Source organism: Clostridium sp. 1001271st1 H5, assembly GCF_005845215.1.
Classification (GTDB): Bacteria; Bacillota; Clostridia; order Lachnospirales; family Lachnospiraceae; genus Enterocloster.
Genome location: NZ_SPHO01000013.1, coordinates 115,343 through 171,268 on the forward strand (window position 1 = coordinate 115,343; position 55,926 = coordinate 171,268).

General features: G+C 50.5%; 47 protein-coding genes (1 of these 47 running past the window's edge). 44 read left to right on the top strand and 3 right to left on the bottom strand.

The features are described from left to right. Positions 1-994, top strand: the 3' portion of a protein-coding gene (gene ilvC / locus FGS84_RS19575; protein ID WP_138310074.1) for a ketol-acid reductoisomerase. Its footprint begins 17 nt before the window's first position; 994 of the gene's 1,011 nt are visible here — the last part of the coding sequence; its start codon lies beyond the left edge, outside the window; its stop codon occupies positions 992-994. A gap of 119 nt (positions 995-1,113) precedes the next feature. Here the strand turns inward: ilvC and FGS84_RS19580 are convergent, their stop codons facing one another. Beyond that, complete coding sequence (locus tag FGS84_RS19580; protein ID WP_138310075.1) at positions 1,114-1,995, bottom strand: LysR family transcriptional regulator; 882 nt, start codon at positions 1,993-1,995, stop codon at positions 1,114-1,116. Positions 1,996-2,147: 152 nt separating this feature from the next. Here FGS84_RS19580 and leuC point away from each other — a divergent pair, with 152 nt between their 5' ends. The 3 genes from leuC (at position 2,148) to FGS84_RS19595 (ending at position 8,493) form a co-directional block, all read left to right on the top strand. Next, the gene (gene leuC, locus FGS84_RS19585) at positions 2,148-3,410 is read left to right on the top strand and encodes a 3-isopropylmalate dehydratase large subunit (protein WP_138310076.1); all 1,263 of its coding nucleotides are present in this window, start codon (positions 2,148-2,150) and stop codon (positions 3,408-3,410) included. Between the two features lie 44 nt (positions 3,411-3,454). Further along, complete coding sequence (gene leuD, locus FGS84_RS19590; RefSeq protein WP_138310077.1) at positions 3,455-3,940, top strand: 3-isopropylmalate dehydratase small subunit; 486 nt, start codon at positions 3,455-3,457, stop codon at positions 3,938-3,940. A gap of 326 nt (positions 3,941-4,266) precedes the next feature. After that, entirely contained in the window at positions 4,267-8,493 is a 4,227-nt protein-coding gene (locus FGS84_RS19595) for an MAP7 domain-containing protein (RefSeq protein ID WP_138310078.1), read from the top strand. A 125-nt stretch (positions 8,494-8,618) separates the two neighbouring features. Here the strand turns inward: FGS84_RS19595 and FGS84_RS19600 are convergent, their stop codons facing one another. Then, positions 8,619-9,512, bottom strand: coding sequence for a LysR family transcriptional regulator (locus tag FGS84_RS19600; RefSeq protein ID WP_138310079.1), 894 nt, complete (start codon positions 9,510-9,512; stop codon positions 8,619-8,621). Between the two features lie 173 nt (positions 9,513-9,685). Here FGS84_RS19600 and FGS84_RS19605 point away from each other — a divergent pair, with 173 nt between their 5' ends. The 40 genes from FGS84_RS19605 to FGS84_RS19800 all read left to right on the top strand — a co-directional run bounded on the left by FGS84_RS19605 (position 9,686) and on the right by FGS84_RS19800 (position 55,535). Beyond that, a complete protein-coding gene (locus FGS84_RS19605; protein ID WP_138310080.1) occupies positions 9,686-10,963 on the top strand; it encodes an L-serine ammonia-lyase, iron-sulfur-dependent, subunit alpha in 1,278 nt (425 codons plus the stop codon). Between the two features lie 2 nt (positions 10,964-10,965). Continuing rightward, positions 10,966-12,159, top strand: a complete 1,194-nt coding sequence (locus tag FGS84_RS19610) for a dicarboxylate/amino acid:cation symporter (protein ID WP_138310081.1) — start codon at positions 10,966-10,968, stop codon at positions 12,157-12,159. 174 nt (positions 12,160-12,333) lie between these two features. Then, positions 12,334-13,764, top strand: coding sequence for an amidohydrolase (locus tag FGS84_RS19615; protein WP_138310082.1), 1,431 nt, complete (start codon positions 12,334-12,336; stop codon positions 13,762-13,764). Positions 13,765-13,816: 52 nt separating this feature from the next. Further along, positions 13,817-14,578, top strand: a complete 762-nt coding sequence (locus FGS84_RS19620; RefSeq protein ID WP_138310083.1) for a MerR family transcriptional regulator — start codon at positions 13,817-13,819, stop codon at positions 14,576-14,578. 63 nt (positions 14,579-14,641) lie between these two features. After that, on the top strand, positions 14,642-15,748 hold the full coding sequence (locus tag FGS84_RS19625; protein WP_138310084.1) for a BMP family protein: 1,107 nt from the start codon (positions 14,642-14,644) through the stop codon (positions 15,746-15,748). Positions 15,749-15,838: 90 nt separating this feature from the next. Then, positions 15,839-17,368 carry an ABC transporter ATP-binding protein gene (locus FGS84_RS19630; protein ID WP_138310085.1) on the top strand — a complete coding sequence of 510 codons (1,530 nt, stop codon included), beginning with the start codon at positions 15,839-15,841 and terminating at the stop codon, positions 17,366-17,368. Beyond that, entirely contained in the window at positions 17,361-18,389 is a 1,029-nt protein-coding gene (locus tag FGS84_RS19635; protein ID WP_138310086.1) for an ABC transporter permease, read from the top strand. The genes FGS84_RS19630 and FGS84_RS19635 overlap by 8 nt, the downstream gene beginning before the upstream one ends. Continuing rightward, positions 18,383-19,324: an ABC transporter permease gene (locus tag FGS84_RS19640; RefSeq protein WP_138310087.1), complete on the top strand. Its 942-nt coding sequence runs from the start codon at positions 18,383-18,385 to the stop codon at positions 19,322-19,324. Before FGS84_RS19635 ends, FGS84_RS19640 begins: the two co-directional genes overlap by 7 nt. 208 nt (positions 19,325-19,532) lie before the next feature. Continuing rightward, positions 19,533-21,167, top strand: a complete 1,635-nt coding sequence (locus FGS84_RS19645; RefSeq protein WP_138310088.1) for a PucR family transcriptional regulator — start codon at positions 19,533-19,535, stop codon at positions 21,165-21,167. Positions 21,168-21,308: 141 nt separating this feature from the next. Further along, positions 21,309-22,616, top strand: a complete 1,308-nt coding sequence (locus FGS84_RS19650; RefSeq protein ID WP_138310089.1) for a cytosine permease — start codon at positions 21,309-21,311, stop codon at positions 22,614-22,616. A gap of 36 nt (positions 22,617-22,652) precedes the next feature. Next, positions 22,653-23,699, top strand: coding sequence for a leucyl aminopeptidase (locus FGS84_RS19655; protein ID WP_138310090.1), 1,047 nt, complete (start codon positions 22,653-22,655; stop codon positions 23,697-23,699). A gap of 1 nt (position 23,700) precedes the next feature. After that, complete coding sequence (locus tag FGS84_RS19660) at positions 23,701-24,318, top strand: transporter substrate-binding domain-containing protein (protein ID WP_138310091.1); 618 nt, start codon at positions 23,701-23,703, stop codon at positions 24,316-24,318. Then, positions 24,315-25,298, top strand: coding sequence for a dipeptidase (locus tag FGS84_RS19665; RefSeq protein ID WP_138310092.1), 984 nt, complete (start codon positions 24,315-24,317; stop codon positions 25,296-25,298). The genes FGS84_RS19660 and FGS84_RS19665 overlap by 4 nt, the downstream gene beginning before the upstream one ends. Positions 25,299-25,629: 331 nt before the next feature. Beyond that, positions 25,630-25,881, top strand: coding sequence for a TM1266 family iron-only hydrogenase system putative regulator (locus FGS84_RS19670; RefSeq protein ID WP_138310093.1), 252 nt, complete (start codon positions 25,630-25,632; stop codon positions 25,879-25,881). A gap of 87 nt (positions 25,882-25,968) precedes the next feature. Beyond that, positions 25,969-27,390 carry a [FeFe] hydrogenase H-cluster radical SAM maturase HydG gene (gene hydG, locus FGS84_RS19675; RefSeq protein WP_138310094.1) on the top strand — a complete coding sequence of 474 codons (1,422 nt, stop codon included), beginning with the start codon at positions 25,969-25,971 and terminating at the stop codon, positions 27,388-27,390. Positions 27,391-27,505: 115 nt separating this feature from the next. Continuing rightward, positions 27,506-28,789: a [FeFe] hydrogenase H-cluster maturation GTPase HydF gene (gene hydF, locus FGS84_RS19680; protein ID WP_138310124.1), complete on the top strand. Its 1,284-nt coding sequence runs from the start codon at positions 27,506-27,508 to the stop codon at positions 28,787-28,789. Positions 28,790-29,070: 281 nt separating this feature from the next. Beyond that, positions 29,071-30,210 carry an N-acetylglucosamine-6-phosphate deacetylase gene (gene nagA, locus FGS84_RS19685; RefSeq protein WP_138310095.1) on the top strand — a complete coding sequence of 380 codons (1,140 nt, stop codon included), beginning with the start codon at positions 29,071-29,073 and terminating at the stop codon, positions 30,208-30,210. A 153-nt stretch (positions 30,211-30,363) separates the two neighbouring features. Beyond that, positions 30,364-30,831, top strand: coding sequence for a ribosome maturation factor RimP (gene rimP / locus FGS84_RS19690; protein ID WP_138310096.1), 468 nt, complete (start codon positions 30,364-30,366; stop codon positions 30,829-30,831). Between the two features lie 41 nt (positions 30,832-30,872). After that, complete coding sequence (nusA, locus tag FGS84_RS19695; protein ID WP_138310097.1) at positions 30,873-32,039, top strand: transcription termination factor NusA; 1,167 nt, start codon at positions 30,873-30,875, stop codon at positions 32,037-32,039. 40 nt (positions 32,040-32,079) lie between these two features. After that, positions 32,080-32,346 carry a YlxR family protein gene (locus tag FGS84_RS19700; protein ID WP_207739965.1) on the top strand — a complete coding sequence of 89 codons (267 nt, stop codon included), beginning with the start codon at positions 32,080-32,082 and terminating at the stop codon, positions 32,344-32,346. Further along, positions 32,336-32,671 (top strand): ribosomal L7Ae/L30e/S12e/Gadd45 family protein, encoded by a 336-nt coding sequence (locus FGS84_RS19705; protein ID WP_138310099.1) that lies wholly within the window; start codon positions 32,336-32,338, stop codon positions 32,669-32,671. Before FGS84_RS19700 ends, FGS84_RS19705 begins: the two co-directional genes overlap by 11 nt. After that, positions 32,658-35,978, top strand: a complete 3,321-nt coding sequence (gene infB / locus FGS84_RS19710; RefSeq protein WP_138310100.1) for a translation initiation factor IF-2 — start codon at positions 32,658-32,660, stop codon at positions 35,976-35,978. Before FGS84_RS19705 ends, infB begins: the two co-directional genes overlap by 14 nt. A 24-nt stretch (positions 35,979-36,002) precedes the next feature. Further along, positions 36,003-36,404, top strand: coding sequence for a 30S ribosome-binding factor RbfA (gene rbfA, locus FGS84_RS19715; protein WP_138310101.1), 402 nt, complete (start codon positions 36,003-36,005; stop codon positions 36,402-36,404). Continuing rightward, on the top strand, positions 36,404-37,372 hold the full coding sequence (locus tag FGS84_RS19720; protein WP_138310102.1) for a bifunctional oligoribonuclease/PAP phosphatase NrnA: 969 nt from the start codon (positions 36,404-36,406) through the stop codon (positions 37,370-37,372). Before rbfA ends, FGS84_RS19720 begins: the two co-directional genes overlap by 1 nt. A 10-nt stretch (positions 37,373-37,382) precedes the next feature. Beyond that, positions 37,383-38,309 (top strand): tRNA pseudouridine(55) synthase TruB, encoded by a 927-nt coding sequence (gene truB / locus FGS84_RS19725; protein ID WP_138310103.1) that lies wholly within the window; start codon positions 37,383-37,385, stop codon positions 38,307-38,309. A gap of 60 nt (positions 38,310-38,369) precedes the next feature. Further along, on the top strand, positions 38,370-39,320 hold the full coding sequence (locus FGS84_RS19730; protein ID WP_138310104.1) for a bifunctional riboflavin kinase/FAD synthetase: 951 nt from the start codon (positions 38,370-38,372) through the stop codon (positions 39,318-39,320). A 216-nt stretch (positions 39,321-39,536) separates the two neighbouring features. Beyond that, positions 39,537-39,803 carry a 30S ribosomal protein S15 gene (rpsO, locus tag FGS84_RS19735; RefSeq protein WP_002569329.1) on the top strand — a complete coding sequence of 89 codons (267 nt, stop codon included), beginning with the start codon at positions 39,537-39,539 and terminating at the stop codon, positions 39,801-39,803. A 237-nt stretch (positions 39,804-40,040) separates the two neighbouring features. Next, entirely contained in the window at positions 40,041-42,164 is a 2,124-nt protein-coding gene (locus FGS84_RS19740) for a polyribonucleotide nucleotidyltransferase (RefSeq protein ID WP_138310105.1), read from the top strand. Positions 42,165-42,205: 41 nt separating this feature from the next. Beyond that, positions 42,206-42,910: a hypothetical protein gene (locus FGS84_RS19745; RefSeq protein WP_227147590.1), complete on the top strand. Its 705-nt coding sequence runs from the start codon at positions 42,206-42,208 to the stop codon at positions 42,908-42,910. A 110-nt stretch (positions 42,911-43,020) separates the two neighbouring features. Beyond that, positions 43,021-44,472 carry a glutamate--tRNA ligase gene (gene gltX / locus FGS84_RS19750; RefSeq protein WP_138310106.1) on the top strand — a complete coding sequence of 484 codons (1,452 nt, stop codon included), beginning with the start codon at positions 43,021-43,023 and terminating at the stop codon, positions 44,470-44,472. Between the two features lie 11 nt (positions 44,473-44,483). Beyond that, positions 44,484-46,310, top strand: coding sequence for an ATP-dependent helicase (locus FGS84_RS19755; protein ID WP_138310107.1), 1,827 nt, complete (start codon positions 44,484-44,486; stop codon positions 46,308-46,310). Continuing rightward, the gene (locus FGS84_RS19760; protein ID WP_138310108.1) at positions 46,307-46,849 is read left to right on the top strand and encodes a cob(I)yrinic acid a,c-diamide adenosyltransferase; all 543 of its coding nucleotides are present in this window, start codon (positions 46,307-46,309) and stop codon (positions 46,847-46,849) included. Before FGS84_RS19755 ends, FGS84_RS19760 begins: the two co-directional genes overlap by 4 nt. A gap of 93 nt (positions 46,850-46,942) precedes the next feature. After that, positions 46,943-47,266, top strand: coding sequence for a DUF1292 domain-containing protein (locus FGS84_RS19765; protein ID WP_138310109.1), 324 nt, complete (start codon positions 46,943-46,945; stop codon positions 47,264-47,266). Between the two features lie 229 nt (positions 47,267-47,495). Then, entirely contained in the window at positions 47,496-48,176 is a 681-nt protein-coding gene (locus FGS84_RS19770) for a response regulator transcription factor (RefSeq protein WP_138310110.1), read from the top strand. After that, complete coding sequence (locus FGS84_RS19775; RefSeq protein WP_138310111.1) at positions 48,173-49,696, top strand: HAMP domain-containing sensor histidine kinase; 1,524 nt, start codon at positions 48,173-48,175, stop codon at positions 49,694-49,696. Before FGS84_RS19770 ends, FGS84_RS19775 begins: the two co-directional genes overlap by 4 nt. Positions 49,697-49,865: 169 nt before the next feature. After that, positions 49,866-51,164 carry a DUF3798 domain-containing protein gene (locus FGS84_RS19780; RefSeq protein WP_138310112.1) on the top strand — a complete coding sequence of 433 codons (1,299 nt, stop codon included), beginning with the start codon at positions 49,866-49,868 and terminating at the stop codon, positions 51,162-51,164. 79 nt (positions 51,165-51,243) lie between these two features. Further along, complete coding sequence (locus FGS84_RS19785) at positions 51,244-52,833, top strand: sugar ABC transporter ATP-binding protein (RefSeq protein WP_138310113.1); 1,590 nt, start codon at positions 51,244-51,246, stop codon at positions 52,831-52,833. Between the two features lie 13 nt (positions 52,834-52,846). Then, a complete protein-coding gene (locus tag FGS84_RS19790) occupies positions 52,847-53,926 on the top strand; it encodes an ABC transporter permease (protein WP_138310114.1) in 1,080 nt (359 codons plus the stop codon). Further along, positions 53,923-55,050 carry an ABC transporter permease gene (locus tag FGS84_RS19795; protein WP_138310115.1) on the top strand — a complete coding sequence of 376 codons (1,128 nt, stop codon included), beginning with the start codon at positions 53,923-53,925 and terminating at the stop codon, positions 55,048-55,050. The genes FGS84_RS19790 and FGS84_RS19795 overlap by 4 nt, the downstream gene beginning before the upstream one ends. Further along, the gene (locus FGS84_RS19800) at positions 55,047-55,535 is read left to right on the top strand and encodes a DUF6672 family protein (protein ID WP_138310116.1); all 489 of its coding nucleotides are present in this window, start codon (positions 55,047-55,049) and stop codon (positions 55,533-55,535) included. The genes FGS84_RS19795 and FGS84_RS19800 overlap by 4 nt, the downstream gene beginning before the upstream one ends. 87 nt (positions 55,536-55,622) lie before the next feature. On the opposite strand, the gene FGS84_RS31235 is transcribed toward FGS84_RS19800, so the two are convergent. Beyond that, positions 55,623-55,926 (bottom strand): hypothetical protein (locus tag FGS84_RS31235; protein WP_207671133.1); only part of this gene is annotated, 304 nt, incomplete at its 5' end.

The following is a 55,926-nucleotide window of genomic DNA, read 5'->3' on the forward strand; positions in this document are numbered from 1 at the left end:
TCAGGAAGATTGTAATATGTCATTACTGGAGGGCAAGACCATTGCTGTGATTGGTTACGGCAGCCAGGGACATGCACATGCTTTAAACTTAAAGGAGTCAGGGTGCAATGTAATTGTAGGCCTGTATGAGGGCAGCCGTTCCTGGAAGAAGGCGGAAGAGCAGGGATTTGAGGTATATACAGCAGCTGAGGCATCCAAAAAGGCAGATGTCATCATGATTCTGATTAACGATGAGAAGCAGGCAGCCATGTATAAGGAGTCCATTGCGCCCAATCTGCGTCCGGGAATGATGCTGATGTTTGCCCATGGTTTCGCCATCCACTTCGGACAGATTGTTCCGCCTAAGGATGTGGACGTTACCATGATTGCGCCCAAGGCACCGGGCCATACCGTTAGAAGCGAGTATCAGAGAGGCAGAGGAACCCCATGTCTGGTAGCTGTTTACCAGGACGCCACAGGCAAGGCCATGGATATGGCATTGGCTTATGGACAGGGAATCGGCGGCGCAAGAGCCGGTATCCTGGAGACTACCTTCAGGGTAGAGACCGAAACAGACCTGTTTGGCGAGCAGGCAGTGCTCTGCGGCGGTGTGTGCGCTCTGATGAAGGCGGGATTTGAGACACTGGTGGAAGCCGGCTATGCTCCTGAGAATGCATATTTTGAGTGTGTGCATGAGATGAAGCTGATTGTGGACCTTATTTATGAGAGCGGTTTTGCAGGCATGCGTTATTCTATCTCCAACACAGCTGAGTACGGCGATTACATCACCGGACCAAAGATTGTAACCGACGAGACCAAGAAGGCCATGAAGAAGATTCTGTCCGATATCCAGGACGGCTCCTTTGCAAAAGAGTGGCTTCTTGAGAATCAGGTCGGCTGCCCCCATTTCAATGCCATGAGGAAGAATGAGGCAGAGCAGCCCCTTGAGAAGGTGGGAGCAGAGCTGAGAAAGCTGTACAGCTGGAATGATACGGACAAACTGATTAATAACTAGTATGAAGATGCAGTATAGTGCTACATAGATTGTATCTGCGGCAGCGGATACAATGGAAAACAGGCGGATGCCCCGGAAGGAAAAGGGGTATCCGCCTGTTTTGGCGTGTGTTCCGGAAATCAGTACAGGAACTCCAGGAATGTTTTTAGGGCCATGGCCTGGTTGGCGGGATGGTAGGCAAAGCCGATGGTCCTGCGGTGGATGGGAATATCCAGGGGAATCTCTACCAGCAGGCCGCTGTCCAGCTCCTTCTGCACCAGCTCCTTGATAACGCAGGCAATGCCCAGGCCAATCTTGGCAAATTCAATCAACAGGTCCATGGTGGTCACTTCCAGAATCTGATGGGGGAAGATGTTGTTCTCAGCCATGTATTCGTCCACGTGGTGCCGGGTCATGTTGCTGGTATCCAAAAGCATGATGTTGCCTGTCTCAAACAGACTGGTATCCTGGCCCTCTCTCAGATACAGGTTCTCCAGATAACTGGGGGTGGTGACAAAGGTGTCCTGGATATCCATAACCGGGATAAAGGCCAGGTCACGGCGGACCGAGGGTTCGGCAACCAGTCCCAGGTCAATCTTCTGCTGCTCCAGGCGGGTCAGGGTCTGGGCTGTGGCCTGGCTCTCTATGGTGACCTTCATATGGGGGTACTGGTCAATGAAGGTTTTCAAATAGGGAAGCAGGATGTATTTGCACAGTGTGTTGCTGACGCCAATCCTGAGGTGTCCGATGTCAAATTCCTGAATCCGCTTCAGTTCCTGCTCGCCCCGGTCCAGGGCGTCAAATGCCTCCCTGGTATGTTCAAATAAAATTTCACCCTCAGAGGTGAGCTGTACTCCGCGGGAACTGCGGGTAAACAGGGACAGGCCAAGACTGTCCTCCAGCTTGCTGATGGCTTTGCTGATGGCCGGCTGGCTGATGTAGAGCTCCTTTGCTGCCTTGGATATGTTGCCTGCTTTTGCCACTTCATAAAATATCTTGTATTGGGACAGGTTCTGTTCCATGGAATCCCCTCCTGCTATATAACATTTTTTCATATATCCCATTCATATTATGTATTTTTATTATAACAATACATATGCTAAAATGTAAAGCACGGATGATATAATTTCGAGGAATTAATTAAAGAGAAGGATATTGAAGGAGGAAATAAGTTATGGGAATGACCATGAGCCAGAAAATCCTGGCTGCCCACGCAGGACTTGAGGAAGTGAAGGCAGGACAGCTAATAGAGGCGGATTTGGATTTAGTGCTGGGAAATGACATCACTTCTCCTGTTGCCATCAACGAGATGAAGAAGATGGACAGGAAAACCGTGTTTGACAAGGACAAGATTGCCCTGGTTATGGACCATTTTATACCCAACAAGGATATAAAGTCAGCTGAGAACTGCAAGTGCTGCAGGGAGTTTGCCTGCCGCCATGAGATAACCAATTATTTTGATGTGGGAGAGATGGGAATCGAGCATGCCCTTCTGCCGGAAAAAGGACTGGTGGTGGCTGGTGACGCTGTCATTGGCGCAGACTCCCACACATGTACATACGGAGCCCTGGGAGCATTTTCAACGGGTGTGGGAAGCACGGATATGGCTGCCGGCATGGTAACGGGCAAGGCCTGGTTCAAAGTGCCCTCCGCCATCAGATTTGAACTGGTGGGCAAGCCGTCAAGGTGGGTCAGCGGCAAGGATGTTATCCTGCATATTATCGGCATGATCGGGGTGGACGGCGCCCTGTACAGGTCCATGGAGTTTGTGGGAGAGGGAATCAGGAACCTTTCCATGGATGACCGTTTTACCATCTGCAACATGGCGATTGAGGCCGGGGGAAAGAACGGAATCTTCCCGGTGGATGAGCTGGCCATTGAGTATATGAAGGAACATTCCAAACGTGAATTTACCGTATATGAGGCGGATGAGGACGCGGAGTACGATGAGACATATGTCATTGATTTGTCAGAGCTAAAGCCTACCGTATCCTTCCCCCATCTTCCCTCCAATACCAGGACCATTGACCAGGTAGGGGATGTGACGGTGGACCAGGCGGTCATTGGTTCCTGCACCAACGGACGTATTGAGGATATGAGAATCGCCGCAGAGGTGTTAAAGGGCAGGAAGATTGCCAAGGGCGTGCGCTGCATCGTGATTCCGGCCACCCAGTCCATCTACCTTCAGGCAATGAGGGAAGGACTGCTGGAGATTTTCATTGAGGCGGGAGCCGTGGTGAGCACACCTACCTGCGGTCCGTGTCTGGGCGGCTACATGGGCATCCTTGCTGCCGGCGAGAGGTGTATCTCCACAACCAACCGTAACTTTGTGGGCCGTATGGGACACGTGGATTCAGAAGTATATCTGGCCAGCCCGGCAGTGGCTGCCGCAAGTGCTGTGGCAGGGAAAATCATCTGCCCGTGCCAGCTGGATTAACGGTATAAAAGCAATATCATTGTGAAAGGAAAAGGAGACTGAACATGAAAGCATGCGGACACGTTTTTAAATACGGTGACAATGTGGATACGGACGTCATCATTCCGGCCAGATATTTAAACGCCACCCAGGGGGATGAGCTGGCAAAGCATTGTATGGAGGATATTGATAAGGAATTTGTGAACAAGGTCCGGAAGGGGGACATCATTGTGGCCAACAAGAATTTCGGCTGCGGTTCCTCCAGGGAACACGCGCCGCTGGCCATTAAGTGCGCGGGAGTGAGCTGCGTTATTGCGGAGACATTTGCCCGTATTTTCTACAGGAATTCCATTAACATCGGCCTTCCCATTATTGAGTGCCGGGAGGCGGCCAGGGCCATTGAGGCAGGGGATGAGGTGGAAGTTGATTTTGACAGCGGAATCATAACCAATAAGACCAAAGGAGAGACTTATCAAGGCCAGTCCTTCCCTGCTTTTATGCAGAAAATCATTACGGCCGGCGGACTGGTGAATTATATTAACGGACAATAATTTTAGATAATAGGTTCATTTTAATTATGAATCAAACTGACTAAAACAGGGCATCTGCGCTGCAATTGAAACATTGCTGGTGCAGATGCCTTGTTTTGTGTAACCGGTGTTGTTGTTCAACATGGGAAGAGATAGTAAAAAAGTATTAAGAAATTTTAAAAATGTAAGTTATGCAAGAAATATGTAAATTATGCAATTGTGGTTGTAAATGTTATTAATCTAATTAAAATTGTAAATAGTAAAATGAGGGATTGTAAGGCGAATTTGTTTGTGAAGGTTTCATACTATCAGACCGTGGTAAACGAAATCAATGGGGAGGTTGAGAGATGGGGAAAAGAAAGATAAAGTTAAAAATGGTATTGGCGGTTTTTCTGGCGATAATCATGGTAATATCTGTTGCTAACAGTGATATGTTATATGCGACAGGGATTATTTTTGCAGAGACAGTAGATGGAACAGATACAAAAAGTTTGCCGATAGAAAATAACGCTTTGGCAGAGGGAATACAGCAGGATGAGGGAGCCTCAGAGGAAACGAATCAGAAAGAAGACCAACAGAGACAAAAACAGCCTGAGGAAAAACAGCTTGAGGAAAAACAGCGAGAAGAAGAACTGTCAGAGGAAAAACGAAAGGAAGAACTGCCAGAGGAAAAGCGAAAAGAAGAACTGCCGGAGGAAAAACAGAAAGAAGAAGCTCCAGCGTATGTTCCAGTTGGGACACCATCAGATGCAGTTCATGCAGGTTATGAGAATAAAGATATTACAGTGGCAACTAAATCAGAAGCAGAGGTCAGAAATAAAAATTATGATTTAGAAAGAATCATTAAAACTGCGGCCCTGCTCCATGAGGAGGACTATAGTGACGTAACGGAAGATAACCCTCTCACGCATGGTGAACGTGCAGTTTTCAGATTTGAATATAAGCTAAAATCTTCGATGAGAAAGGCTCTGGATAGTGGAAACGATATTATCTTAGAGTATCAGTTACCGGAAGAGATATTAGGGTTGACAAGTTCTTACCAGGAAATGGTTGGAACAACATTTGCTGATGGACCTATGTCCAGCGCGCTGGGATATATGGGAGAGTTCAATGAAGATGGCAATATAACCATATGTATCCAGTCAATAGAAGAGGGCGACATTGACAATTTTGACCAGATAATAGATATTCCCGTCTTAATTGACTGCGAAATTACTGATATTCCGGAAAAACTGACCATATCTGCGGCTCATTCAAAAAAGTTGACAATTTATACATATGTGGGAAGCGGGAAATTTGAGTATGAAGAAACCATAGGTGATATTACAATATACTTATGGGCAGAGGAAGGCGTGCTTCCTGATGATGCAAAGGTGAGAATATCAGAAGTTGCATATGATGATGAAAATGCATTGGGAGGAATGGAGCAGATAACGGGGGATGCAGGAGCGAACCAAATCATTGCATTTGATATCAGCATCTGGGTGGACCATCAGGAGATAGAAATAGAAGATGGTACAGTGAAGGTTTCTTTTAGAGGAAGTCGGATATTGGATTATTCCGGAAAAAAAGCAGAAGTATTTCATATAGATGAGCAGAACGGTGTAGAGATAATAAACTCTAAACAGTTGGGGGACGAAATCCAGTTTGAGGCAAAGCATTTTTCTGTATATGGAATCCATCTGACAGCGGTAAATTATCCTTCAGTGGATTATTCTGAGGAAATAAAGCCATACAGGGTTACATACCCGGAATCCAGCGGCTGTGCAATTGCGTCAATTGCGACCGTTGAAAAATACAATCGGCAGGCATCAGATGCAGATAATATGTATTATCGTGTTAAATCTTGGAATGACAATGCCATATCAATAAAAGACTGGTCGGGCATGGGATATGGTGAAATCAAGGATAACCCTACATTGGAGACATTATATACCGCATTGAAAGAAAATGGCCCATGTATCATACACAGAAATACGACGGTAGAGCATTTTTCTGTTCTGGTGGGGTATACGGGAAACACCTCTGTTTTAGAAGAAAAGGGCTTCAAAGTGCTGGAGGTATCTGATACCATCACTAATTATTTGATGAATCTTCATGATTGGAGAAGGTATACATATGTTAATGGCAGTGTCCAATATGACGATAATGCCGTAGTCGATAGATTGCTTATCAGAACAGGCGTGGATGTCTCCTTTTTTAATGTAAATGCATCTGATTTACAGGATACCAGCGGGCGTTTGTCTTCAGATATTCAGACGACAACAGGAAGCAGGATACAGAGCGTAGGGGTATATCTTGGCAAGTCTGAAAATCAGATGCAGAAAATTTCCGAACCCGCAGAAGGGACTGTTAAGAAAATTTTTTATGAAGTTGGAACTGGGGAATGGTGTGGACCTCTTTCGGCCGGAACCAAGTACTTCTATCAGTTTTATGTCCAGATTAATGATTTGGAATTTAAATCGGATGTTTTCAGCTTTAATACCGCAGGAATTTCGGACACGGAAAAACCAGTGATAAAGAATGTAAGAGTTGCCGAGGTAACCACGGACGGATTTACGGTCTATTGCACGGTGGCGGATGACAGAATGGTATCAAAACTTACATTTGCGGCATGGAATGAAAAGGAGGGAAAGGAGAAACTGGTATCCGGCGGGCCGACCAACCACAATGGATATGCAAAGGAAAAGGAATACCAACATCGTGTGAATGTAATAGACCATGATTTTACATATGATGCTGCCTATTATATGATGATTACGGCAGAAGATGAGGCGGGGAATACGGCTGACTACAGCCTCAGGATGTATATGCCGCGTCCGTTTGAAAGTACTGAAGATGGATGGCCAATTGCGAACTCCCGGAGATGTTTTGGTTATAGTGATGATTATCACATTCCAAAATCAGTCATGGAGGATGTTTACGGATGGAATATCAGCAGCATTTTGCCATGGTCTGCGGGACCGGTTTGGCATGGCTCATGTTTCGGTTTATCCGTATTGGCTTCCAGGTACTATACAAATCAAGGAAGTCCATTAACCCATATATTGCCCAAGAGGGGAAATAATCATTTGTACCAGAGGGGATACTATAATTTGGATTATTCACAAGGCATTTATACGATTGCTAAAAATTACAATGCCATAAGGATGATTGAAAGGGTTCAGGTATCTCAGGATACACAGGAACTCGCGGACATTGAAGTCTATAAAAATGATAATAACCTAAAACAGTTTAAAGCCTATATGTGTACAGGCCCGGAGGGCTTTGAACCTAAATTCAAAGCATTTGTAATTACGTTGTCATATAAAACTGGCGCACATGCGGTGGTAGTGGAAACGGACAGAGTTCCTTGGACTGCAGGGGACGGGTGGACAGGGATATATGTGTATGACTCCAATGCCCCTGCAAATAATGGGGATATGGGATTGAATTCCTTTTATCATAAAGGCAGGTCATATATAAGAATCAATGATTCTAACGGTGATTGGGAGTATTATTATAATGGTGAATTAAAGGGAAAATCAGGGCGCGGTGATATGAAGATATATGACCCATCCAAATTAGGCAGTTCATTCTTTACAGACAAGCTGCATAAGAAAAAATCTTCCGGGTGGGCGTGGACCGCGGATATTGATGCTGAAAACATGACCATTAAGGATTCAAGCGATGGCATACTGCTGGAAATAAAAGATGGAGAGCTTATACAGAACTCCGAAGATACGGATTTTTCAATCATGTGCACTGATTTAGATGAACAGGATGGAAGGCTGAAAGGATATTTTTATTGTAGTGAAGATGAGTTCAACTATAATGCACACAATGCAGATATCATGATTGCCAGCAATGAATTGTATATTTCTGCCAGTCATCAGACTGAGATAAAAGCAGATGTGGATTTGCAGAATGGGTCTTTATCATTAGAGAATGTACAGGATGGGGAAGTTAGCATTGGATTGCAGACAAATGAAAATAAATATAAGGCAGTTGCATATGAAAATAACAATCAGTCAGGCGATTACGTGACCCTTTCGCTGGAAAAATCAGGCAGATATAATATAGAAAGCAGCCAGGCTACTGCCGATATTTTTAGTGTGGACAGCAATGGCACAACTGTGAGGTTGGAAGACCAGAGGATTACTGAATTGGAAGGAAAGACGGTCGGTGAAATTGTATCTGAACATTCCTCAAACGATGTAAAGCCGGCTGGCGTGACAAATGTGTCATCTGATTCAGACGAGAGGGACATTGGTATAGCGGTTGTTACAGACACATATCCTGGTGCTCATTGGAATGCTTATGAAGATGGCCGGTGGAAATTAGTGAAGGCTGACGGAAATGAGGTAAAAGGATGGGCTATGGTTCAGGATAAGTGGTATTATTTGAATCCTGAAGACGGATTCATGATGACCGGATGGCTTCGGAATCAGGATGGACGGTGGTATTATCTCAGAACCGTACATGATGGATATTACGGAGCTATTGTAACAGGATGGAATATAATAGATGGTAAGCGTTATTATTTTAATGAAAACCATGATGGATATTACGGCGCTCTGATGATAGAGGAATAGAAGAACGGATGTTGCCTTATGCTTACAAGCGGCAGGTAAGTTTTTGACGAAGCGGATGGGATTAACTATATTCTTTTTGTATACAGTTAATCCCGTCCATTTTTTGAGGATACAATACTGTAATATTATACGGCGGCTGACCCCATTCCCCTGGCCAGCCGTATAAAGGCATCCATCTCCCTGGTAACCCACTTGTCCTTATGATAAACAATCTGGCGCCAGGTTCTCATATAGAAATCCCTGACATCCAGCACAGCCAGCTCCCCTTTGATGATGTCCCTGTGAATGGTGAATTCCGGCAGAAAGGAAACGCCCAGGTTCTTTCTCAGCAGGCTGATGATGAATTCCGTATTGCCGATTTCCAGGAAGGGCTGTATTTGCTTTTCCTGGGCAGCCAGGTACTGGTCCAGGATGAACCGGTAGCTGGCGTTTCGTTCGGTGAGGATGAAGGGCTGTTCAATGACCTGGTCCAGGTCCAGGCTGTCCCGGCCCACAAGGGGATGCCGGGAAGAAGTGACGAACACAATATCCTCCGGTTCTTCCAGGACTTTTATCCATTTGCTGTCATACATACGCTTATCCAGGAAATACACTATATCAATGGCATTGCTGTTCATCATCTCTAACAGTGTTTCGGGGGAATCCGTGATTAGCCGGATGTTGACTCTGGGATAGAGCCGGTGGTATTCCCTGAGAAGCTCCGGGAATATGGTGGCGCAAATGGATTCGATGGTTCCCAGGCACAGGCTGCCGGTAAGCTCGGTTACATGGGTGACTGCATCTTTTGCGTGTTCCAGCTCCTTCATGACAGAGACAGCGTGTTCGTAGAACAGGGCTCCCTGGTGGGTCAGGGTGGTCTGCTTGCCGATGCGGTCAAAGAGATGGACGTTCAGCTCCTGCTCCAGCTGCTTAATTTGAATGGTGACGGCTGCCTGGGAATATCCCAGCTGTTTTGCCGCCTTGGAAAAGCTCTTTAACTGCGCCACCTGAAGGAAGGCGGCAATCTCCCGTAGTTCCATATAATAGATTTCCTTTGCTCATTTTGTATAAAAATTTTTAAACGATATTATAAAAACATTAAATTTTACAACCATATGGTTTTATGGTACATTAATGTTAATCAGAAATCAATACAAAATGTATAGTAATTTTCCGGATAATCAATTAAAATGAGAAAGGAATCACAATCATCATGGAGAAAACAAATGTTAAGTACGGAGCTTATGTTCAAATTCTGAAGGAGGAGCTGCTTCCTGCCATGGGATGTACAGAGCCCATTGCCCTTGCCTATGCGGCAGCCACAGCCAGGAAAGTGCTGGGGGAACTGCCGGACCGTGTTGTGGTAGGAGCCAGCGGAAGCATCATCAAGAATGTGAAGTCAGTCATTGTGCCTAACACGAATCATCTGAAGGGCATTCCGGCAGCAGCGGCAGCGGGAATCGTGGCAGGAGATTCGGACAAAGAACTGGAGGTGATTGCGGAAGTTACGCCAGATGAGACCAGACAGATGAAGGAATTCCTGGACAATACGGAAATCAGGGTGGAGCATGTGGATAACGGCATCACATTTGATATTATCGTGACTCTGTATAAGGGGGATTCCTACGCAAAGGTCCGTATCGCCAATTACCACACCAATATTGTGCTGGTTGAAAAGAATGGGGAGATTCTTAAGCAGGTTGAGGTGGCAGGCGAGGAGGAGGAAGGTCTGACTGACAGAAGCCTGCTGAACATGGAGGATATCTGGGATTTCATCAATACGGTGGATATCGGGGATATCCGGGAAGTACTGGACCGTCAGATTAAGTACAACTGGGCCATTGCACAGGAGGGACTGAAGGGGAATTACGGCGCCAATATTGGTTCCGTTCTTCTGGAGATGTCCGGAAATGACGTCCGCACCAGGGCAAAGGCCATGGCGGCAGCAGGTTCGGATGCCAGGATGAATGGCTGTGAACTGCCGGTCATCATCAATTCGGGAAGCGGCAACCAGGGTATCACTGCCTCTGTTCCCGTGCTGGTATACGCAGAGGAATTGAAGGTGGATGAGGATAAGAAGTACAGGGCGCTGGCCCTGTCCAACCTGACAGCCATCCATCAGAAGACGCCCATTGGCAGGCTGTCCGCTTACTGCGGTGCTGTCAGTGCAGGCGCAGGCGCTGGCGCAGGCATTGCTTACCTGTGCGGCGGCGGTTTTGAAGAAGTCGTACATACGGTTGTGAACGCCCTTGCCATTGTGTCCGGCATTGTCTGTGACGGGGCAAAGGCTTCCTGTGCAGCCAAGATTGCCTCGGCAGTGGATGCGGGAATCCTGGGATACAACATGTATATACGCGGTCAGCAGTTTTACGGGGGAGACGGCATTGTCACCAAGGGTGTCGAGGCCACACTTAAGAACGTTGGTCGCCTTGGAAAAGAAGGGATGAAGGAGACCAATGAGGAAATCATAAAAATCATGATTGGAGAATAAGTATGAAAAAAATAACAGGCAGTTTACCGTTCCGGTTGCTTCTGGGAGTCATCCTGGGCATCATTGTGGGCCAGCTGGCCGGGAACGGCCTCATGCATGTTGTTGTGACAATCAAATACATCCTGAATCAGGTCATTGTTTTCTGTGTACCGCTCATCATCATCGGATTCATTGCCCCTTCCATAACAAGGCTGGGGAACAATGCATCCAAAATGCTGGGAGTTGCCATTACCATCGCCTATGTTTCATCCATCGGAGCAGCCCTTTTTGCCATGACGGCAGGTTTCCTTATGATTCCTCACCTGTCCATTGCCACTGAGGTGGAGGGATTAAAGGATTTGCCCCAAATTGTGTTCCAGCTGGATATACCTCAAATCATGCCCGTGATGAGCGCCCTGGTGTTCTCGCTGCTTCTGGGCCTGGCTGCCACCTGGACCAAGGCCGCAGTGATTACAGAGGTGCTGGAAGAATTTCAGCAGATTGTGCTCTCCATTGTTACCAGGGTGGTTATTCCCATCCTTCCTGTATTTATCGCATTTACATTCTGCGCCCTCTCCTATGAGGGAACTATTACAAAACAGCTTCCGGTGTTCATCCAGGTAGTTATCATTGTCATGATTGGACATTACATCTGGCTGGCCCTGCTGTACGCCATCGGCGGCGCCTACTCGGGCAAGAATCCGCTGGATGTCATAAAGAATTACGGTCCTGCCTATATTACCGCAGTAGGAACCATGTCGTCTGCGGCCACACTGGCGGTTGCCCTGCGCTGCGCCAAGAAGTCGCAGCCGCCCCTCAGGGATGACATGGTGGACTTCGGCATTCCGCTGTTTGCCAATATCCATCTGTGCGGTTCTGTTCTGACAGAGGTATTCTTTGTCATGACCATATCCAAGATTCTTTACGGAACCATTCCGTCCCTGGGCACCATGCTGCTGTTCTGCGCCCTGTTAGGCGTGTTTGCCATCGGAGCGCCCGGTGTTCCGGGAGGCACGGTTATGGCCTCCCTGGGGCTGATTACAGGCGTGCTGGGATTTGACGAGACGGGTACTGCCCTGATGCTTACCATTTTTGCCCTTCAGGACAGCTTTGGAACCGCATGCAATGTGACCGGCGACGGCGCCCTGACCATGATTCTCACAGGCTTTGCCGAGAAACACGGGATTAAAAGGCAGAAGATTGAAAGCGGGCTGTAATGAATTGATTTATAAGTTTGACTAATATGAATATAGCAATTTATAATAAAACCAAATTTGCTCTTGAACCTATAGTAACTATAGGATATATAATGAATTCAAGAGCCAAACGGAAAGGACCGGCTGGCAAAGCCGGTCTTTTTACTTAAGACATTTCCGAAAGAGAGGTAAGGAATGGACAGGAAGATTCTTATTAAGAATGCAAAGGCAATCGTGTCCTGTGACGGGGAAGACCGGGTTTACAGGGATGCGGATATGCTGATTGAGGGACCGAAGATACTGGCAATCGGCAGGGACCTGATGAAGGGACAGGGCCCGGAAGGGGCAGGGGATTTGAGCCGTGAGGACATCCAGGTAATCCGTGCCGACGGAAAATTTGTGTATCCGGGTCTGATTAACACCCATCATCACTTTTTCCAGACCTTTGTGCGCAACCTCATAACCATTGACTATCCCAATATGATGGTGATGGACTGGATTGATAAGATTTACCGCATATTCCAGAACATTGATTCCGACGTGATTTATTACTCCACCCTTACATCCTTTGCGGATTTGATTAAACACGGATGTACCTGTGCCTTTGACCACCAGTACTGCTACACCAAAAAGACAGGCTGTTCCCCTGTGGACCGCCAGATGGAGGCAGCGGAGCTTTTAGGCATCCGGTACCACGCCGGAAGAGGAACCAACACTCTGCCCAGAAGCGAGGGAAGCTCCATTCCCGACAATATGCTGGAGACAACGGACGGGTTCTTAAAGGACTGTGACAGGCTGATTGGACTGTATCATGATTCCAGGCCATTTTCCATGAAACAGATTGTTATGGCTCCCTGCCAGCCCATTAACTGCCGCAGGGAAACCTTTGCGGAAACCGTTGCCATGGCCAGGGATAAGGGGGTCAGGATGCACACCCATCTGGGCGAAGGAGAGAACGAAGGCATGGTGGCCCGCTGGGGCATGCGCACCATGGACTGGTGCGGGGAGATGGGATTCATTGGTGAGGATGTATGGTATGCCCATGACTGGGAAGTGACAAAGGACGAGTATAAGGTGCTGGCAGCCACCGGCACCGGGGTTTCCCACTGTCCGGCGCCGGCCGTACTGGGCGGTTTTCCGATTCTCAATATTAAGGAAATGCAGGAAGCCGGCATTCTGGTGAGCCTGGGATGCGATGGTTCCGCCACCAATGACAGCTCCAATCTGATGGATGCCCTGCGCATGGCTTATCTGATGCAGGCCTGCCACACCAAGGAGAGAGGGGGATGCACCTCTGCCTATGATATGCTAAAGGTGGCCACCATAAACGGGGCCAGGACCCTTGGAAGGCCTGATTTGGGGTCCCTGGAAGCAGGAAAAGCAGCAGACCTGTTTATGATTGACACAGAAACACTGGAGCTGGCGGGAGCTCTCCACGACCCCAGGAACCTGCTGGCAAGAGTGGGACTCACCGGACCGGTATGGATGACAATGATTAACGGAACCATTGTTTACAAGGACGGAGTCCTGAAGGGCGTGGATGAAAGAAAGCTGGCCCGCGAGGGTGAGGCTGTGTGCACAAGGGTTATCAGGGAGCCTCACAGCGCTTACAGGGATTTCATCTGACAGGGAATCCGGCACCAAATCCGGCAGTATAACAAGAAAGAAGGTTGGCGGGGTGAAGGAATATTTTACCATTGGCGAGTTGGCGGAGCTATTCGGGCTGAATATACAGACCCTGTACTATTATGACAGTATCGGCATCTTTTCACCCAGGGAACGCAGCGGAAAAAGCGGGCGCAGGAAATATGAGTTCGACCAGATATACGAGCTGGCAACGGTGTCCTATATGCGCCGCCTGGGTTATTCCCTGGAAGAAATCAAGGAATCCAGAACCAGCCTAAACTCCAGCAAGGCCGTAGACATCATGAAGCAGCGTTCCCAGGAGCTTCGCAGGCAGTGGCAGGAGCTGCTCAACATAGACGAGGCCATCCAGAGAAAAATCCGGTTTGTGGAACAGGAGATGAAGGGAATCCGCCTGGATGAGATTACGGTGAAGCATTTTGAGGACCGGAAGTTTATATCCATTGGAGACGAGGAGCTTTTGTACAGGGAGAATTCCTTTTACTTTTATCCCACCATTGCCTTTTATGAGGGGGACCGGAAATACTTTGGGGCCTACCTGTATCCGGACCATGAGGAGATACCAAAGACAATACCCCGGTCCAAAATCCAGATTATCCCGGGAGGCGATTTTCTCTGCGGATACCATCTGGGAGGATATGAGGGCGTGCCGGATACCATACGACGCCTGAGGGAGGCCAGACCAGATCTTAAGCTGGGGGCGCAGGCCATTAATTTTAATATACTGGACCAGTTCGTGGAGAGCCGTAATGAGAATTTCATCACCGCCATGCAGATTCGGGTGTTGCAGAGCTGAATGGCGTTATAAAGTCAAATGAGGAAATTTGAAAAATCGAAAGAAAAAGGAAGGATAAGAGACATGAAAAACAGAAAGCGTTTAGCAGCGGCAGCCCTGGCATTGTCCATGGCAGGCTTTGGCCTGACCGGATGCAGCGGGGAAACAAAGGAGACAGCGGCAAAGACAGAGGCTGCCCAGGCAGCGGACAAAGAGGGAGCAGGTACGGCGGATAAGCAGGCAGAAGGCTCTCAGGCAGAAGGGGGACAGGCAGCGGACGGCAGGACGTATAAGGTAGCCCTGTGCCTGTCCGGCGCAGCCAATGATATGGGCTGGTGCCAGTCAGCCTATGACGGCCTTAAGCTTCTGGAGGCGGATTACGGCTGTGAGGTGACCTATACGGAGAATCTGACGCCGGATGACATTGAGGCTGCTTTTGCGGATTATGCGGCCAGCGGATATGACGTTGTCATCGGCCATGGATACGAGTTCGGTGACCCGGCTGTGGATGTGGCGGAGCAGTATCCCGATACAAAGTTTATTGTGACTGAAGGCGAGGTATCTGCTGATAATGTGGCTTCCTATGTGTCAAAATGTGAGGAAGGCGGATACATCATGGGAATGCTGGCCGCCGGCATGTCCGAGAGCGGCAAGGTGGGCTTTATAGGGCCGATTCAGGGTGCCTCCCTTGTGAAGATTATGAACGGATTTGAGGACGGGGCAAAGGAGGTAAACCCGGACATCCAGGTACAGACCGCATGGACCGGTTCCTTTACCGATACAGCCCTTGGCAAGGAGGCTGCCCAGGCCATGATTGACAGCGGTGCGGATGTAATCGGACACTGTGCCAACGAATCGGGAACAGGAGCCATCAATGCTGCAAAGGAAGCAAAGGTCTATGCCACAGGTGATTCCTATGACCAGAACGACCTGGCTCCGGACACCATCCTTTCCTCCTCTGTTTACCATATTCCCCATGTGATTGAGCTGGCCTTCAAGACCGTTGTGGACGGAACCTTTGAGGGAGGCATCTACCAGCTGGGAATGGCAGACGGGGCAGTGAGCGTTGCGCCTTACCACAATCTGGATGCAGCTGTTCCTGATGAGCTGAAGCAGCGGATTTCCGATAAGATTGCAGCAATTGAATCTGGAGCGTTTGAAGTACCATGTGATACAAAGCCCAGAGCATAAGATATTTCCTGAAAAGGGCCTGCATCAAACCAAACGCAGCAGAGCGTGTCCGGGGGTGCGGGCCCTGTTTGGAAAGAAAGGATGGAGCAGATGCCATTACTTGAGATGAAGCATATAACCAAATCCTTTGCTGGCGTGTATGCCAATGAGGATGTGGACCTGTCTGTGGAACAGGGGGAGATACATGCGCTGTTAGGAGAAAATGGGGCGGGCAAGACCACTCTCATGAATATTCTGTTTGGCATTTATAAGGCGGACAGGGGAGAAATCTGTTTTAAAGGTGAACATGTGGAATTTAAATCGCCGGGGGAGGCCATAGCCAGGGGAATCGGCATGGTGCACCAGCATTTTTCCCTGGTGAAGAAAATGACGGTGCTGGACAATGTGATGCTGGGCCTTAAAGGGGAGGGTATGGTGGCGGACCGGAAGTCGGCACGGAAAAAGCTTATGGGCCTTGCAGAGACTTACGGACTTCTGGTAAAACCGGAGGCCCCTGTCCATACCCTTTCCGTGGGAGAGCAGCAGAGGGTGGAGATTCTTAAGGCCCTGTACCGGGATGTGAGCCTGCTGATTCTGGATGAACCCACCGGCGTTCTTACGCCCCAGGAGACGGAAAATTTCTTCGGGGTGTTGAAACGGCTCCGGGATGAGGGATATGGAATCATCATCATCACCCACAGGCTGGGGGAAATCATGGATATCAGCGACCGGGTGACGGTGCTGCGGGACGGCCGGAAGATTAAGAGCCTGGTGACAAAGGAGACAACGCCAGAGGAGCTGTCAGCCTGCATGATTGGCCGGGAGCTTAAGAAGGATATGGACGTAGGGAAAGCCCCTGAAGGGGAAATAACCTTAAAACTCAGTAATGTGTGCCTCCACAAAAAGCACAGCTCCAAGCTGGCCTTAGACCATATAAGCTTTGCCATCCGCAGGGGAGAAATCCTGGGAGTCGCAGGCGTGGAGGGAAACGGCCAGAAGGAACTGGCTGAGGTTATAACAGGAATCCGCAGGATGAGCAGCGGAGAGATTACATTCCTGGGAGCGGATATGAGCGGGAAGAATGTGAAGCAGCGGTTCAGAAAAGGCATATCCTACATCTCGGATGACCGTCAGAACGACAGCCTGGTCATGGACATGACCGTGATGGACAACCTGATTTTAAGGGATTTTGACCGGCGGCCATATTCAGGGAGAATGGTGCTGGATTACGAGGAGGCTGAGTACAGAGCCCAGGAGGCCCTGAAAGAATACAGCATCAAGACCTCAGGCAAAAGCGGTATCCACACGCCGGTTAAGCTGATGAGTGGCGGAAACCAGCAAAAGGTCATACTTTCCAGGGAGATATCTGAGGAGGCCAGCCTGATTCTGGCCAGCCAGCCCACAAGGGGCCTGGATATCGGCGCCACCCGGTTTGTGCATGAAACCTTTATCAGACAGAGGGACGACGGCATGAGCATCCTGCTGATTTCCGCTGACCTGGATGAAATCCTGTTGCTTTGCGACCGCATCCTGGTCATGTATGAAGGCCGTATCATAGGGGAGATGCCCAGGGAAGAGGCGGATATACATAAGATTGGCCTGCTGATGGGCGGTATTGCTAAGGAGGCGGCAAATGGATAGAAAATCAAAGGTATTTGAGATAGCGGGCATCGGACTCATTGCAGCGGCAGTGTGGACGGTTCTCATCATGCTGTCGGACGCAAGCCCGGCAGAGGCTTATGCCATGTTTTTTAAAGGTATTTTCGGAAATCTGAATGGGTTTATGGAAGTGTTTGTCAAGGCAACGCCCCTGATTTTCACAGGGCTGGGCTGCGCGGTGGCGTTTCGGACCGGCTTTTTCAACATAGGAGCAGAAGGGCAGTTTTACATAGGGGCCCTTGCCTCTGCGTGGGCAGCCCTTACCTGGACCGGACTTCCCGGGGTGCTGCGCATCCTGTGCGCCATTTTGATGGGATTTATCTTTGGCGGCCTGTGGGCGCTGATAGCAGCTATGTTTAAGGCAAAGCTGGGGATATCGGAAATCATTGTGACCATCATGCTGAATTACATTGCCATCAATCTCCTGGGCATTGCGGTCAGGACCTTTCTTATGGACCCGGCAGGCAGCATACCCCAGTCCCCCAAGCTGGACCCTTCCGTTACCCTTTACCGGTTCCTAAAGCCCACCAGGCTTCACGCGGGCTTTATCATTGCCGTGCTCATGGTGTTCCTTATCTGGTTCATCCTGGAGAAAACCACAGTGGGATATGAAATCAAGGTGGTTGGGTTCAACAAACGGGCAGCTGAGTGCAATGGAATCTCTGTTGTGAGGAACATCATTATTTCTGCGTTTTTAAGCGGCGGTCTGGCAGGAATCGCAGGAGCCGTGGAGGTTATGGGCGTGCAGAGGAAGCTCCTGGAGGGAATCTCCGGTGAGTGCGGATACACAGCAGTGCTCATCGCCCTTCTGGCGTCCAACCATCCCCTGGGCGTGCTCTTTGCAGCCATTGGGTTTGCAGCCCTGGAGGTGGGGGCAAATTCCATGCAGAGGCAGATGGGGGTGCCCTCAGCCATCGTCAACATCCTGGTGGGGCTGATTGTGCTGCTGATTCTGGGCAGGGAATTGTTTGACAGGAAGAGAAAGGGGGAAAAACCATGTTAGAGCAAATCATGACCGTTGGTTTCCTGACGGCCTTTCTGACGGCCTCAGTAAGGATGGCAGTGCCCCTGATTTACGCCGGACTGGGGGAGACCATATCCGAGAAAGCGGGCATCCTCAATATCGGAATGGAGGGCGTCATGCTGGGCGGGGCCTTTTTCTCCTTTGCCGGAACCTTTTATTCCGGAAGCCTGGCCATTGGTATTTTGTGCGGAATGGCAGGCGGGGCAATGGTCAGCGCCATTCACGGGCTTCTGTCCATCCGGCTGGCCAAAGACCAGTCTGTCAGCGGAATCGCCATCAATATATTCATGGCCGGAGTTACCAGTTTCCTCTATAAGCTGATGTCAAGCGGCCAGTCCTATCAGCAGATAGAGCCCTTTGCAAAGCTTAAGATTCCGTTTCTGGGGGATATTCCCCTGATTGGAAACGCACTGTTCAACCAGGATATACTGACCTACGGGGTCTATGTGCTGGTAATCCTGGTCACCTTTTTCTACAGAAAGACATCCAAAGGAATGGCCTTTGCGGCAATCGGGGAAAACCCCAGGGCAGCGGATTCCGCAGGTATTCCCGTACACCGGTACCAGTGGGCGGCCGTGCTGCTGAACGGCCTGCTGGGAGGTCTGGGAGGCGCCTATCTGGTCCTGGTGCAGGTGGGTAATTTCTCTGAGAACATGACATCCGGCCGCGGATATATTGCCCTGGCGGCTGTTATACTGGGCCGGTATGTACCCTTTGGAATGATGGGGGCGGCCTTTATATTCGGCGCTGCCAATGCCCTTCAGATTCGTCTTCAGGCCATCGGCGTGCCGCTTCCCACACAGGCCCTGGCCATGCTGCCCTACATCATAACCCTGGTTGCACTTCTGGGCTCCATTGGCAAGAACAGCGCGCCGGAAGCATTGGGCAAGCCGTATATAAGGGGCGCCAGGTAGGGGGGATTGACCCGGAATTCAACCCCAAATTCAATCTAAATTGTTTATTGCATTCCAGGCCCATGTCGTGTAAACTATGTATGGGGACTTCTGCTTTGTTCAAATCAGGCACCTGAATTTTAACAAACATGAAGTCCTTTTTTCCATGTTATATTTAGATTTACCCGGGCCGGCCATGCCGGGGGGAAGTGAATGGCGGGGGATTGATATGGGATTGACAATTAAGGCGGCTTTGAAGTTCGGAGGGTTATTCGGGGCATCGGTGGTTGCAGGAAAAAAAGGGCTGGATGCACCTATTGAAAGTGTCAGTGTCCTGGAAGTGGCAGAACATAATATTTCCAGGTGGGTTCTTAAAAACCAGCTGTATATTACATCTTTTTACGCAATCTGGGACAATGTGGAGCAGCAGAAGGAAGTGATTGAAACGCTGATAGACTGCGAGTGCTGCGGTCTGGTGCTCTGTTATGTGGGAACCTGGATTCGTCAGATTGACCTTGGCATCATACAGCTGTGCGATGAGGCGGGATTTCCGCTGATTCAGGCCAGGACAGACGTGTCCTATATTGAAATCATGAACCCCATCATCACCCTGCTGTATGAGGAAAACACACGGGCCATGGTCACCAATGACTATTCCATGGTACGCAATGATTTCCTGAACCTGGTGGTGAATGAGGAAAACATAGACATGGTCTTTCAGCAGATGAACCGGCGTCTGAAAAAGAAGGTATCCTATTACGATACATACGGAAAGGTTATATATTCCGACAGGGGAACGGAGGGGGTACAGGCTGAGGAAGAGTATCTGAAGGATAATTTCAACCATATTTTATTTGAATGCAGCAGGGACGGATATACGGTACAGGATATACAGGGACGGAAAAATGCCATTGTACTGATTCGCTCCCAGAAGAATCTGTTCGGTCTTTTCTTCATGGATTACGACGGGGATTTTGAGGACAACATAAAAAACGGCCTGATTAATTCCATGGTGGTATCCGGGACCTTGATTCTGCAGAAACGGAACAAGGTGTCCCATTTCCGGGAGAAGGTAATAGAGGAATATGTGACGGACCTGCTGGTGTGGAATTTCCCGTCCAATGCAAAGGCCCTGGAACGGGGCCTGGAGCTGGGGCTGACGGTACTGGACAAGAATCAGATTATTGTGGTGAATATCAATTCCATACAGAGTGTGACTGATTCAAAGGTGCAGCAGGAAATGCAGCGGTATATCAGGCGGGTCCTGCTGTCGCAGGTAAAACAGCTTCTGAATCTATACGACCCCAAGAGCTGGCTGGTGTTCCGCAGCGATACCATTCTGCTTTTCATGAACCATCAGGACGGGTCCGTAAATCTCCACACCCTGGGGGAGAAGCTGCTCAGGATATTTGATGGTAAATTTGACTTGTCGGTTTCCATAGGAGTCAGCAATGCATTTGGGTCCATGACGGATATTCCAAACGCCTACAACCAGGCCTTCCAGGCAGCTACTTTGGGCAGGGACCACTATGGGGAAAATAAGGTTGTTTTTTATGATGCAGTGTATTTTTTCCAGAAGCTGCGTCAGATGGGCAAACAGCCGGAAATCGTGGAAATGTGCCATAAGCATCTGGAACCGGTGCTGCGCTATGACGAGGAACACGGCACGGAACTGACCGGCACCCTGGAGTGCCTGCTGGTTAATAATGAGAATGTGAAGCTGGCAGCAGAGAAGCTTTTTGTACATAAAAATACGGTCCTCCAGAGGAAGAATAAGATTGTGGAGCTGTTCGGATTCTCGCCCTTTGATATGCCTTACCGGCTGAATTTTTTGATGATTTTTGATATTATGGAAGAAAAATAAGGGGAGGGGTGTAAAGGACAGCCGCCTTATGTGTATCTGCACATAAGACGGCTGTTTTTCTGTTTTTCCACACGCTGACAGCCGGGAGAGAAAGGGATATAGTTAAACAAAGAATAACAGAAAACAAAGGAGGAAGGTAGAATGCCAAAAGAAAGGATGCAGGAAAATGTCCCGGCACAATCTCAAAATGACAATGCCACCCAGAGGGTGCCGGAGAATGAGAAAAAGGGGTTCTGCAGTATTGCATTTGTGGCAGCCGGGTATTGCATATGCATGTCCGGCCTGTACACAGGAGCAGCCATGGGATTTGGAATGAGCTTTAAGGAGGCAATACTGGCTGTCATTGTGGGAAATGTTATCTTAAGCGTGTACGGCGGCCTGATTGGCGCGGCCGGTGCAAGGGAAGGCGTGTCCACATCCATGCTGGCAAGGCATACCTTCGGCAGAGAGGGCTCCAAGGTCATTGGTATTCTTCTGGCAGCAGTCATGGCCGGCTGGTACGCTGTGCAGGTAGGGTTCTTCGGTTCAACCATGTCGGCCCTGTTCCCCAACGGAGGCATCATTACATCCCAGTACGTAGCCGCTTTCTGGGGCGGCATCCTGATGATGATAACTGCTTATATGGGATACAAGGGGCTGAATATCCTAAGCTATATTGCTGTTCCGGCCATAGCGATTCTTTCCGTTGTGGGCGTCGGTGTGGCGGTTAAAGGCTCCGGAGGCTGGAACGCTGTTATGAATCTGATTCCGTCAAAGCCCACGACCATAAGCGCCACCATAGTTGCCATAGTGGGTTCCTTTGCAGGAGGAGCGGCAGCCCAGTCCGATATCACCCGGTATGCAAAGGATGCGAAAACATCCTGGCTTGGAACGATTTTCGGATACCTCATTGCAAATACCTTTGTTATCCTGGCCGGTTATCTGATTACGGCGGCAACCGGGGAAGCAGACCCTCCTGTTGCGTTCCTGGCAATGGGACTTGGGGTGGCGGCCCTTCTGATTCTCATACTGGCGCAGTGGACCACCAACGACAACAACCTGTATACGGCCAGCCTGGGCCTGTCCAACTGCCTGCCGTTTACCAAGCATAAGATTGTGATTGTCACCGGCGTGCTTGCAACCATTGTGGGAGCCATGGGACTGGCGGATTACTTTACCACCTGGCTGAATATCCTGGGAGTCGCCCTTCCTCCGGTAGCCGGGGTCATAATATGCGATTACTATTTACTGAAGGGAATGAAATATGAGTATGGCGCAGGCACCGTGTACTGCAAGGTAAATGCGTGGGCGTTTATCAGCATGATTGGCGGCATCGTCATAGGATTTACAGCACATTGGGGCATTGCTTCCATCAATTCTTTGGTAGCCAGCATGGTTCTGCACCTTGTCCTCATGAAAACCCTGGGCAGAGGAAATTCCGGAATCATCGGGGAAGAAACGGAAGTTTAATGATAATGAATTTTTAACTATAAGGAGGAAAACGATATGCCTAAATTTATGGATTTGGAACTGGCAAATGCATGCTACAAACTGATGCATGATTTGATTCAGGTGAAAAAGGGAGAAAGTGTGTTGATTACAGTGGATTCCAAAGCGGAGTTCCGTGTTGTGGAGGAGATGGCAAAGGCAGCAGAGGTGCTTGGGGCAAAAACCATGGTGGCATGGCATTCCACGCCAAAAGGATACGGCGCCCTGACTATGCCTTATCTACCGGAGCCATTAATCGAGTGTGTGGATAAGACGGATGTCTGGGTGGAGATGAACGACCAGTGGCTTTTATATTCCCCTATATGGGATAAGGCTGTCACCAACGGCCGCACACGCCAGGTCATGCTGGGCGGACTGAGCGTGGAGCGGATTGTGCGCTGTATCGGAGAAGTGGATTTGGAGGTACAGCAGGCATTCCAGAACCGGCTTGCGGCCATGACAAAGCAGGCAAAGAAAATGCGTATTACCAATGAGGCCGGAACCGATGTGACCTTTGAAAATGACCCTGACCGTCCGGTTGCCAATGAGTGCGATTACAGCTTTGCAGGGGGCCACTTCCTGCTGGGACAGATTGGATGGGCGCCAAAGGAGGAAACAATTCACGGCGTAATTGCCTTTGACGGCACCATCTCCGGAGGCGGAGATGCCGAGCTTGGCAAGCTGTCCGAGCCGGTACGCTATATTGTAAAGGAAGGGCGCATCCAGGAAATCCAGGGCGGAGAGCAGGCAGACATCCTGCGCGCCTACTACAAGAAGCTGGATGACCCCAACATGTACATAGCAGCCCATGTATGCTATGGCGTGAATCCAAATGCCAGGCTGGAAGGCTGCACAACAGAGGACGAGCGCGTGTGGGGAAGCACCCAGTGGGGATTCGGCCACCAGGGCTCCTGCTATTCCGGCGGGGCTCCCAGGTCCGCAAAGAGCCATATTGACGGAATCTGCCTGAACTGTACGATTTACATAGATGATGTGATGATTCTGGAAAATGGCAGATATGTAGAACCGGAGCTTAAGGCACTGGCTGAAAAGCTGGGAAAATAATATGACAAGGATAAAGGTATGTGCAGACCCCTTTCCGCCCTACCAGTATGTGGACAGGGACGGAAGTATGAAGGGAAGGGATTATGAGCTTGTGGTAAGCCGCCTGCGGGCGGCAGGATACGACCCTGAGGTATGTATTGCACCGTGGGACCGCATATACAGGGAATTCCAGGCCGGGGAACAGGACGTCCTGTTCCAGGCCCAGGATTCACCGGAACGCCTGGAAAAATTTTACTTCTCGAAGATGCTCCGGTATGCGGTGACTGAGGTTGTCACCATCAATCCGGCGCTTCTTGCGTTAAAGGAGTATGCTGGCCTTGCCGGCTATAAGTTGGGGGTCATTGCCGGGTTTGCCAACGGACCGGAGATTGACAGCCTGCCGGATAGCTGCAAGGTGGAATTTCCTGACACAGCCCAGGTCCTGCAGGGAATCTGCAACAGAGAGGTGGACTGCGGCGTCTGTGACCAGGGGGTGAAGGAATATCTCATGGCGGGACAGCAGGTCCTTTTTCCCATCCCTGCCCTGACCTATAAAAGGCCCCTGTATGTGATGTTCAACCAGAAAAAGCATCGGGATGATTTTGACGCGGCAGACAGGAGCACAGGAGGCATCGTATGATTTTTGACGGGCATGGGGATATATGGACGGATGTTACGTGCCGGCGGGTGGAGCATCAGGAATGCGATGTATTCCGCCGCCGTCACCTGAAAAAATTCCGGGAGGGCAATGTATCCGGAGGAATCTTTGTGATTTGGATTGACCCTCCCCATGATAAGGACCCGGTGAAGCGCTCTGCCCAGATTGTGGACAGTATCCGCGCAGAACTGAAGGAGGCTTCGGATATACTGCAGCCAGTAACCTGCTTCCGGGATTTTGAGGCAGGGACCGCTGCCGGAAAAATCAATGTGGTGACCGGGATGGAAGGGCTGAGCCAGATAGGGGAGGATATTGACCGGATTAACTTCTTCTATGATGAGGTGGGGGTCCGGCACGCCATGCTTACCTGGAACGAGCAGAATGCACTGGCTGCGGGATGGCCCCGGGATAAGGACCAGGGGCTGACGCAGGCAGGAGTAAGGGCTGTGAGAAGAATTCAGGATTTGGGAATGGTAATGGATGTTTCCCATCTGAATGACAAGGGGTTCTGGGATGTTATGAGGCTGGCCGGAGGCCCTGTTATTGCCTCCCACTCAAACGCCAGGTCCCTGTGCCCGGTCATGCGCAACCTGTCGGACGATATGCTGAAAGAGATTGCGGCTACAGACGGTCTGGTGGGAATGAACAGCCTGCGGGAATTCATCGATGAACAGCCTGAGAACCAGGATGTGGAGCATCTGGCGGACCATGTGGAATATATTGCGGATTTAATTGGAATCCGCCACATTGGCCTGGGATATGATTTTGATGATTATCTGGGACAGGAGGCCCTGGGCTCCTTTAGTTCCAATCTGGATTCACCAAGCGGCAAAGGCGTTGCAAATGAGACGGAGGCGGGCAATCTCCTGAGGGTGCTGAGGGACAGGGGATATACGGATGAGGAGCTGGGCGCGGTGGCATATGGAAATTTTTACCGGGTCTTTCAAGCAGTGTGGAAATGACAAGGCTGTATGATGCCGGATATTATTTCCGCAATAGTGATTGACAGTCCCCCTGGCCTGTAGTAAGATAAGAAAAACGGATGTGCGCCGCAGTATACAGTACTGGTATCTGCGCTGACAGGCTTGCCTTACAGCAAAGTGATGGCTGCAGGTCCCATAACAGGATATGTGAAGGACTGACCTGAAGCAGAGCTGAAGGGGAAGGCGGGGACACAGATGTAGCAGTATGTTCAGGATACGCCTTTTTGGCGTATCCTTTTTTTATAGGCAGGTATTACACCTGATTCTTACACAATGCCGGGAAGGGCAGGGCGCTCTGGGAGGGATTATTATGGAGACAAGAATCGCAGTCATTGGCATCATAGTGGAAAATAAGGATTCAGTGGAGAGCGTCAACGAGCTGCTCCACCAGTACAGCCGGTATATCATTGGGAGGATGGGGCTTCCCTATGCAAAGAAAAAGGTGAATATTATCAGCGTTGTGGTGGATGCGCCCCAGGACATCATAAGCGCCCTGTCCGGTAAGCTGGGCAGGCTTCAGGGCATTACCTCCAAGGCCCTGTACTCCAATATTGGTTGTTGATAAAACGACATAAATCATCTGACGGGGAAGTGCTGCAGGCCGCCATGGCCATGGGCCCTGACCCGGCAAGAAAAGGAGAGGAAAAACATGAACTACGACCCAAAATCATCCCGGGCAGAGGAATTCATCCATCACGGGGAAATTGAGGAGACTCTTGCCTACGGGGAGGCAAACCGCACCAACAGGGAGCTGATTGACGAAATTCTGGCAAAGGCCAGAGAGCGCAGGGGCCTGACCCACAGGGAAGCCATGGTGCTTCTGGACTGTGACCTGGAGGACAAGAACCAGGAGATTTACCAGCTGGCGGAGCAGATTAAAAAGGATTTCTATGGAAACCGCATCGTACTGTTTGCGCCCCTGTACCTGTCCAACTACTGCGTCAACGGATGTGTGTACTGTCCCTACCATGCCAAGAACAAGCATATCCCCAGAAAGAAGCTGACCCAGGATGAAATCCGCAGGGAGGTCATGGCGCTGCAGGATATGGGACATAAACGCCTGGCCCTGGAAACAGGGGAGGACCCGGTGCATAACCCCATTGAATATATGCTGGAATCCATCGACACAATTTACAGCATCAAACACAAGAACGGCGCCATACGCCGTGTCAATGTGAACATTGCAGCCACCACGGTGGAGAATTACAGGAAGCTTAAGGACGCGGGAATCGGTACATACATTCTGTTCCAGGAGACATATCACAAGGAGAGCTATGAAAAGCTTCATCCCACAGGTCCAAAGCATGACTACTGTTACCACACAGAGGCCATGGACCGGGCCCAGACAGGAGGTATTGACGATGTGGGCTGCGGCGTGCTGTTCGGCCTGGAGCTTTACCGGTATGAGTTTGCCGGACTTTTGATGCATGCAGAGCATCTGGAGGCGGTGTTCGGAGTGGGACCCCACACCATCAGCGTGCCCAGGATACGGAGGGCGGACGACATTGACCCGGATTCCTTTGACAACGGAATTGACGACGACATCTTTGCCAAGCTGGTGGCCTGCATCCGCATCGCGGTCCCGTACACAGGCATGATAGTATCCACCAGGGAGAGCCAGAAGACCAGGGAACGGGTGCTGCATCTGGGCATTTCCCAAATCAGCGGAGGTTCCAAGACAAGTGTTGGCGGCTACTTTGAACCGGAGCCTGAGGAGGAATGTTCGGCCCAGTTCGTTGTGAGCGACAACCGGACCCTGGACCAGGTGGTGAACTGGCTTATGGGAATGGGGTATATTCCCAGCTTCTGTACGGCCTGCTACCGGGAAGGGCGCACCGGCGACCGGTTCATGTCCCTGTGCAAAAGCGGTCAGATTCAGAACTGCTGCCATCCCAATGCCCTTATGACGCTGAAGGAGTATCTCATGGATTACAGCTCCCAGGAGACAAGGCGCATCGGCGAGGCGCTTATAGAAAAGGAAATCGGAAGCATACCAAAGGAGAAGGTACAGCAGATTGTCAGGGATAACCTGGCCAAGATTGAACAGGGCGTCAGGGATTTCAGGTTTTAGACGATTAAACAGGGCGTCAGGGGGTTCGGGTTTTAGCGGTTCCAGCCGGCAAAATGCAGGCGGGATGGAATGGATAGCAGGCAGACAGGCAATCAGGGAAAAGGAGCAAAAGGCCATGGGAATGAACAATACGCCGGCATCGGACCGGATACATATTGGATTTTTTGGAAGGAGAAATGCCGGCAAATCCAGCGTGCTGAACGCGGTTACGGGTCAGGACCTGGCCGTGGTGTCGGACGTGAAGGGGACCACCACGGACCCTGTGTATAAAGCCATGGAGCTGCTTCCCCTGGGCCCTGTGATGATGATAGACACGCCGGGGATTGACGACCAGGGGGAGCTGGGCAGCCTGAGGGTGAGGAAGAGCTGTCAGGTGCTCAACAAGACGGATGTGGCTGTGCTGGTGATGGATGCCTGTCACGGTCCTGCCCCGGAAGATTATGCCCTCCTGAAAAGGATAAGGGAAAAGCAGATTCCCTGTGCAGCGGTCTTAAACAAGGCGGATTTGGACAGGACCCTCAGGCGTATGGAGGGGGCATGGGACGGGGCTGTCAGGCAAAGGCCTGAGGGGATTCCTGAATCCGTTCCTGTCCTGGCTGTCAGCGCCCATACCGGTCAGGGTATTGGGGCGCTTAAGGAGTGTCTGGCCAGGCTGGGAAAGACCCAGGAAAGCAGCAGGAAAATCGTGGGGGACCTGCTTTCCCCCTCTGATGTGGCAGTGTTGGTGGTGCCTATTGATAAGGCGGCTCCCAAGGGACGCCTGATTCTGCCCCAGCAGCAGACCATACGGGACATCCTGGAAGCGGATGCCGTGTCTGTGGTGGTCAGGGAAAACGGACTTAAAAACACCCTGTCCTCCCTGGGGAAGAAGCCCAGAATGGTCATTACCGACAGCCAGGTGTTTGCAAAGGTCAGTGCAGATACGCCGGAGGATATCCTGCTTACCTCCTTCTCCATTCTCTTTGCCCGCTACAAGGGCAGCCTGGAGCCGATGGTGGAAGGCGTCAGGGCTCTGGATGACATAGGAAAGGGCGACAGAATCCTGATTTCCGAGGGCTGTACCCATCACAGGCAGTGCGAGGACATCGGCACCGTCAAGCTGCCCGGGTGGATACGGGAGTATACTGGGACAGAGCCGGAATTCGTGTTCACCTCAGGTACGGAGTTCCCGGATGAACTGGGGAGTTACCGCATGATTATCCACTGCGGAGGCTGTATGCTGAATGAGCGGGAGATGAAGTACAGGATGAAATGCGCCCAGGACCAGGGGATTCCCATGACCAACTATGGTATAGCCATTGCCTATATCCAGGGGATATTGAGGCGGAGCGTGGAGCCGTTTGCGGAGATAGCGGCGCTGCTGGACGGAAATAAGCTGCAGCCGGAAAAGGAGCCGTAATCTCACAATAAAGGTCCATATAAAGAATACAAGTCCATATAATGAAGATAGGGCAGGAACTGTGCATCGCATGCTGTGTGTTGCAGGCTCCTGCCTTTTACATTCCGCTTCGCGGATGGACGGGGTCCGCATATTCTTTGCTGCCATGGCCGTGTTCTGCATTATGAAATAAAAATAATTTTTATTTTAAAAACTATATTGAAAAATATTTCTAACGTGATATACTTATAACTAAGGGGAATTAATATAGAGAACACACATAGATGGAAGGAGAAGAAACTATGAGGATTCAGGGTAAGAGAGTCTGGATAGCAGGCCAGTTCATGGCAGCCCAGATGGAGATTGAGGATGGAGTCATCAGCCGTATCCGTGAGTACGGCGCGGGACCGGCGGACCATGATTACGGGGACAAGAGAATCGTGCCGGGGTTCATTGATATCCACACCCACGGGGCATATGATTTTGACACAAATGACGGCGAGCCGGAAGGGCTCCGCAATTGGATGAAGCGGATACCGGAGGAGGGAGTCACAGCCATCCTGCCGACCACCGTGACCCAGATGCCGGATGTGCTCACCAATGCCGTGGCCAATGTGGCGGCGGTGGTGAAGGAGGGCTACGAAGGCGCTGAAATACTGGGCATCCATTTTGAAGGACCGTTCCTGGATATGGAGTACAAGGGCGCGCAGCCGCCTGAGGCCATAGCCACTGCATCTGTGGAGCAGTTTAAGCGTTATCAGGAGGCGGCGGAAGGCCTCATCAAATATATCACGCTGGCGCCGGAGCGGGACCCGGACCATGCACTCACAAGATACTGTTCCACCCATGGCGTGGTGGTAAGCATGGGCCATTCAGCGGCCACTTACGAGCAGGCGCTTTTAGGCATTGCCAACGGCGCGTCGTCCATGACCCATGTATATAACGGCATGACTCCTTACCATCACCGCAAGCCAGGACTGGTAGGAACTGCCCTCAGGGTAAGGGATATTTACGGGGAAATTATCTGCGACGGGTGCCACTCCCACCTGGCGGCCCTGAATAACTTCTTTACAGCCAAGGGGCGTGATTATTCCATTATGATTAGCGATTCCCTCAGAGCCAAGCACTGCCCTCCGGGAGGACAGTACCAGCTGGGCGGCCATGACATAGAGATAGGCGAGGACGGACTGGCCCGGCTCAAGGGAACAGATACCATAGCAGGAAGCACCCTGAACATGAACCGGGGTCTTAAAATCCTGGTGGAGCAGGCCCTGGTGCCCTTTGACACCGCTCTTAATTCCTGTACCATCAACCCGGCCAGATGTCTGGGCGTGGATGATAGAAAGGGAAGGATTGCAGCGGGCTGCGATGGGGATTTGGTGGTTCTGGATGATGATTACAGCGTGCTCCAGACCTGGTGCAGAGGACGTGCAATGCTTTGATTCAAAGGAAATTTTCGATAAAATCCTTGAAAATGCTTGCATTTACAGCGGCATGATGGTATAGTGTATACGATAACTAATGTAGATTACTGATAAAAGAGTGGACACCAGTCCACTCTTTCGTTTTGGAAAGACAGGAAAGGTGGTGGAACGATGGGAAAAAAGGAGAGCTATGAGAGCCGGGTGGAGAAACACCTCCTTCCACTGATGGAAGAGCATGGGTTTGAACTGGTAGACGTGGAATATGTAAAGGAAGCAGGTACCTGGTACCTGAGAGCTTATATAGATAAAGAAGGCGGGATTGCCGTAGATGACTGTGAAGTCATCAGCAGGGCCTTAAGCGACTGGCTGGATAAAGAGGATTTCATTGATGACAGTTATATTCTGGAAGTCAGTTCGCCGGGATTAGGCCGTCCTCTTAAGAAGGAAAAGGACTTCGTGAGAAGCATGGGCAAGGATGTGGATGTAAGGCTTTACCGTCAGCTTAACAAGCAAAAGGAATTTACGGGCGCCCTCAGTGCATATGATGAAAATACTGTGACGCTGACCATGGAAGACGGAAGCCGGATGGTATTTGAAAAAGCGGACATTGCCCTCATACGGCTGGCGCTGGATTTTTAGTTAAATCATTCACATGCTGAGACATGGATAGGAGGATAAACATGAACAAGGAACTGTTAGAGGCAATGGAAGTATTGGAGAAAGAGAAGAACATTTCCAAAGATACGCTCATTGAAGCCATTGAGAACTCTTTACTCACTGCCTGTAAGAACCATTTCGGGAAAGCCGATAATGTAAGGGTCACGGTGAACCCCAACACCTGTGACTTTGCAGTATACGCAGAAAAAGCGGTTGTGGAAACAGTGGAGGACGATTGTCTGGAGATGAGTCTGGCGGATGCCAGGATGCTGAACCCCAAGTATGATATTGGGGATATGGTGCAGATTCCGCTGGATTCCAAGAAGTTCGGCCGTATTGCCACACAGAACGCAAAGAACGTGATTCTGCAGAAGATACGCGAGGAAGAGCGCAAGGCACTGTACAACGAGTATTATATGAAGGAAAAAGATGTCATGACCGGCGTGGTACAGCGCTATCTGGGAAGAAACGTGAGCATTAACCTGGGCAGGGTGGATGCCATCCTCAATGAAAGCGAGCAGGTAAAGGGCGAGACATTCCGTCCCACAGAGCGCGTCAAGGTATATGTCATCGAGGTAAAGGATACGCCCAAGGGGCCAAGGGTTTCTGTTTCCAGGACACACCCGGACCTGGTGAAGCGTCTCTTTGAATCCGAGGTGGCTGAGGTACGGGACGGTACGGTGGAAATCAAAGCCATTGCCAGGGAGGCAGGCTCCAGGACAAAGATTGCAGTAAAATCCAATGATTCCAATGTGGACCCGGTAGGCGCATGCGTGGGCCTTAACGGTTCCAGGGTGAATTCCATTGTAAGCGAATTAAAAGGTGAAAAGATTGACATCATTAACTGGGATGACAATCCTGCTTACCTGATTGAAAATGCCTTGAGCCCGGCCAAGGTCATCTGCGTTGTGGCTGACGAGGAGGAACGGGAGGCACAGGTCATTGTGCCGGATTACCAGCTGTCCCTTGCCATTGGCAAGGAAGGCCAGAATGCAAGACTGGCTGCAAGGCTTACGGGCTTTAAGATTGATATTAAGAGTGAGACCCAGGCCAGGGAAATGGGACTCTTCGAGCAGATGGGGCTCCAGTATGGCGATACGCCGGCTGAGACCTACGAGGAAGAGCCGGAGGAACCGGAAAGCTACCAGGAATATGAAGAAAACTATCAGGAAGACGGAAGCGAACAGTAAAAGGGATACTCTGAGAAGGTTAGGAGTGATGTAAGTGAGCATGAAAAAAGTTCCGCTCAGGCAGTGCATTGGCTGCCAGGAGATGAAGAGCAAAAAAGAAATGATAAGAGTCATAAAAACCGCCGAGGATGAGATTATGTTGGATGCCACAGGCCGCAAGAACGGCAGGGGCGCTTACCTGTGTCCATCAATGGAATGCCTGAAGAAGGCAGTGAAGGGAAAGAGACTGGAACGTTCCTTCAAGATGGCCATTCCCAAAGAGGTGTATGAAACTCTGGAAAAGGAGATGGAAGAACTTGGCAGATAACAGGAGGCTGTTAAGCCTGCTGGGCCTTGCAACAAGGGCCAGGAAGGTGGTCAGCGGCGAATTTTCGACGGAGAAGTCAGTAAAGAGCGGAAAGTCCCATTTGGTAATCGTATCGGAAGAAGCTTCGGACAACACGAAGAAAAAGTTTACCAACATGTGTACTTACTATAAAGTCCCAATCTATCTGTTTGGAACAAAGGACGAACTGGGGCATGCCATGGGGCAGGAGTTCAGGGCGTCACTGTCAGTGGAGGATGCAGGTTTCGCAAAGTCAATGGTAGAACGAATGAATATAAACGGAGGTAGCTTGAATGAGAGTAAGTGAACTGGCAAATGAACTGGGCAAGACCAGTAAGGAGATATTGGAAATTATTAAGACCAAAGATAAATCCGCTGTATTATATGCAGCATCGAATGTAACAAGGGATCAGGAGAATATTGTGCGCTCTTTTGCAAATCCTAAGAGGGATGCAAGACCAGCCGCATCAGAGCACAGGGCAGAGGCTCCAAGGACGGAAGCATCAAGAACAGAGGCACCAAGAACGGAAGCGCCAAGAACCGAAGCGCCTAAGACAGAGGCTCCTAAGGCAGAGTCTGCCAGAAGCCAGGACAGCGCAGCAAAGGGTGAGCCGGCTAAGAAGAAGCTGACAGCCGTATTCCGCCCGCAGAATGCCCAGCAGCAGATTAAGCGTCCGGTACCTCCGAAACCGCAGGGAGGAAACCAGGGCCATGGGGCTTCTGCTCCGGCAGCAGCTTCCACAGCAGCGCAGACAGCCCCGGCGGCGGCACCTCAGGCAGCCCCGGCAGAGCCTGCCAGACCGCAGGTGCAGGCCCAGTCCGCAGATACTGCTCCGGAGAGAACCGCAGCGCCCCAGCCGTCTGCAGCAGCCCAGCCGTCTGCAGCACCTCAGACAGGAACTCAGGGAACTGCCCAGGACAGCCGCGATGGAGCCAGGAGCCAGGGAGGCTACCAGGGAAGCCGTGACGGAGGCAGACCCCAGGGAGGTTATCAGGGAAACCGTGACAACAACCGCGACGGCAGCCGCCAGGGAGGCTATCAGGGAAACCAGGGAGGCTATCAGGGAAACCGTGACAATAACCGGAGCGGAGGCTACCAGGGCAACCGGGATGGCAACCGCCAGGGAGGCTACCAGGGCAACCGTGATAACAACAGGCCCCAGGGAGGCTATCAGGGCAACCGCGACGGCAGCCGCCAGGGAGGCTATCAGGGAGGCCAGGGAGGCTACCAGGGCAGCCGTGACAACAACAGACCCCAGGGAGGCTATCAGGGCAACCGCGACGGCAACCGTCAGGGAGGTTATCAGGGAGGCCAGGGGGGTTATCAGGGCAACCGCGATAACAACAGGCCCCAGGGAGGCTACCAGGGCAACCGCCAGGGAGGTTATCAGGGAGGCCAGGGGGGCTACCAGGGCAACCGCGACAACAACAGGCCTCAGGGAGGCCAGGGAGGCTATCAGGGCAACAGACCTCAGGGAGGCTACCAGGGCGGCCAGGGAGGCTACCAGGGCAACCGCGACGGGGCAAGGCCCCAGGGAGGTTATGGAAACAGACCTCAGGGCGGTTACGGCAACAGACCCCAGGGAGGCTATCAGGGCCGTCCGGGGGATGACAAGGATGCAAGGGATAACAGAGGCAGGAATGACGCCCGCCGTCCGGCAGGAGCAAGGGACGGAAAATCCTCCTTTGATACGCCGATTCAGACAAAGCCAACCAGCAACCGTCAGAATAAGAATGCTCATAAGAACGACAGATTTGATAAGCGCGACAGGCTGGAAGACGGCAAGAAGAAAGTTCCGAAGACAGGAAAGGGAGCATTCATCATGCCTCAGCCTAAGAAGGAGGAGAGCAAGGCGGATGAGGTGAAGACCATCACCCTTCCCGATGTACTCACCATCAAGGAGCTGGCTGACAAGATGAAGCTTCAGCCGTCTGTTATTGTAAAGAAGCTGTTCTTAAAGGGCCAGGTAGTTACCCTGAACCAGGAAATTGATTATGAGCAGGCAGAAGAAATCGCCATGGAATTTGATGTCCTGTGTGAAAAGGAAGTAAAGGTTGACGTCATAGCAGAGCTTCTGAAGGAAGATGAAGAGAGCACTGAGGATATGGTCCCCAGGTCACCGGTTGTGTGTGTCATGGGCCATGTTGACCACGGCAAAACTTCCCTTCTGGACGCCATCCGTGAGACTAATGTGACAGCAAGAGAGGCAGGCGGCATCACCCAGCATATCGGTGCGTCTGTTATTGAAATAAACGACCGTAAGATTACGTTCCTGGATACGCCCGGCCATGAGGCATTTACGGCCATGCGTATGAGAGGCGCCCAGTCCACGGATATTGCCATTCTGGTAGTGGCTGCGGACGACGGCGTGATGCCTCAGACCGTTGAGGCCATCAACCATGCAAAGGCAGCTAATGTGGAAATCATTGTGGCTATCAACAAGATTGATAAGCCCAGCGCCAATGTGGATAAGGTAAAGCAGGAGCTGGCTGAATATGAGCTGATTCCTGAGGATTGGGGCGGCAGCACCATCTTCGTACCTGTTTCCGCCCATACAAAAGAAGGTGTTAAGGACCTGCTGGAAATGGTTCTTCTGACTGCCGATGTGCTCGAGCTGAAGGCTAACCCCAACCGTAAGGGCAGGGGCCTTGTAATAGAGGCAGAGCTGGATAAGGGCAAGGGACCTGTTGCAACGGTTCTGGTGCAGAAGGGTACCCTAAGAGTGGGCGAAACCATTGCGGCCGGAGCATGCTTCGGCAAGATTCGCGCCATGATGGACGACAGGGGCCGCCGCGTAAAAGAGGCAGGACCATCCACACCCGTGGAAATCCTGGGCCTCAACGATGTGCCCAATGCCGGCGAGGTGTTTGTGGCTACTGAGAGCGAGAAGGAAGCAAGAAACTTTGCTGAGACATTCATTTCAGAAGGAAAGAGCAAACTGATTGAGGATACCAAGGCAAAACTGTCCCTGGATGACCTGTTCAGCCAGATTCAGGCCGGTAATGTAAAGGAACTGCCAATCATCGTGAAGGCCGACGTGCAGGGCTCCGTGGAGGCTGTAAAGCAGAGCCTTACCAAGCTCTCCAACGAGGAGGTTATGGTGAAGGTGATTCACGGCGGCGTGGGCGCTATCAACGAGTCCGACGTTTCCCTGGCATCTGCATCCAACGCCATCATCATTGGCTTCAACATCCGTCCGGATGCAACCGCCAAGTCCATTGCGGAGCGTGAAAAGGTGGATATCCGCCTGTACAAGGTTATCTATCAGGCTATCGAGGATGTGGAAGCAGCCATGAAGGGTATGCTGGACCCCGTATTCGAGGAAAAGGTTATCGGTCATGCAGTCATCCGCCAGACCTTCAAGGCATCCGGTATTGGAACCATTGCCGGTTCCTATGTACTGGACGGCAAGTTCCAGAGAAACTGCAGCTGCCGTGTCAAGAGAGAAGGAGAGCAGATATTCGAAGGGCCGCTGGCTTCCCTCAAGCGTTTCAAGGACGATGTGAAGGAAGTGGCTGCAGGATACGAGTGCGGTCTTGTATTTGAAAAGTTTAATGACCTTCAGGAAGATGATGAAATCGAGGCTTACATCATGGTGGAAGTACCGAGATAGGCATCATGCTAAGAGAGGAGTTACATGCGTAAGAACAGCATAAAGAATACCAGAATCAACATGGAGGTCCAGCGTGAACTCAGTGAAATTATCCGCGCAGGCATCAAGGACCCAAGAATCCATCCCATGACCAGCGTGGTTTCCGTGGAAGTCACCCCGGACCTTAAGTTCTGCAAGGCGTATATCAGCGTCCTTGGGGACGAGGAGGCGGGCAAGTCCACCATCCAGGGATTAAAGAGCGCAGAAGGTTATGTGCGCAGGGAGCTTGCAAGAAGGGTGAACCTGCGCAACACGCCGGAGCTTAAATTCATATTGGACCAGTCCATTGAATATGGTGTCAACATGTCCAGACTCATCGATGAAGTGACAAAAGACCTTCATCACGAAGAAACACAGGATGAGGAAGGAGCAAAGGAGGAGTTTTAATGACGATTCTTGAACAGATGTTAGAGGGCACCAAGTCCGTTGCCATCCTGGGCCATATACGCCCGGACGGCGACTGCCTGGGCTCCACACTGGGACTTTATAACTATCTCCGGCTGAACTATCCGGATATACGGGCAGCCGTGTATCTGGAGGAGTCATCCCCTAAGTTCAATTATCTGAAGGGGTATGACAGCATCCGCCACCAGACCGATGGGGAGCAGTATGAGCTGTGCATCTGTCTGGACAGCGGCGATATCCAGCGTCTGGGCGGCTTTAAACCTTACCTGGACCAGGCGGACAGGAGCCTGTGCCTGGACCATCATGTGACCAACACCCGTTACGGCGGGACCAATGTGGTCCTGGGTGAGGCCAGCTCCACCTGCGAGGTCCTCTTTGACCAGCTGGATGAAGCAAAAATCGACCGTAACACGGCAGAGTGCCTGTACACCGGCATCATCCACGATACAGGCGTGTTCAAATTCTCCTGTACATCGGCCCATACCATGGAGATAGCGGGAAGGCTGATGGAAAAGGGAATTGATTTCGGAGCCATCATAGACAACAGTTTTTACAGAAAGACATACATCCAGAACCAGATTCTGGGCAGAGCCCTTTTGGAGAGCATCACCTTTTTTGACGGACGCTGTATTTTCAGTGCCATCCGCCAGAGCGAGATGGAGTTCTACGGGGTTGACGGCAAGGATATGGATGGAGTCATTGACCAGCTGCGTCTGACAGAAGGCGTGGAGGTCGCCATCTTCCTCTATGAAACAGGACCCCAGGAATTCAAGGTCAGCATGCGCTCCCAGTATCTGGTGGACGTAAGCAGAATTGCCGCTTTCTTTGGCGGCGGAGGTCATGTAAGGGCTGCCGGATGTTCCATGAGCGGCAGCATTCACGACGTAATCAACAATCTGTCCGTACACATAGCCAGGCAGCTGGAATCCGCCTCGGGCAGCCGGGAGTAAGGAACATATCATGTATCACGGAATTATAAATGTATACAAAGAGCCGGACTACACTTCCCACGATGTGGTAGCCCGGCTCAGAGGAATTTTAAAGCAGAAAAAAATAGGCCACACAGGAACCCTGGACCCCGCAGCTGAAGGAGTCCTTCCTGTTTGTCTGGGGGTGGGAACCAGGCTGTGCGACATGCTGACAGACCGGTCCAAGACTTACCAGGCTGTGATGCTTCTGGGCTGTGAGACTGATACCCAGGATACCACAGGTACCATTCTGGCAGAGAACAGGCAGAGGGCATTGGCCCTGGCAGAGGACCAGGTAAGAGCGGCTGTCATGGGATTTAAGGGCGATTACGCCCAGATACCTCCCATGTACTCAGCCCTTAAAGTGGACGGCAAAAAGCTGTATGAGCTGGCAAGGGCCGGCAGGGAAGTGGAACGCCAGCCGAGGCTGGTGCAGATTCTGGACATAAAGGTAAACAGAATAGAGCTGCCCAGGGTCTGGATGGAGGTCACCTGTTCCAAAGGGACCTACATACGGACTCTGTGTCATGACATTGGAAGACGTTTGGAATGCGGCGGCTGTATGGAGCACCTTACGCGAACCAGAGTGGACCGCTTCCGCATCGAAGACAGCCTGACCCTGGACCGGCTGGAACAGCTCCGTGACCAGGGGGCCATGGAGAGCTGCATCCTTCCTGTGGAGGAGGCCCTGCAGGCTTACCCCCCGCTCTACTGCCTGCAGGAAGCAGACGCACTTTTGCACAACGGCAATCCCTGCTTCGCAAGACATCTGGACTGGAGCAGGTCGGATGAGCGGATGGCCAGGGCCGAGGACGGACGGATGTTCCGCATGTATGACAGCGGCAGCGGCTTTACAGGGGTATACCAGTACCAGGAGGACAGGCACTGGTGGAAGCCCTGGAAGATGTTTCCCATGTAGCCTGTTATATAACGCTGCCGGGACATCCGGAATACAGGAAAAAAACGAGGAAGTGACAGGATGAGGTATATAGCAGACACCACAGAATTTCAGATAGAGGAGCCTACCATCGTGACTCTGGGCAAGTTTGACGGCAGGCACAGAGGCCACCAGAAGCTGTTAAGGACCATGATGGAGCTGAAGGACGGCACAGGATATCCCACAGCCATCTTCACCTTCGGCACGGCTCCGGGAACAGCAGTTACGGGTCAGCCACAGACCGTCATCACCACGAATCTGGAGCGCCGCGCCAACATGGAGAAGGTGGGAATTGATTATCTGGTGGAATACCCTTTTACCCAGGAAACCCGCCATATGGAGCCGGAGGCCTTTGTAAAGGACATTCTGGCAGGCCGCATGCATGCCAGGGAAATTGTGGTAGGCCCTGACTGCAGCTTTGGCTACAAGGGGGCGGGAAACGCAGACCTGCTTTCAGCCATGGCCCATGACCTGGGTTATCATCTCCACGTCATAGAAAAGGAAAAGGACCACAGGCGGGATATAAGCAGTACCTATATCCGGGAGGAACTGGAAAAAGGCAATGTGGAAAAGGCCAACCAGCTCCTGGGCCAGCCCTATGCCATCCATGGGGAAGTGGTGCACGGCAACCACATCGGAGCCAGCCTTTTAGGCTTCCCCACAGCCAACATCCTTCCGCCCCCCATCAAGCGCCTGCCCAGATTCGGCGTTTACGTATCACGTGTGCGGGTGGACGGCATCTATTATAAAGGCGTTACCAACATCGGAAAAAAGCCCACGGTAGGCGGAGACTACCCGGCTGGGGTGGAAACCTACATCTTCGGCCTGGAAGGCGACATATACGGCAAAAACATAGAGGTCCAGCTTCTGGCCTTCGACCGCCCCGAGCAGAGATTTTCCTCTCTGGAGGAGCTGAAGGAGCGGATAGAGAAGGACAAAGAGTTTGCCAATGCGTACTATGAAAAACATCCGGAGATTCTGGCAGAAGGGTGAGAGGTGCGGATGCGGCAGCGGATGGTGAAAGAAAGCTGCCGGAAAAGCGGCGTCCCTTTTACCGTCACTGCCCGATTTTATTTTTTCTCACTTTACAACCCCATCCATTTATGCTATACTAAGTCGGTATGAAATTACGCCGATGCCCGGTTACCTGGTGACTCCAGCCGGCAGCCTGGTTTTTGGTGAGATGAATAATATTAAGGAGGAAACACCATGATTTCAAAGGAAAAGAAAGCACAGATTATCGCAGAGTATGGCCGTAAGCCAGGGGACACAGGTTCACCTGAGGTTCAGATTGCCATTCTGACAGAGAGAATCACAGAACTGACCGAACATCTGAAGCAGAATCCAAAGGACCACCACTCCAGAAGAGGTCTTCTGATGATGGTTGGACAGAGAAGAGGTCTTCTGGATTACTTAAAGAAGACAGACCTGGAAGGATATCGTGCATTAATCGAGAAGCTTGGTATCAGAAAGTAATTCTGAAGATTAGGGTGGAGGGAACTCCACCCTATATTTGCTTATCATGGAAAGGAAGAAGCGGTGTGGGCGGCAGAGGTATCACTCCGAGACCGCTGATGTACCTGCAGGGGGAGGATTTCTGCAGGCAGATCAGTAGTTTCGGCGTCTTCTGCCCGGGGAGTGCCGGAAGGACCGGACATGCCCCAACCATACCGGTAACATTTATCATTTTATTAGAGTAAAGGAGATACCAGTATGTTTAAAAGTTTTAGTATGGATTTGGCGGGACGCAAGCTGACTGTGGAAGTGGGCCGCGTGGCTGCACAGGCAAGCGGTGCTGCATTTATGCACTATGGCGATACAGTGGTGCTTTCCACTGCAACCGCATCATCAAAGCCAAGGGAGGGCATTGACTTCTTCCCTCTCAGTGTGGAATATGAGGAAAAATTATACTCCGTAGGAAAGATTCCAGGCGGATTCAACAAGAGGGAGGGCAAGGCTTCTGAGAATGCAGTTCTGACCTGCCGCGTTATCGACCGCCCCATGCGTCCGCTGTTTCCTAAGGATTACCGCAACGACGTAACCCTGGACAACATTGTAATGTGCGTGGACCCTGACTGCAGCCCTGAGCTGACAGCCATGCTGGGTTCTGCCATTGCAACCAGCATTTCCGACATCCCCTTTGCAGGTCCCTGCGCTACCACGCAGGTAGGTCTGATTGACGGCGAATTCATCATCAACCCCACTGCCGACCAGAAGCAGGTGTCTGACATGGCCCTGACCGTGGCCTCCACCAGGGAAAAGGTCATCATGATTGAAGCCGGCGCCAATGAGGTTCCGGAGCAGGTCATGATTGACGCCATCTTTAAGGCCCATGAAGTAAACCAGGAAATCATCCGGTTTATCGACACCATTGTGGCTGAGTGCGGCAAGGAAAAGCACACCTATGAGAGCTGCGCGGTTCCGGAAGAGCTGTTTGCAGCCATCAAGGAAATCGTGCCTCCCCAGGAGATGGAAGAGGCTGTGTTTACCGATGACAAGCAGACCCGGGAGAAGAATATAGCAGAAATCACAGCAAAGCTGGAAGAGGCGTTTGCTGAGAACGAGGAGTGGCTTGCTGTTCTGGGCGAGGCTGTTTACCAGTATCAGAAGAAGACAGTCCGCAAGATGATTTTAAAGGACCACAAGCGTCCTGACGGCCGTGCCATCACGGAAATCCGTCACCTGGCAGCAGAGATTGACCTGCTTCCGAGAGTTCACGGCTCAGGTATGTTTACCCGCGGCCAGACACAGATTCTCAATGCCTGCACCCTGGCTCCCCTGTCCGAGGCCCAGAAATTAGACGGCCTGGATGAGAATGAGACCAGCAAACGTTATATGCACCACTATAACTTCCCGTCCTTCTCTGTAGGCGAGACAAAGCCAAGCAGAGGACCGGGCCGCCGCGAGATAGGCCATGGCGCCCTGGCGGAAAGGGCATTGATTCCGGTTCTGCCAAGTGCGGAAGAATTCCCATATGCAATCCGTACCGTATCCGAGACAATGGAATCCAATGGCTCCACCTCCCAGGCAAGTATCTGTGCATCCACCCTTTCACTGATGGCTGCAGGCGTTCCGATTAAGGAAATGGTGGCAGGTATTTCATGCGGTCTTGTGACCGGGGATACGGATGATGATTATCTGGTGCTTACCGACATCCAGGGCCTGGAAGATTTCTTCGGCGATATGGATTTTAAGGTTGGCGGAACCAGGAATGGCATCACTGCCATCCAGATGGACATTAAGATTCACGGACTGACACGGCCCATCATCGAGGAGGCCATTGCCAGGACCAGGGAAGCCAGGATGCATATCCTGGATGATGTAATGAGACCGGTCATTTCAGAGCCAAGAAAGCATTTGAGCCCATATGCTCCGAAGATTAAGCAGATTACCATTGACCCCCAGAAGATTGGCGACGTGGTAGGAAAGCAGGGCAAGGTCATCAACAAGATTATTGAAGAAACCGGTGTTAAGATTGACATCACGGACGACGGTGCAGTAAATGTATGCGGCACGGACGAGGCCATGATTGATAAGGCCATCCAGATTATTACCGGAATCGTTACGGATATTGAGGCAGGCATGGTATTTAACGGCAAGGTAGTGCGTATCATGAACTTTGGCGCATTTGTGGAGCTGGCCCCTAATAAGGATGGTATGATTCATATTTCCAAGCTGTCTGATAAGCGTGTTGGCAAGGTGGAGGATGTTGTGAACATCGGCGATGAGGTTACTGTAAAGGTAACTGAGGTCGATAAGATGGGCAGAATCAACCTGACCATGAGGCCAAGCGACTTGGCAGAGAAGAAGGCTGCTGCCAGGACAGAGGAAAAATAAATTGCCTGACAGAAGGCAGAGTTAAAAGAGGAGATAAGTTTATGAGAAACATGAGAAGAAACTTTGCGGTATTGGCCGCAACCGTAATGGCTGTGTGCAGCATTGCACTGACAGGATGCCAGCAGAAGCTGGAACCGGCAGACCAGGTAGTGGGAGCGCTGTACGAGCTGTCTGTTAAGGAAAATGCAACTCCTATGAAGGATTTACTGGGATTTGCTTCTGAGGACGACGTAAAGTCCACTCTGATGGAAGATTCCGCTGAGACGGACCTGGTTTCCATGTTCAAGTCTGAATTTGAGGCTGCAGGCATTGAGTTCTCTGACGAAGAGGTGGAGGAAATGTCCAATGCCCTTCAGGGACTGATTGACAAGCTGGATTACAGCGTTGAGATTACAGACCAGAGCAAGGATGAGACCACCGTACTTCTGAAGGTTAAGAGCTATTCCATGGATGATATGCAGAATATCATGGTAGACGTGATGACCGACATGCAGAGCAATATTGATGAAGAGACAGCCACCGCCATCATGAATGGTGACCAGGATGCGCTCCAGAAGCTGATGCAGGACGCTGTAAAGCAGTATATGACCAAGATTGGCGAGATGGAGCCGGCAGCAGAGATGACTGAGCTGACCATCAAGTGTCAGAGAGTCAAGGTAGATGTAAGCGGCAAGGAGAAGGTTGCCTGGATGCCTCAGGATTTAAGCAAGTTCTCTGATGAGGTGAACAACGCCACATTCAAATAGGTGTGAAGAAATGGGACAGTGCCTGTGAAAACAGGCATTGTCTTTTTTCGGCCTTCGTTATATAATGGTTTTTGAGTTATCAGATTGAGAAGAATATAGGAGACTTTAACATGAGCAGAGTAAGGACAAGGTATGCACCCAGCCCCACAGGCAGGATGCATGTGGGAAATTTAAGGACGGCATTGTATGCCTATCTCATAGCAAAGCATGAGGGAGGTGATTTCCTTCTCCGTATAGAAGATACAGACCAGGAGCGTTACGTGGAAGGGGCAGTGGAAATCATATATCAGACCCTGAAGGATACGGGCCTGATTCATGACGAGGGTCCTGACAAGGACGGAGGATGCGGCCCCTATGTCCAGAGCCAGCGCCAGGCTTCCGGCATTTATCTGGAATACGCAAAGATGCTGGTGGAAAAAGGAGAGGCATACTACTGCTTCTGTACGCCGGAACGTCTGGCCACCCTTAAGACCACTGTAAACGGCGAGGAAATCATGGCATACGATAAGCACTGCCTCCAGCTGTCCAGGGAAGAGGTGGAAGCCAACCTGGCAGCGGGCAAGCCCTATGTCATCCGCCAGAATAACCCCACCACGGGAACCACCACATTCCAGGACGAAATTTACGGGGATATTACAGTGGATAACTCCGAACTGGACGATATGGTCCTCATCAAGTCAGACGGATACCCCACCTATAATTTTGCAAATGTGGTGGACGACCATCTGATGGGTATCACCCATGTGGTAAGGGGCAACGAATACCTGTCCTCATCACCTAAGTACAACAGACTCTATGCTGCCTTTGGGTGGGATGTGCCGGTCTATGTGCACTGCCCGCTGATTACGGATGAAAACCACCACAAACTGAGCAAGAGAAGCGGACATTCCTCCTTTGAGGACCTTTTGGAGCAGGGTTTTATCTCCGAGGCTGTTGTGAACTATGTGGCGCTTTTGGGCTGGTCACCGGAGGACAACAAGGAGATTTTCTCTCTGGAGGAAATGGTAAAGGAGTTTGATTACCACCGCATGAGTAAATCGCCTGCCGTGTTTGATATGACAAAGCTTAAGTGGATGAACGGCGAATACATGAAGGCCATGGAATTTGAAGCCTTTTACGGGATGGCTGAGCCGTATCTGAGGGCTGCCGTCAGCAGGGATTTGGACCTTAAGAAGATAGCGGCCATGGTCAAGACAAGGATTGAGGTGTTCCCTGACATTGCGGACCATGTGGACTTCTTTGAATCCCTGCCTGAATATGATACGGCCATGTACACCCACAAGAAGATGAAAACAAACCAAGAGACTTCCCTTAAGGTTTTAAAGGATGTGCTGCCTCTTCTGGAAGCGCAGGAGGATTTCACCAACGACGCCCTTTACGGCGTCCTGTCAAAGTATGTGGAGGAGACAGGGGTTAAGACCGGCTTTGTGATGTGGCCTGTCCGTACCGCTGTGTCGGGCAAGCAGATGACCCCTGCCGGAGCAACGGAAATCATGGAAGTCCTGGGCAAGGAGGAATCCCTGGCCAGAATCCGCAGAGGGATACAGATGCTTGAGGCATAGGAATTTAGTAAATGGCATTTAATGACGCACAAAAAATGGCAATCCGGCACAGGGAAGGTCCCATGCTGGTTTTGGCAGGACCCGGTTCCGGCAAGACGACAGTCATCACCAACCGGGTCCGTTATCTTACGGAAAAAGCAGGCGTGGACCCCTCCCATATTCTGGTAATCACATTTACCAGGGCAGCTGCCAGGGAGATGAAGGAACGCTATGAGCAGATTACACAGGCAGGATGCAGCCGGGTTTCCTTTGGAACCTTCCATTCTGTCTTTTTTCTGATTCTGAAGCTGGCTTACCGGTACAAGGCCACAGACATAGTAAGAGAAGAGAAACGCATCCAGTTCATGAAGGAGATGCTGTGTGCATACGATTTGGAAGTGGAGGATGAGGGGGAATTTATTTCCTCTGTGCTCAGTGAAATCAGCATGGTAAAGGGCGAGCTCATGGACATGGACCACTATTATGCAAAGAACTGCTCCGAGGACATGTTCAAACAGCTTTACCAGGGCTATGAAGCCCGGCTGAGACGGAACCGGCTTCTGGATTTTGACGACATGCTGGTGATGTGTTATGAGCTCTTTAAGGAAAGAAAAGATATCCTGGCTGCATGGCAGGACAAGTACAGGTACATATTAATTGATGAGTTCCAGGACATTAACAGGATTCAGTATGAAATTGTAAAGATGCTGGCCCTGCCCGGGAACAATCTTTTTATTGTGGGGGACGACGACCAGTCCATTTACCGGTTCCGCGGGGCAAAGCCTGAGCTGATGCTGGGTTTTGAGCGGGATTATCCCGACGCAAGGAAAATCCTTTTGGATACCAATTACCGCTGCAGTCGCCAGATTGTGGAGGCTGCGGGCCGGGTCATTTCCCGCAACAGGACCCGTTTCCCCAAGGAAATCAAGGCGGCCAGGGGGAACAGCCATCCTGTCATCATAAAGGAATGGCCGGAACCAATGGACGAGACGCTGGGAATTGTTACGGAGCTGCGGGATTACGCTGATATGGGCGTATCCTACAACGACATGGCGGTGCTCTACCGGACCAACATGGGGCCCCGGCTGCTGATATCCAAGCTCATGGAGTATAACATACCCTTTTGCATGAGGGATGCAGTGCCTAATCTGTATGAGCACTGGATATCCGGAAATGTAATTTCCTATATCAGGGCCGCAATGGGGGATTTGAGCCGTTCCAATGTGCTTCAAATCATCAACCGTCCCAAGCGCTATGTCAGCCGGGACGCCCTGGACAGCCAGCAGGTAAACTGGGAATCGGTAAAATCCTTTTACCAGGACAAGAACTGGATGATGGACCGGATTGAACAGCTGGAATATGATTTGCTGATGTTAAGGAACATGGCCCCGGCCGCTGCCGTCAACTATATCCGCAAGGCAGTGGAGTACGATGCGTATATCCGGGAATACGCCCAGTCCAGAAGGATGAAGCCGGAGGAACTGTTTGAGACACTGGACCAGCTGCAGGAAAGCGCTGCCGGCTTTAAGACCTATGAAGACTGGTTTATCCATATGGAGGAGTATAAGGAACAGCTTAAAAAACAGGCGGGTGACAGGAACGCAGAGCGTCAGGGCGTCAGTCTTATGACCATGCACAGCGCCAAGGGGCTGGAATTTAGGGTGGTTTATATTCTGGACGCCAACGAGGGAATCACGCCTCACCATAAGGCGGTCCTGGACCCTGATGTGGAGGAAGAGCGCAGGATGTTCTATGTGGCCATGACAAGGGCAAAAGAAAGGCTCCACATTTATCATGTGAAGGAACGGTACCGCAGGAAACAGGCAAAATCAAGGTTTGCAGAGGAGGCAGAGGGATGAAAAAGAGAGGTTTGGTCCAGATATACTGCGGAGATGGAAAGGGGAAGACCACGGCAGCCGCGGGCGCGGCTGTGCGGGCAGCCGGACGGGGATACCGGGTACTGGTGTCCAGGTTTTTAAAGACAGATGATTCCGGCGAGGTAAATGGTCTGGCCCATGTCCCGGGGATTACAGTGCTGCCGTGTAGCCGGAATTTCGGCTTTTCCTGGAACATGACCCAGGCCCAGCGGGAGGCCGCTGCCCTGTATTATGACCAATGCTTTCAGAGGGCCTGGAACAAGGCCCTGGGGCAAGACGGGGAAGAACCCTATGATATGCTGGTGCTGGATGAGGTCATAGGGGCCTGCAATCTGGGATTTGTGGACCAGGCCGGACTCATAAAGGCTCTTAAAGAAAGACCGTCTGCCCTGGAGGTCATCCTTACGGGACGGGAACCGTCAGAGGCCCTTCAGGGCCAGGCGGACTATATCACGGAAATGGTTATGAGACGCCATCCCTATGAGAGGGGAATCGGGGCCAGGGAAGGAATTGAATATTAGAGAATATGTTCTTGCATTTTCAGGTTGAGTCTGATAGAGTGTAAGAGAACAGAAACAAGCTTAAATTTATGGAAGCAAGAGAGGAATCAGGATATGGCAGACGAGAAAAATCTGAATGAAGAAGAGCAGGAGATGACAGTTACCCTTACTCTGGATGATGATACAGAAGTGGAGTGCGTGGTGCTGACCATCTTTAATGCAGGAGAGCACGAATACATTGCCCTTTTACCAATGGAAGGCGCTGATTCGGAGGAAGGCGAGGTATACCTGTACCGTTACAGCGAGACCGAAGACGGAACTCCTAACCTGGATAACATTGAGGACGACGACGAGTACGAAATCGTGGCCGAAGCATTTGACGAATTGCTGGATGCCCAGGAATACGACGAGCTGGTGGACGAGGAAGAGGAAGAATAATCCGAATAATCATGACGCAGAGGTATGGCTCCGGGAAAATCCCGGGGCCTTTTTCGCATTTGTCTTTGGCGTTGCTGTCTGTTTCTGCGCTGTTTCTGCTGCTGTCTGCATGGTTATCCCACCAGTTGTGAAACTTGTGTGAAATGATGGAAATGTTCCTTGATTTTTGTTAAAATAATTTCTATAAAAGATTGAAAAAAAGCCAGATTATATATAAGGAGGCAGTACCATGGATACACTTAAGATATTAGTTGTGGACGACGAGGCCAGGATGCGCAAGCTGGTAAAGGATTTCCTCACCAATAAAGGTTTTGCAGTCATAGAGGCGGGAGACGGCGAGGAAGCGGTGGATGTGTTTTTTGCGCAGAAGGACATTGCACTTGTGCTTCTGGATGTGATGATGCCGAAGATGGATGGCTGGGAGGTGCTGAGGACCATCCGCAAGTACTCACAGGTGCCGGTCATCATGCTGACGGCCAGGAGTGAGGAACGGGATGAGCTCCAGGGCTTTTCCCTGGGCGTGGACGAGTATATATCCAAGCCCTTCAGCCCAAAGATTCTGGTGGCCCGGGTGGAGGCCATCCTGCGCAGGACCAATGTGGTTTCCACGGACAGCATGAACGTGGGAGGCATCTGCATTGATAAGGCGGCCCACCAGGTGACAATTGACGGGCAGGAGATTGACCTGAGCTTTAAGGAATTTGAGCTTCTCACCTATTTTGTGGAAAATCAGGGAATCGCCCTTTCCAGGGAGAAGATTCTGAACAATGTGTGGAATTATGATTATTTCGGTGATGCCCGCACCATAGACACCCATGTGAAGAAGCTGCGCAGCAAAATGGGGGAAAAGGGAGAATATATTAAAACCATATGGGGTATGGGCTACAAATTTGAGGTGAGCGAAGGATGAAGCATTCCATCAGGGTAAAATTTACCATGATATTCATCGGTCTGATGGCGGCGGTGCTGGTCAGCATGTGGGCAGTAAACAGCTTTTTTCTGGAGGGCTTTTATACCAGGCAGAAGCTGCAGCTTTTGGAAAATGCCTATGAAAACTTGAATGCCATAGCCATGGACAAGGAGGACCAGGGAGAGAATATCACGGAAGAATTACAGAGCCTGTTCTCAAACGACGGGGAGCAGACAGAAGCCAGCCGTCTTTTACGGATAATGAATGATAAATACAATACAACTATCGTGATTCAGGACAGCATCACCGGGGAGTTGATTCCTCTGGCAAAGGACGGCAAATTTCTGGCTGATGCCCTCCACCGCTATATATTAGGAATCATTGACCCCAGAACAGAGACGCTGATATCCCAGGACGACCATCAGGTGCAGAAAATATATGACAGGCGCTCCCAGGGCTATTATCTCCAGAGCTGGGGCTTCTTTGACGATAACAGGACCATGTTCATCATGTCCATGCCTCTGGCCAGCATCCATGACAGCGTGAGTATTTCCAATGAATTCCTGGCTTACGTGGGACTGGCTGCACTGGTGCTGGGAAGCGCCCTTATGTACTATGCAACCAAGAAGGTGGTGTCGCCCATCCGCTCCCTGGCAGCGCTGTCGGCCAGAATGTCGGAACTGGACTTTGAGGCGCGCTACACCGGGGATTTTGAGGATGAGATTGGAGTGCTGGGCCACAGCATGAACACATTGTCGGAAAAGCTTAAGGATACCATCGGAGAGCTTAAGACAGCCAACAACGAGCTGCAAAAGGACATTGAGGAAAAGATAAAAATTGATGAGACCCGCAAGGAGTTTATCGCTAATGTGTCCCATGAGCTCAAGACACCCATTGCCCTGATACAAGGATATGCGGAGGGGCTGACCGAGGGAATGGCAGAGGATGAGGACAGCCGGAATTACTACTGTGAGGTCATTATGGACGAGGCCGGAAAGATGAATAAGATGGTGAAGCAGCTCCTGACCCTGACAGCCCTGGAATTCGGCAATGACATGCCTGTGATGGAACGGTTTGATATCGCCGCCCTGATTCGCGGCATTTTATCATCCGCCAGTATCCTGCTCCAGCAAAAGGAGGCCCGGGTGGTATTTGAACAGGAGGAGCCTGTATGGGTGTGGGCGGATGAGTTCAAGATAGAGGAGGTCATCACCAACTACCTGAACAATGCCATGAATCATCTGGAGGGGGAACGCCGGATTGCAATCCGCATATACAGGGAAGGGGACGAAGTACGCGTCACGGTGTTTAACACAGGACAGCATATACCGGAGGAGGACCTGGATAACCTCTGGACTAAATTTTATAAGGTGGATAAGGCAAGGACCAGGGAATACGGAGGCAGCGGCATCGGACTTTCCATTGTCAGGGCCATCATGGATTCCCACAACAAATCCTGCGGGGTTGAAAATGTTGACGGGGGGGTGGAGTTCTGGTTTACCGTGGACAGCGGCCTGTAAAAATGGTTGAAAATACAGTATTTTACAGTTGTTTTTGATAATATGGAAATGTGCATAAATTTGTACCGCCGCCAAAATTGGATTTTATAACTATTGACAAAATATGAGCATATGCTACAATTAAAAAGTAACTGTTGTCCCCTTGTAAAAAAATATTTTGGAGGTTAGTATGAAAAAAGTTATTAGCGTTTTGCTTGCAGCTGCCATGGTTACCGGGCTTGCCGGCTGCGGAAGCACAAGCACAAACACCACAACTCAGGCACCTGCATCGCAGGCATCTGAGGCACCGGCTTCTGACGCCAAGGCTCCCGAAGAGGAGAAAACCGAAGCGCCGGCAGCAGAAGGCGAGGACGCCAGCGATTTCCATATCGGTATCGTAACCGGTTCTGTATCCCAGTCCGAGGATGACAGACGTGGCGCCGAGGCTTTTCAGGCCATGTATGGCGAGGATATGGTCAAGCTGGCCATTTATCCGGACAACTTCACGGAAGAGTTAGAGACTACCATTCAGACAATTGTCAATCTCTCAGACGACCCTAAGATGAAGGCAATCATCATGAACCAGTCCGTTCCCGGCACAACCGAGGCTTTCCGTAAGATTAAAGAGACACGCCCTGACATTCTCTGTATTGCCGGCGAGGGCCATGAGGACCTTCCTGAGATTGGAAGCGCGGCTGACCTGGTCTGCAACAACGATTTCGTTGCCCGCGGCTACCTGATTATCCGCACTGCTCATGAACTGGGCTGCGATACATTTGTACACATCTCCTTCCCTCGTCACATGGCTTATGAGACCATGAGCCGCCGTGTGGCTGTCATGAAGGAAGCCTGCAAGGAATTCGGTATGGAATTTGTCCTTGAGACAGCTCCGGACCCAACCTCCGACGTAGGTGTTGCCGGCGCTCAGGCTTACATACTTGAGAAGGTTCCGGAGTGGGTTGAGAAGTACGGCAAGAATGCTGCTTACTTCTGTACAAATGATGCGCATACCGAGCCGCTGTTAAAGCAGCTGATGGAATACGGCGGATACTTCATCGAGGCAGACCTTCCTTCCCCGCTTATGGGTTATCCCGGAGCACTGGGTATTGATTTGACTGCTGAGGCTGGTGATTTTGATAAGATTCTTGCCAAGGTTGAGTCCACTATCGTTGAAAAGGGCGGTGCCGACCACTTTGGAACATGGGCTTATTCTTACGGATATACCACATCCGCAGGTCTTGCACAGCATGCCCTGAACGTTCTTAACGGCGAGAGCGAGCTGGATGACATCGATGATATTGCAAAGGCATACCAGGTATTCTCTCCTAAGGCTGAGTGGAATGGTTCCAATTACACCAATGTGGAAACCGGCGTTAAGTTAGACAATGTGTTCCTGGTATATCAGGATACCTATATCATGGGCGACCCAGGACATTTCATGGGCTCCACTAAGATTGAGGTTCCAGAGAAATACTTCACCATCAAGTAAGACACTTACTAATAAAAATAAGTATGGAGAACAGTGGGGAGGGATTTACTCTCCCCCTGTTGTGTTAGGTGGGCATAATATGATGAATAACAACACTCCCTTATTGGAGATGCGCAATATCAAGAAGGATTTTTTTGGTAATCAGGTCTTGACTGATATTAACTTTAAACTGAATGCCGGCGAGGTACTGGGTCTTGTCGGTGAAAATGGTGCCGGTAAAAGTACATTGATGAAACTTCTTTTTGGTATGGATGTGATTAGAGAAACCGGCGGATATGGCGGAGACGTCCTGATTAATGGCGAGAAGGTCAGCTTCTCAACACCCTTTGATGCGCTGGAGGCCGGTATCGGTATGGTGCATCAGGAATTTTCATTAATACCCGGATTCACGGCAACAGATAATATACTGCTTAACCGTGAACCAAAGAAAAAGAATATTATCTCGGAAATTTTTGGTGACAGGTTAGATACCCTTGATTATAAGGAGATGACCAAACGTTCTGAGCAGGCTATTGATAAGATGGGCGTTAAGATTGACGCCAAAATGGTTATCAGCGATATGCCCGTGGGTCATAAGCAGTTTACGGAGATTGCGAGGGAACTCAGTAAGGATAATCTGAAACTGTTGATACTGGATGAGCCAACTGCTGTCTTGACTGAAAAGGAGGCAGAGGCACTGCTGGATTCAATCCGCGGCATGGCTGCCAAAGGCATTGCCGTGATTTTCATCACTCACAGGCTGCATGAGATTCTGACCGTCTGCAATAAGGTCGTCATCATGCGCGACGGCTACGTTGTAAAGGACGTGCCCGCAAAAGAGACGGATGTCGCTGACATTACAAAGTGGATGGTGGGCAGAAACATACAGACCACAGCCAGGGCGGATGTCAGGATTAACCCGGACGCAAAAAATATCATGTCAATCCGCAATCTCTGGGTGGATATGTCAGGTGAGACTGTGCGCAATGTGAATCTTGATATCAAGGAAGGAGAGATTCTTGGTATAGGCGGACTGGCCGGACAGGGTAAGCTGGGGATTCCAAACGGTATCATGGGCCTTTGCGAAGCAGGCGGTAAAGTGGAATTTGACGGCAAGCCCATTCCGCTTAATAACCCCAGGAGATGTCTGGACGCCTCCCTGGCCTTTGTTTCTGAGGACAGAAGGGATGTAGGACTCCTTCTTGATGAAACCCTTGAGTGGAACATTGCGTTTTCAGCCATGCAGATTCATGACAAGTTCCTTAAGAAATATCTTGGGGGGCTGATAACATGGAGAGATGAAAAAGCAATCCACGAAGTGACCCAGAAATACATAGATGAGCTTATGATAAAATGCACCAGCTCCAAGCAAAAGGCAAAGGAGCTCTCCGGTGGCAACCAGCAGAAAGTGTGTCTGGCAAAGGCCTTTGCGCTTGAACCTAAATTCCTGTTTGTATCTGAACCAACGAGAGGCATAGATGTGGGTGCGAAATCATTGGTATTGGATGCCCTTAAGAAGTTCAACAAAGAGCATGGGGTTACGGTTGTCATGATTTCCTCCGAGCTGGAGGAACTGAGGACCACGTGTGACCGTATTGCCATTGTTTCAGGCGGTAAGATTGCTGGAATCCTGCCGGCGACCGAATCATCAGAAGCATTCGGTATGCTCATGGTCAGCCAGGTTAAATAAGGGGGGAGACAGCATGGGAAAAATAGAAGATAGTACAATAGATCCTGGGAAGAAGACGAAAATCAGGGAAATGATTGATGACTTCGGCCTGCCAAGGCTGATTATTGCCGGATTCCTTCTGGCGCTCTTTATTTTGGCGCCTATCGTCGGAGCAGACCTTCCTACACAGATAACCAACACGATTAACCGTTTCAGCTGGAATGCGGTCCTGGTATTGGCAATGGTGCCAATGGTGCATTCAGGCTGCGGACTGAACTTTGGACTTCCGTTAGGCATTATTTCCGGCCTTCTGGGTGCAACACTGTCCATCCAGTTTGGCTTTACCGGCCCTATGAGTTTTTTCATGGCCATTCTTATAGCCACGCCTTTTGCGCTGCTGTTTGGCGGCGGTTATGGCTGGCTGCTCAACAAAATCAAAGGCGGCGAGATGATGATTGCCACTTATGTGGGATTTTCATCTGTTTCCTTCATGTGCATGATGTGGCTTTTGCTGCCCTACAGCAGTCCGACCATGGTTTGGGGACTGTCAGGCAAGGGTCTTCGTACAACCATCTCCCTGGAGGGTTTTTACGATAAGGCATTGGCTAATTTCCTTCAGATTAATATCGGTCATATATCCATACCTACGGGCAGCCTACTGTTTTTTGCCTTTCTTGCCTTCCTTATGTGGGCGTTCCTCCACACAAAGACCGGTACTGCCATGACAGCGGTGGGTTCCAATCCCAACTTTGCCAGGGCATCCGGTATCAACATCGACAGGACAAGAATGCTCTCCGTCATCATGTCTACCTGGCTTGCCGCGGTGGGCATCCTGATGTATGAACAGGGCTTCGGCTTTATCCAGCTTTACATGGCGCCGTTCTATATGGCGCTTCCTGCAGTGTCTGCAATCCTGATTGGCGGCGCTTCAGTCAACAAGGCATCCATTACCAACGTAATCATAGGCACATTCCTGTTCCAGGGTATTGTTACCATGACCCCAACAGTAATGAATTCCATGATTCATATGGATATGAGCGAGGTTATCCGTATCGTTGTTTCCAACGGTATGATTCTCTATGCTTTGACCAGGAAGACGGAGGGAACAAAATGAGTAAAAAACAGAAAAATAACGGCAGTAATAGCATTCTCGAATTAATTCGGAACAACTCTGTGCCGCTGATGTTTATCATTATCTGCGCCGTCTGCATTCCGATATCCGGCTTTTCGCCAGGGTATCTGCTCAACGAGATTGTCACAAGAATGGGCAGAAATGCGTTCCTGATTCTGAGCCTCCTGATTCCCATCATGGCGGGCATGGGTCTTAACTTTGGTATGACACTGGGCGCCATGGCAGGGGAAATCGGTCTTATCTTTGTGGCTGACTGGCAGATATGGGGTATTCCCGGCATCATTCTGGCCATGATTATCTCCATACCGATTTCCATCCTGCTGGGCCTTTTCTGCGGAAAGATGCTCAACATGGCCAAAGGCAGGGAGATGGTTACCAGTTATATTATCAGCTTTTTCATGAATGGTCTGTATCAGCTTGTGGTGCTGTATATGATGGGTTCCATCATCCCAATCATCCATTCCTCCATCAAGCTGCCCAGGGGCTATGGCGTCCGTAACACGGTCAGCCTCCTGCACATGAGACAGTATCTGGACAATCTGCTGGCTATCCACATTGGAGGCGTCAAGATTCCGGTATTGACTTTTATCATCATTGCCCTGCTGTGTCTGTTCATCGTATGGTTCCGCAAGACAAAGCTGGGCCAGGACATGCGTGCAGTGGGCCAGGATATGGATGTGGCCGGTGATGCCGGTATAAAGGTGGAACGGACCCGTATCATCGCTATCATCATGTCAACTGTTTTCGCCGGACTGGGCATGGTCATCTATCTGCAGAACATGGGCAATATCTCTACTTATAGTTCACATACGCAGATTGGTATGTTCTGTATCGCAGCCCTGCTGGTGGGCGGGGCATCCGTTGACAGGGCCTCCATCGGTAATGTATTCCTTGGAGTCATCCTGTTCCATCTGATGTTCATAGTAGCGCCAAAGGCAGGCGCGACGATTACAGGTGATTCCATGATTGGTGAGTACTTCCGTGTATTCATCTCCTATGGTGTAATCACAGTTGCTCTTATCATGTATGAGACAAAAAAACGAAGAGCCAAGGGCAAGGCTGGTCAGATGCTTCAGCTTGCACAGAGTGAGGAGGGGGAGAATTGAAAGTAAATCGTACCATTCTATTCAGAATAGGAGCAATCCTACTCCTGCTCATCATCGCAGGTATTATGATGGTTATTGGCCGCGGCCATACCGTGTATATGGATAATAAGTCCATTGAATATAACGGCCAGACCTATACCACACCATATAAGGTGGTTGTGTATGTGGACGGTGAACAGGTTGCAAAACTCCGTGATAAGGAGAGAGGCATGGCAACCTGTATTGGACAGAACTTCAAAATGACACTGGAGATTACCCAGGAAAAAGGCGGCAGTGAGGAAACCGTTGATGTGACAGTGACTCTGCCCCATCATATGGACGGCATTGCCATTAATCTGCCGGCATATCTGGCCGGGCTTCCTGAGGAAGTGTATATGTCCGAGTTCCAGGTTGCGCCGGAAGTGGTTGAAGATGAGAGCGAAGCTCCGTCGGATGAAATTCCGGTTGACGGAATTCCTGCTGACGGGATACCATCCGATATCTAAAACAGGGTTCCAGGTGCTGTAGGACATGGGGCGGCGGCTTTGCCGCCGCTCCGTTGGATTATATGGCTCTGACGGATACTTTACGGCTCAAAATTGAACCAATAGAAACAACAAGGGAAGCAAAGTTAAAAAAATGTAAAAACCTGTTGACATTTGTCGAAGCATCTGGTAAGATATCTCTTGCGCTGCGGTGAGTACCAAAGGCGCAAGAGAGTAAGAAAAAAGAAAATAAAAAAAGTTGTTGACAAACACTTGCAACTGTGATAAGATATAAAAGTTGCTGCTGAACAAGCCGACAACAAAGAACCTTGATAATTGAAGATTAGACAGTATGTAAAACCCTGAAAATTCTAAAAACAAAAGGTCTGGTTTAGACCTTTGGATTTGAGAA

Excerpts from the sequence above, each read along its gene's own strand:
- FGS84_RS19745 (WP_227147590.1), top strand. The coding sequence starts at position 42,206 with ATGAGAAACATGAGAAGAAACTTTGCGGTATTGGCCGCAACCGTAATG.
- FGS84_RS19740 (WP_138310105.1), top strand. The coding sequence starts at position 40,041 with ATGTTTAAAAGTTTTAGTATGGATTTGGCGGGACGCAAGCTGACTGTG.
- FGS84_RS19635 (WP_138310086.1), top strand. The coding sequence starts at position 17,361 with ATGGATAGAAAATCAAAGGTATTTGAGATAGCGGGCATCGGACTCATT.
- leuD (WP_138310077.1), top strand. The coding sequence starts at position 3,455 with ATGAAAGCATGCGGACACGTTTTTAAATACGGTGACAATGTGGATACG.
- FGS84_RS19630 (WP_138310085.1), top strand. The coding sequence starts at position 15,839 with ATGCCATTACTTGAGATGAAGCATATAACCAAATCCTTTGCTGGCGTG.
- rbfA (WP_138310101.1), top strand. The coding sequence starts at position 36,003 with ATGCGTAAGAACAGCATAAAGAATACCAGAATCAACATGGAGGTCCAG.
- leuC (WP_138310076.1), top strand. The coding sequence starts at position 2,148 with ATGGGAATGACCATGAGCCAGAAAATCCTGGCTGCCCACGCAGGACTT.
- FGS84_RS19600 (WP_138310079.1), bottom strand. The coding sequence starts at position 9,512 with ATGGAACTACGGGAGATTGCCGCCTTCCTTCAGGTGGCGCAGTTAAAG.
- FGS84_RS19580 (WP_138310075.1), bottom strand. The coding sequence starts at position 1,995 with ATGGAACAGAACCTGTCCCAATACAAGATATTTTATGAAGTGGCAAAA.
- FGS84_RS19770 (WP_138310110.1), top strand. The coding sequence starts at position 47,496 with ATGGATACACTTAAGATATTAGTTGTGGACGACGAGGCCAGGATGCGC.
- FGS84_RS19645 (WP_138310088.1), top strand. The coding sequence starts at position 19,533 with ATGGGATTGACAATTAAGGCGGCTTTGAAGTTCGGAGGGTTATTCGGG.
- FGS84_RS19700 (WP_207739965.1), top strand. The coding sequence starts at position 32,080 with ATGAAAAAAGTTCCGCTCAGGCAGTGCATTGGCTGCCAGGAGATGAAG.
- FGS84_RS19765 (WP_138310109.1), top strand. The coding sequence starts at position 46,943 with ATGGCAGACGAGAAAAATCTGAATGAAGAAGAGCAGGAGATGACAGTT.
- rpsO (WP_002569329.1), top strand. The coding sequence starts at position 39,537 with ATGATTTCAAAGGAAAAGAAAGCACAGATTATCGCAGAGTATGGCCGT.
- FGS84_RS19610 (WP_138310081.1), top strand. The coding sequence starts at position 10,966 with ATGAAAAAAATAACAGGCAGTTTACCGTTCCGGTTGCTTCTGGGAGTC.
- rimP (WP_138310096.1), top strand. The coding sequence starts at position 30,364 with ATGGGAAAAAAGGAGAGCTATGAGAGCCGGGTGGAGAAACACCTCCTT.
- FGS84_RS19650 (WP_138310089.1), top strand. The coding sequence starts at position 21,309 with ATGCCAAAAGAAAGGATGCAGGAAAATGTCCCGGCACAATCTCAAAAT.
- FGS84_RS19755 (WP_138310107.1), top strand. The coding sequence starts at position 44,484 with ATGGCATTTAATGACGCACAAAAAATGGCAATCCGGCACAGGGAAGGT.
- truB (WP_138310103.1), top strand. The coding sequence starts at position 37,383 with ATGTATCACGGAATTATAAATGTATACAAAGAGCCGGACTACACTTCC.
- gltX (WP_138310106.1), top strand. The coding sequence starts at position 43,021 with ATGAGCAGAGTAAGGACAAGGTATGCACCCAGCCCCACAGGCAGGATG.
- FGS84_RS19640 (WP_138310087.1), top strand. The coding sequence starts at position 18,383 with ATGTTAGAGCAAATCATGACCGTTGGTTTCCTGACGGCCTTTCTGACG.
- FGS84_RS19655 (WP_138310090.1), top strand. The coding sequence starts at position 22,653 with ATGCCTAAATTTATGGATTTGGAACTGGCAAATGCATGCTACAAACTG.
- FGS84_RS19760 (WP_138310108.1), top strand. The coding sequence starts at position 46,307 with ATGAAAAAGAGAGGTTTGGTCCAGATATACTGCGGAGATGGAAAGGGG.
- hydF (WP_138310124.1), top strand. The coding sequence starts at position 27,506 with ATGGGAATGAACAATACGCCGGCATCGGACCGGATACATATTGGATTT.
- infB (WP_138310100.1), top strand. The coding sequence starts at position 32,658 with ATGAGAGTAAGTGAACTGGCAAATGAACTGGGCAAGACCAGTAAGGAG.
- FGS84_RS19785 (WP_138310113.1), top strand. The coding sequence starts at position 51,244 with ATGATGAATAACAACACTCCCTTATTGGAGATGCGCAATATCAAGAAG.
- FGS84_RS19775 (WP_138310111.1), top strand. The coding sequence starts at position 48,173 with ATGAAGCATTCCATCAGGGTAAAATTTACCATGATATTCATCGGTCTG.
- FGS84_RS19605 (WP_138310080.1), top strand. The coding sequence starts at position 9,686 with ATGGAGAAAACAAATGTTAAGTACGGAGCTTATGTTCAAATTCTGAAG.
- FGS84_RS19780 (WP_138310112.1), top strand. The coding sequence starts at position 49,866 with ATGAAAAAAGTTATTAGCGTTTTGCTTGCAGCTGCCATGGTTACCGGG.
- hydG (WP_138310094.1), top strand. The coding sequence starts at position 25,969 with ATGAACTACGACCCAAAATCATCCCGGGCAGAGGAATTCATCCATCAC.
- FGS84_RS19670 (WP_138310093.1), top strand. The coding sequence starts at position 25,630 with ATGGAGACAAGAATCGCAGTCATTGGCATCATAGTGGAAAATAAGGAT.
- FGS84_RS19790 (WP_138310114.1), top strand. The coding sequence starts at position 52,847 with ATGGGAAAAATAGAAGATAGTACAATAGATCCTGGGAAGAAGACGAAA.
- FGS84_RS19625 (WP_138310084.1), top strand. The coding sequence starts at position 14,642 with ATGAAAAACAGAAAGCGTTTAGCAGCGGCAGCCCTGGCATTGTCCATG.
- FGS84_RS19730 (WP_138310104.1), top strand. The coding sequence starts at position 38,370 with ATGAGGTATATAGCAGACACCACAGAATTTCAGATAGAGGAGCCTACC.
- FGS84_RS19660 (WP_138310091.1), top strand. The coding sequence starts at position 23,701 with ATGACAAGGATAAAGGTATGTGCAGACCCCTTTCCGCCCTACCAGTAT.
- FGS84_RS19595 (WP_138310078.1), top strand. The coding sequence starts at position 4,267 with ATGGGGAAAAGAAAGATAAAGTTAAAAATGGTATTGGCGGTTTTTCTG.
- nusA (WP_138310097.1), top strand. The coding sequence starts at position 30,873 with ATGAACAAGGAACTGTTAGAGGCAATGGAAGTATTGGAGAAAGAGAAG.
- nagA (WP_138310095.1), top strand. The coding sequence starts at position 29,071 with ATGAGGATTCAGGGTAAGAGAGTCTGGATAGCAGGCCAGTTCATGGCA.
- FGS84_RS19720 (WP_138310102.1), top strand. The coding sequence starts at position 36,404 with ATGACGATTCTTGAACAGATGTTAGAGGGCACCAAGTCCGTTGCCATC.
- FGS84_RS19615 (WP_138310082.1), top strand. The coding sequence starts at position 12,334 with ATGGACAGGAAGATTCTTATTAAGAATGCAAAGGCAATCGTGTCCTGT.
- FGS84_RS19665 (WP_138310092.1), top strand. The coding sequence starts at position 24,315 with ATGATTTTTGACGGGCATGGGGATATATGGACGGATGTTACGTGCCGG.
- FGS84_RS19795 (WP_138310115.1), top strand. The coding sequence starts at position 53,923 with ATGAGTAAAAAACAGAAAAATAACGGCAGTAATAGCATTCTCGAATTA.